The 53258-nt window shown below is 70.8% G+C and carries 48 protein-coding genes and 1 tRNA gene (1 of these 49 running past the window's edge); 41 read left to right on the forward strand and 8 right to left on the reverse strand.

The genetic code is table 11. From position 1 onward, the window contains the following. Nucleotides 1-402 carry the end of a Tat pathway signal sequence domain protein gene (locus ACIRD7_RS32955; RefSeq protein WP_403459299.1) on the forward strand. The gene continues 2328 nt to the left of window position 1, outside the view, so 402 of the gene's 2730 nt are visible here — the last part of the coding sequence; its start codon lies off the left edge, out of view; its stop codon occupies nt 400-402. Nucleotides 403-468: 66 nt separating this feature from the next. Here ACIRD7_RS32955 and ACIRD7_RS32960 read toward each other — a convergent pair whose 3' ends face one another. Continuing rightward, nucleotides 469-2877, reverse strand: coding sequence for an SCO7613 C-terminal domain-containing membrane protein (locus ACIRD7_RS32960; protein ID WP_403459301.1), 2409 nt, complete (start codon nt 2875-2877; stop codon nt 469-471). Nucleotides 2878-2978: 101 nt separating this feature from the next. Between ACIRD7_RS32960 and ACIRD7_RS32965 the strand changes: the two genes are divergently transcribed. Together ACIRD7_RS32965 and ACIRD7_RS32970 are read left to right on the forward strand one after the other, a co-directional pair. Beyond that, nucleotides 2979-3437 carry an SRPBCC family protein gene (locus tag ACIRD7_RS32965; RefSeq protein ID WP_403459303.1) on the forward strand — a complete coding sequence of 153 codons (459 nt, stop codon included), beginning with the start codon at nt 2979-2981 and terminating at the stop codon, nt 3435-3437. Between the two features lie 39 nt (nt 3438-3476). Continuing rightward, a tRNA-Val gene (locus ACIRD7_RS32970) sits at nt 3477-3548 on the forward strand. 52 nt (nt 3549-3600) lie between these two features. Here the strand turns inward: ACIRD7_RS32970 and ACIRD7_RS32975 are convergent. Next, complete coding sequence (locus ACIRD7_RS32975; RefSeq protein WP_403459305.1) at nt 3601-4326, reverse strand: 3'-5' exonuclease; 726 nt, start codon at nt 4324-4326, stop codon at nt 3601-3603. Between the two features lie 168 nt (nt 4327-4494). On the opposite strand from ACIRD7_RS32975, the gene ACIRD7_RS32980 reads away from it, so the two are divergent. The 3 genes from ACIRD7_RS32980 to thrS all read left to right on the forward strand — a co-directional run bounded on the left by ACIRD7_RS32980 (nt 4495) and on the right by thrS (nt 8383). Continuing rightward, nucleotides 4495-5061 carry a DUF4365 domain-containing protein gene (locus ACIRD7_RS32980; protein ID WP_403459307.1) on the forward strand — a complete coding sequence of 189 codons (567 nt, stop codon included), beginning with the start codon at nt 4495-4497 and terminating at the stop codon, nt 5059-5061. After that, the gene (locus ACIRD7_RS32985; RefSeq protein WP_403459309.1) at nt 5058-6287 is read left to right on the forward strand and encodes a hypothetical protein; all 1230 of its coding nucleotides are present in this window, start codon (nt 5058-5060) and stop codon (nt 6285-6287) included. Before ACIRD7_RS32980 ends, ACIRD7_RS32985 begins: the two co-directional genes overlap by 4 nt. Before the next feature lie 119 nt (nt 6288-6406). Continuing rightward, nucleotides 6407-8383, forward strand: coding sequence for a threonine--tRNA ligase (gene thrS / locus ACIRD7_RS32990; protein ID WP_403459310.1), 1977 nt, complete (start codon nt 6407-6409; stop codon nt 8381-8383). Between the two features lie 34 nt (nt 8384-8417). Here the strand turns inward: thrS and ACIRD7_RS32995 are convergent, their stop codons facing one another. Next, nucleotides 8418-9077 (reverse strand): potassium channel family protein, encoded by a 660-nt coding sequence (locus ACIRD7_RS32995; protein WP_403459312.1) that lies wholly within the window; start codon nt 9075-9077, stop codon nt 8418-8420. 78 nt (nt 9078-9155) lie between these two features. Between ACIRD7_RS32995 and ACIRD7_RS33000 the strand changes: the two genes are divergently transcribed. Continuing rightward, nucleotides 9156-9707 (forward strand): HIT family protein, encoded by a 552-nt coding sequence (locus ACIRD7_RS33000; protein WP_403459313.1) that lies wholly within the window; start codon nt 9156-9158, stop codon nt 9705-9707. A gap of 146 nt (nt 9708-9853) precedes the next feature. Here the strand turns inward: ACIRD7_RS33000 and ACIRD7_RS33005 are convergent, their stop codons facing one another. Both ACIRD7_RS33005 and ACIRD7_RS33010 read right to left on the reverse strand, forming a co-directional pair. Then, the gene (locus tag ACIRD7_RS33005; protein WP_403459316.1) at nt 9854-11515 is read right to left on the reverse strand and encodes a hypothetical protein; all 1662 of its coding nucleotides are present in this window, start codon (nt 11513-11515) and stop codon (nt 9854-9856) included. Between the two features lie 201 nt (nt 11516-11716). Then, nucleotides 11717-13915, reverse strand: a complete 2199-nt coding sequence (locus tag ACIRD7_RS33010) for an elongation factor G-like protein EF-G2 (protein ID WP_403459318.1) — start codon at nt 13913-13915, stop codon at nt 11717-11719. A 278-nt stretch (nt 13916-14193) separates the two neighbouring features. Here ACIRD7_RS33010 and pgsA point away from each other — a divergent pair, with 278 nt between their 5' ends. The 15 genes from pgsA to ACIRD7_RS33085 all read left to right on the forward strand — a co-directional run bounded on the left by pgsA (nt 14194) and on the right by ACIRD7_RS33085 (nt 29565). Further along, a complete protein-coding gene (gene pgsA / locus ACIRD7_RS33015) occupies nt 14194-14874 on the forward strand; it encodes a phosphatidylinositol phosphate synthase (RefSeq protein ID WP_403459321.1) in 681 nt (226 codons plus the stop codon). Next, nucleotides 14871-15797 (forward strand): phosphatidylinositol mannoside acyltransferase, encoded by a 927-nt coding sequence (locus tag ACIRD7_RS33020; RefSeq protein ID WP_403459323.1) that lies wholly within the window; start codon nt 14871-14873, stop codon nt 15795-15797. Before pgsA ends, ACIRD7_RS33020 begins: the two co-directional genes overlap by 4 nt. After that, a complete protein-coding gene (locus ACIRD7_RS33025) occupies nt 15794-16972 on the forward strand; it encodes a glycosyltransferase family 4 protein (protein WP_403459326.1) in 1179 nt (392 codons plus the stop codon). Before ACIRD7_RS33020 ends, ACIRD7_RS33025 begins: the two co-directional genes overlap by 4 nt. Nucleotides 16973-17079: 107 nt before the next feature. Next, a complete protein-coding gene (locus ACIRD7_RS33030) occupies nt 17080-17622 on the forward strand; it encodes a hypothetical protein (protein WP_403459329.1) in 543 nt (180 codons plus the stop codon). A 128-nt stretch (nt 17623-17750) separates the two neighbouring features. After that, nucleotides 17751-18656, forward strand: a complete 906-nt coding sequence (gene pdxS, locus ACIRD7_RS33035) for a pyridoxal 5'-phosphate synthase lyase subunit PdxS (protein WP_403459330.1) — start codon at nt 17751-17753, stop codon at nt 18654-18656. Further along, nucleotides 18656-19261 (forward strand): pyridoxal 5'-phosphate synthase glutaminase subunit PdxT, encoded by a 606-nt coding sequence (gene pdxT / locus ACIRD7_RS33040; protein WP_403459331.1) that lies wholly within the window; start codon nt 18656-18658, stop codon nt 19259-19261. The genes pdxS and pdxT overlap by 1 nt, the downstream gene beginning before the upstream one ends. Nucleotides 19262-19309: 48 nt before the next feature. Beyond that, complete coding sequence (locus ACIRD7_RS33045) at nt 19310-20062, forward strand: YebC/PmpR family DNA-binding transcriptional regulator (protein ID WP_403459333.1); 753 nt, start codon at nt 19310-19312, stop codon at nt 20060-20062. Between the two features lie 118 nt (nt 20063-20180). Next, nucleotides 20181-20711, forward strand: coding sequence for a crossover junction endodeoxyribonuclease RuvC (gene ruvC / locus ACIRD7_RS33050; RefSeq protein WP_403459334.1), 531 nt, complete (start codon nt 20181-20183; stop codon nt 20709-20711). Continuing rightward, entirely contained in the window at nt 20708-21313 is a 606-nt protein-coding gene (gene ruvA / locus ACIRD7_RS33055) for a Holliday junction branch migration protein RuvA (protein ID WP_403459336.1), read from the forward strand. Before ruvC ends, ruvA begins: the two co-directional genes overlap by 4 nt. A 27-nt stretch (nt 21314-21340) precedes the next feature. Continuing rightward, nucleotides 21341-22414: a Holliday junction branch migration DNA helicase RuvB gene (gene ruvB, locus ACIRD7_RS33060; RefSeq protein ID WP_403459337.1), complete on the forward strand. Its 1074-nt coding sequence runs from the start codon at nt 21341-21343 to the stop codon at nt 22412-22414. 175 nt (nt 22415-22589) lie between these two features. Further along, nucleotides 22590-23087 carry a preprotein translocase subunit YajC gene (gene yajC, locus ACIRD7_RS33065; RefSeq protein WP_403459339.1) on the forward strand — a complete coding sequence of 166 codons (498 nt, stop codon included), beginning with the start codon at nt 22590-22592 and terminating at the stop codon, nt 23085-23087. Between the two features lie 132 nt (nt 23088-23219). Next, nucleotides 23220-24983 (forward strand): protein translocase subunit SecD, encoded by a 1764-nt coding sequence (gene secD / locus ACIRD7_RS33070; protein ID WP_403459340.1) that lies wholly within the window; start codon nt 23220-23222, stop codon nt 24981-24983. 1 nt (nt 24984) lies between these two features. Then, entirely contained in the window at nt 24985-26112 is a 1128-nt protein-coding gene (gene secF / locus ACIRD7_RS33075) for a protein translocase subunit SecF (RefSeq protein ID WP_403459342.1), read from the forward strand. Continuing rightward, nucleotides 26109-26648, forward strand: a complete 540-nt coding sequence (locus ACIRD7_RS33080; protein ID WP_403459344.1) for an adenine phosphoribosyltransferase — start codon at nt 26109-26111, stop codon at nt 26646-26648. Before secF ends, ACIRD7_RS33080 begins: the two co-directional genes overlap by 4 nt. Nucleotides 26649-27045: 397 nt before the next feature. Continuing rightward, complete coding sequence (locus tag ACIRD7_RS33085) at nt 27046-29565, forward strand: RelA/SpoT family protein (RefSeq protein WP_403459345.1); 2520 nt, start codon at nt 27046-27048, stop codon at nt 29563-29565. Nucleotides 29566-29642: 77 nt separating this feature from the next. Here ACIRD7_RS33085 and ACIRD7_RS33090 read toward each other — a convergent pair whose 3' ends face one another. Beyond that, nucleotides 29643-30872, reverse strand: coding sequence for a DUF349 domain-containing protein (locus tag ACIRD7_RS33090; RefSeq protein ID WP_403459347.1), 1230 nt, complete (start codon nt 30870-30872; stop codon nt 29643-29645). A gap of 136 nt (nt 30873-31008) precedes the next feature. Continuing rightward, a complete protein-coding gene (locus ACIRD7_RS33095) occupies nt 31009-31827 on the reverse strand; it encodes a peptidylprolyl isomerase (protein ID WP_403459349.1) in 819 nt (272 codons plus the stop codon). A 179-nt stretch (nt 31828-32006) separates the two neighbouring features. Between ACIRD7_RS33095 and ACIRD7_RS33100 the strand changes: the two genes are divergently transcribed. The 5 genes from ACIRD7_RS33100 (at nt 32007) to rpsD (ending at nt 37119) form a co-directional block, all read left to right on the forward strand. Next, nucleotides 32007-32714, forward strand: a complete 708-nt coding sequence (locus ACIRD7_RS33100; protein ID WP_126390146.1) for an MBL fold metallo-hydrolase — start codon at nt 32007-32009, stop codon at nt 32712-32714. A gap of 12 nt (nt 32715-32726) precedes the next feature. Next, the gene (hisS, locus tag ACIRD7_RS33105) at nt 32727-33989 is read left to right on the forward strand and encodes a histidine--tRNA ligase (RefSeq protein WP_403459350.1); all 1263 of its coding nucleotides are present in this window, start codon (nt 32727-32729) and stop codon (nt 33987-33989) included. A 152-nt stretch (nt 33990-34141) separates the two neighbouring features. Continuing rightward, nucleotides 34142-34798, forward strand: coding sequence for a vitamin K epoxide reductase family protein (locus tag ACIRD7_RS33110; RefSeq protein ID WP_403459351.1), 657 nt, complete (start codon nt 34142-34144; stop codon nt 34796-34798). A gap of 56 nt (nt 34799-34854) precedes the next feature. Then, nucleotides 34855-36210: a replication-associated recombination protein A gene (locus tag ACIRD7_RS33115; RefSeq protein ID WP_403459353.1), complete on the forward strand. Its 1356-nt coding sequence runs from the start codon at nt 34855-34857 to the stop codon at nt 36208-36210. 294 nt (nt 36211-36504) lie between these two features. Continuing rightward, complete coding sequence (rpsD, locus tag ACIRD7_RS33120) at nt 36505-37119, forward strand: 30S ribosomal protein S4 (RefSeq protein ID WP_030053239.1); 615 nt, start codon at nt 36505-36507, stop codon at nt 37117-37119. Nucleotides 37120-37148: 29 nt separating this feature from the next. Here rpsD and ACIRD7_RS33125 read toward each other — a convergent pair whose 3' ends face one another. Then, complete coding sequence (locus ACIRD7_RS33125) at nt 37149-39293, reverse strand: ATP-binding protein (RefSeq protein ID WP_403459354.1); 2145 nt, start codon at nt 39291-39293, stop codon at nt 37149-37151. Between the two features lie 164 nt (nt 39294-39457). Between ACIRD7_RS33125 and ACIRD7_RS33130 the strand changes: the two genes are divergently transcribed. The 14 genes from ACIRD7_RS33130 to nusB all read left to right on the forward strand — a co-directional run bounded on the left by ACIRD7_RS33130 (nt 39458) and on the right by nusB (nt 53024). Continuing rightward, nucleotides 39458-39895 carry a DUF948 domain-containing protein gene (locus tag ACIRD7_RS33130; protein ID WP_272118256.1) on the forward strand — a complete coding sequence of 146 codons (438 nt, stop codon included), beginning with the start codon at nt 39458-39460 and terminating at the stop codon, nt 39893-39895. Between the two features lie 16 nt (nt 39896-39911). Continuing rightward, the gene (locus ACIRD7_RS33135; RefSeq protein WP_030952626.1) at nt 39912-40259 is read left to right on the forward strand and encodes a hypothetical protein; all 348 of its coding nucleotides are present in this window, start codon (nt 39912-39914) and stop codon (nt 40257-40259) included. Continuing rightward, nucleotides 40259-42931, forward strand: a complete 2673-nt coding sequence (gene alaS, locus ACIRD7_RS33140; protein WP_403459355.1) for an alanine--tRNA ligase — start codon at nt 40259-40261, stop codon at nt 42929-42931. The genes ACIRD7_RS33135 and alaS overlap by 1 nt, the downstream gene beginning before the upstream one ends. Nucleotides 42932-42966: 35 nt before the next feature. Beyond that, nucleotides 42967-43431: a Holliday junction resolvase RuvX gene (gene ruvX, locus ACIRD7_RS33145; RefSeq protein WP_384775075.1), complete on the forward strand. Its 465-nt coding sequence runs from the start codon at nt 42967-42969 to the stop codon at nt 43429-43431. 124 nt (nt 43432-43555) lie between these two features. Then, entirely contained in the window at nt 43556-45301 is a 1746-nt protein-coding gene (mltG, locus tag ACIRD7_RS33150; protein WP_403459356.1) for an endolytic transglycosylase MltG, read from the forward strand. Further along, nucleotides 45282-46121, forward strand: a complete 840-nt coding sequence (locus tag ACIRD7_RS33155) for a shikimate dehydrogenase (RefSeq protein WP_403459357.1) — start codon at nt 45282-45284, stop codon at nt 46119-46121. Before mltG ends, ACIRD7_RS33155 begins: the two co-directional genes overlap by 20 nt. Nucleotides 46122-46172: 51 nt before the next feature. Continuing rightward, on the forward strand, nt 46173-46571 hold the full coding sequence (locus tag ACIRD7_RS33160) for a hypothetical protein (RefSeq protein ID WP_403459359.1): 399 nt from the start codon (nt 46173-46175) through the stop codon (nt 46569-46571). A 184-nt stretch (nt 46572-46755) separates the two neighbouring features. After that, complete coding sequence (gene aroC, locus ACIRD7_RS33165) at nt 46756-47940, forward strand: chorismate synthase (protein ID WP_403459360.1); 1185 nt, start codon at nt 46756-46758, stop codon at nt 47938-47940. Beyond that, nucleotides 47937-48455: a shikimate kinase gene (locus ACIRD7_RS33170; protein ID WP_403459361.1), complete on the forward strand. Its 519-nt coding sequence runs from the start codon at nt 47937-47939 to the stop codon at nt 48453-48455. The genes aroC and ACIRD7_RS33170 overlap by 4 nt, the downstream gene beginning before the upstream one ends. Continuing rightward, complete coding sequence (gene aroB / locus ACIRD7_RS33175; RefSeq protein ID WP_403459362.1) at nt 48452-49543, forward strand: 3-dehydroquinate synthase; 1092 nt, start codon at nt 48452-48454, stop codon at nt 49541-49543. The genes ACIRD7_RS33170 and aroB overlap by 4 nt, the downstream gene beginning before the upstream one ends. Nucleotides 49544-49712: 169 nt before the next feature. Beyond that, complete coding sequence (locus tag ACIRD7_RS33180) at nt 49713-50579, forward strand: Pro-rich N-terminal domain-containing protein (protein ID WP_403459364.1); 867 nt, start codon at nt 49713-49715, stop codon at nt 50577-50579. 283 nt (nt 50580-50862) lie between these two features. After that, nucleotides 50863-51969, forward strand: coding sequence for an aminopeptidase P family protein (locus ACIRD7_RS33185; protein WP_403459366.1), 1107 nt, complete (start codon nt 50863-50865; stop codon nt 51967-51969). Nucleotides 51970-52021: 52 nt separating this feature from the next. After that, a complete protein-coding gene (efp, locus tag ACIRD7_RS33190; protein ID WP_380863213.1) occupies nt 52022-52588 on the forward strand; it encodes an elongation factor P in 567 nt (188 codons plus the stop codon). A gap of 1 nt (nt 52589) precedes the next feature. Further along, a complete protein-coding gene (gene nusB, locus ACIRD7_RS33195; protein WP_403459368.1) occupies nt 52590-53024 on the forward strand; it encodes a transcription antitermination factor NusB in 435 nt (144 codons plus the stop codon). The last annotated feature ends 234 nt before the right edge of the window (nt 53025-53258 follow it).

A 53258-nucleotide genomic window follows, 5' to 3' on the forward strand; every position in this document is an offset into this window, starting at 1 on the left:
GGGCTGAACGAACTGTGCGCGGAGCTCATCGACCTCGTCGACATGCCGAAGTTCAACGAGGCGTACTTCGACTACTGCCGCTACTTCAACGCCACCAAGGCCGAGCAGGCGGCGCGGTACGGGTCCAACTTCGGGTCGCTGCTGCTGTTCCAGGGGCACTCGCGGCTGGACGCGTACGCGGCCGTGCGGACGGGGGACGCGAAGCTCGCCGCCCGTGCGTGGGAGAAGTTCTACGACTCCGACGGGTACAAGGAGTCGGCGCCCTGGAAGACGGAGGCGCTGAGCGGGCCGGTGGCGCTGGTGGAGGGGAGTGAGGCGAGCTGGGTGTCGACCAACGACACCGCGTTGTACGGCCTCGCCGCCATCGAGAACCTGGCGTTGTTGGGGGACAGAATGCCGTGACAGGTCGTGGGGAACCGCGCGACCGTTGTGGCTGGTCGCGCAGTTCCCCGCGCCCCCGGGTGGGCTTCAGTGCATGTTGCCCAGGAAGTCCCGCATCCTTCGGGCGTCCCTGAGGCGTTGCTCGTACGTCGCTCCTGTGGCGAGGAGCAGGACGCCGGCCAAGGCGGGCGGTACCCAGCGGGGGAGTGCGTCGGTCACCTGGGCGATGTACGGGGCGAGTTCGTGCAGGGCGTCCAGGGCCAGCACCGCGCCGCCGAGGAGGAGCGGTGCCTGGAGGTGGTGGCGGGCGCCGAGCAGGGTGACCGCCAGGGCCGCCAGGCCCAGTAGCAGGGGGCGGGTCCACTGCGGGTCGCCCCAGGCCGCGAGGAGGCTCGGCACGAGGGTGGCGGCGAGACCGGGGCCGTACGCGGTCCAGGACGGGACGTCGGGATCGCGGCGCCTGCGCAGGACGCCGACGAGCAGCGCCGGGACGCCGACCGGCAGGGTGTACGCCTCCGGGGTCCCGACGTCCCAGGCGGCGAGGCGAACCCATGTGGCCAGGACGAAGAGTGCGGCCGAGGCGTAGGAGACGTGGCGGCGGTCGGGACGGATCGCCGTCCCGGCGGTGATCACACCGCAGAGCGCCAGGACCAGGGCGAGCATCGGCAGGTCGGCGGAGGCGGCGGCGAGGCCGACGGCGAGAAGCGCGGCGATCGCACCCGTCACCTCGACCGGGATCGTCGCCGGCGCCTTGTCGAGCCGCGCCGCGAGCAGCGCCGCCGCCACCGGGACCGCCAGGACCAGCACAGCCGTGTACTGCGGCTCCCAGCCGGCCGCGGCACCTGCCGCGCAGGCCAGGGCCGTTGCGTAGGTGAGCGCGGCCGGGGCGGTGACCGGGGCGAGGTGTGGCTTCCAGGCGGCCGCCGCGAAGAGGGCCGTCAGAGCCGCGAGCACGGCGAGGGTGGCGGGCTCGGTGGCCAGGGAGGCGAAGGCGAGGGGGAGGGAGGTGAGGAGGGCGAGGACCGTGGCGGTGCCGCGAGGGGTGGGGAAGGCGACTGCCGCGGAGGGCTCCTTCGGTGGCTCCGGCCGCTCGGAGGGCCGCATCCACGCGGCCGCCGCGAGCGCGCCGGCCGTGGTGAGGGCGAGCGCCATCAGGCCCACGGAATAAGGGACTTCGAGCACCGGAGGAAGGACCAGCGCCGTCGCCCATGCCAGCACCAGCACACCGGTCAGGGCCCGGGGACGCCAGAGCGCGTCACGCACCGCGAGAAGCAGTACGACGGCGACGACCGCCAGGACTACGGGCACCGTGTGCGTGTCCGACGGCCAGGGCGCGTCGACCGTCACCGCCGCGCGCGCGTTCCCCGGCGTCCCGGACCACACCCGCTCGGCCCAGGCGAACGGACCGGCCAGGGCGATGGCCAGCGGCGGCAGGGCCCACAGCAGGGCGAGCCCCTGTACGGCGGCGGAGGCCCGGGCGAGTCCGGCCCGCAGCGTCTCCGGCAGCCGCTCCACCCGTACCGCGGCGAGCAGGGCGACCCCGCACACCAGGTACGCCGGAACCGTCCACGCGTCCGGCAGCACCGAGCGGGCAATGCCGCCGAGCGCGGCGACCGCGAGGAGGCCGGCGGCGACCGCGGGGCCCAGCCCCTGCTTCCGGACCGCCGCCAGCGCCAGGCCCGCGGCCAAGAGGAGGAGCGCCGCCGCACGGGCGGCGGCGCTCGGGCCGGTGGCCGTCCAGGACAGCCAGCCGGCGGCCCACACGCCCCAGGCGCCCATGCCGTACGCACCGATCACCGCGGTGATCCGCACGGACCCGGCAGGCACCCGGAGCGCCACACCCGCGTCGAACCCGGCCGTCACCAGCACGGCGGCCGTGATCCCGAACGGGCTCGCGTCGACCGCCACCGCCCCCAGCGTGAGCGGGAGTTGGGCGGCGAGCAGAGCGGCGGGCAGGGGCAGACGCAGCTCGGAGGTGTGCGGCAGCAGGCCGTACGCCGCCCACAGGGCCGCCAGCACCGCCGAAGCGGCCGCGAAGTACCCCGTGGCGTCCACGTCGGCCAGCCCGACCTCGTGCAGCGCGTAGGCGTCCAGCACGGTCAGCGCGAGCCCGAGGCCCGCCACCGCCTCGGCCGTGGAGCGCAGCCCGCGCTTCAGCAGCGGCAGGGGAGCGGCGAGCACCGCCACCGTGACCCCGCCGAGCACCAGGGCCCGGCCCGCGATCCCCATGTGTCCCCAGCTGACCAGCGTGAACGCCATCGCGGCGATGGTGAGCAGGACCCCGCCGAGCACCAGCAGGACGTTCTGGACCCCGGGCGCGGAGGCCTCGGGGCGCGGGGAAGGGGCGGGGGCCGGAGCGGCCGGCCGGGGCGCCGCCTGCAGAGCGGTGACCAGCCAGGCCCGGCGGTGCAGCAACTGGGCCCGGCGGGCGTCCAGTTGGCGCAGCTCCAGGTCGAGGAGCCGCAACTCCTCGGCCGGTGGCGGAAAGTGCGTCATGCCTGGAGTGTGGTCCGCGTCACCTCGTACGGCATGAGTGCGCGTACTCAGAACGTACTCAGTTACGACGGAAACCCGCTGCGCAGGGGCAGACTCGGCCCATGGACTGGAGTCACTACCGCTTCCGCAGCCTGTGGACCCTGCCCGCGCCGCCCGCCGCCGTCTACGACGCGCTGGAGCAGGCCGAGGACTACCCCCGCTGGTGGCCGCAGGTGCGGGAGGTGACCAAGCTCGACGACATCACCGGCGTGATCACCATCCGCTCCGTCCTGCCGTACGACATGGTCTTCACCGCCCGCGAGATCCGGCGGGACCGGGCGGCCGGAGTGCTGGAGATCGCCATGTCCGGGGACATCGACGGCTGGGCGCGGTGGACCCTCGCTCCGCGCGGCGCCGGCACCCTGGCCCGCTACGACCAGGTCGTCGACGTGCACAAGCCGTTGCTCAGGCGGTTCGCCGTGCCCGGGAGGCCGCTCTTCCGGGCCAACCACTGGCTGATGATGCGCGCCGGACGGCGGGGATTGCTGGCCCACCTGGCCGGCGGTCGGCAAGCGGTTTGAAGGAAACGCGCGGGGACCTGTATTGTTCAGTCCGTTCCCGGGCGATTAGCTCAGTGGGAGAGCGCTTCGTTCACACCGAAGAGGTCACTGGTTCGAACCCAGTATCGCCCACCGGGAAAAGGCCGGTCCGCAACAGCGGACCGGCTTTTTTGCGCGTGACGCCCTAGGCCGCCGCCGGCAGGTCCGGGCGCAGTGGCCACGCCGGGTCCACCGCCTCGTCGTTGCCGCTGCGGGCGAACCACGCCTGCAGGCCGCGCGCCTGTGCCGCGTGCCACACCGCCTGCAGAGGGTGCAGTTCGGCGGGGGACAGGCGTTCCAGGCGGGCCGCGAACCGGCGCCCCACCGCCCGTACGACCTCCAGTGAGGCCAGTGCGTCGGCCGCCGCGTCATGCGCGCCGTCCAGCGTGACGCCGTAGTGCGCGCACAGGTCGGTCAGGGTGCGCCGGCCCTTGCGATAGCGGTCCAGATGCTTGTCCAGGACGCGCGGGTCGAGCACCAGCATCGGCGAGGTCTCGAACCACCGGTCCAGGGACGACGCGCGATGGCGCCGCAACTCGCGGTCCAGCAAGGTGAGATCGAACGGCGCGTTCATCACCACTATGGGCCTGCCGACCGCCGCCTGTCCGGACAGTTCCTCGACTATCTCCTGCATCACCGGCGCCGGCCAACGGCCGTTGCGCTGGAGATGATCCTCCGTCAGTCCGTGCACCGCGGTCGCCGCCTCCGGCACCGGCACACCCGGGTTCACCAGCCACTGGGTCACGCGCGGCCGGGTTCCCGGGGCGTCCTGGACGACGACGGCCGCCGAAACGATCCGGTCGGTCTCGACGTCCACGCCTGTCGTCTCTGTGTCGAATGCCGCCAGCGGGCCTTCATACCAGCACGCCATATCTACACAACCCCTCGTTCACCCACGGCAGCTGACGCACCGTCTTCTGCCCGTTTGGTGATACCCGGCCCGTTTGCGGCGTACGCCGGAAGGACACAACAGGAGTGCGGGTCTTTGCAGTTCAGCGGCCCGGTACGGGGATTCACTGGCTTGGAAGGCTGTTTGGTCATGGCGATAGCGCAGCCCGAGCGGGGCGGGCTGCTGCCCGAACGCACGGGCCCCCATCGCGGTTCACTCGCCACCACCGCATGCATGGAGACACTGCAGGTGGGCTATCTGCACGCCGTCGCGGCGGCGGCCGGCTGTTCGCTGTCCCAGCCCTTTCCGGACAACGGCATCGACTGGCACGTCAGCCACAGCGCGCCCGGACACACGGTCGACGACGAGGTCACCATCAAGGTGCAGCTGAAGGCGACGTACCAGATCGCACCGAACCCGCCCGGCCGCTTCTTCTCGTTCACGCTCGACAACGACCACCTGGCGAAGCTCGCCCGCACCCCGGTCTCGGTGCACAAGATCCTGGTCGTGATGATCGTGCCGCGCACCCAGGACGACTGGCTGCGCGCCAGCCACGACCGGCTCGACCTGCGCCACTGCTGCTACTGGGTCAACCTGGCGGGACACCCGGTCACCGGGCGGCGTCGCACCACCGTGCGGATACCGACCTCACGCATCTTCGACGACCGGGCGCTCTGCGAGATCATGACGCGGACCGGGACGGGAGGCAAACCATGACGCACCGCCCCCTGGAGGAGCCGATACGACCGGTGAGGCCGCACCCCGTCGACGCCGCCTGGGACCGTCCCCCCGAGCCCGGCGAGGTCGACCCCGCCGTGCTCAGCGCCCTGCTGCACCGGCACGGCTGGCAGCGGCGTGGGGGAGCGGCCGGGCGCTACGGCCGCTGGACCCCGCCGGGGCCGGGTGGCGGCGGCACCAGCCTGCTCGTCCCCGAGTCCCGCGCCTTCCCCGACAGCGACGACCTGCTCGGCGAGGCGCTCGTCGCCCTGTCCCGCAGCGGCATGCCCTCCGCGCGCGAGGTACTGGTCGGGCTCGCCGTGCCCAGCGACGAGGTCCGCTGGTGGCGGGACACCCCCAGCGGGCCGGCCGGGGCCGCGCCCTGGACCGTCGAGGAGGAGCTGCGCACGGCCGCCCGCCAGATGCTCCTCGCCGCCGCGCTCGCCACACGCGCGCGTGCGGGCTACTACGGCGCCCGGCACCGCCGCTCGGCCGCCGCGATGCTGGAGAACGTCCTCGTCGGTGCCGCGTCCGGCGGGCGCGGGCTCGCCGCCTTCGTGCCCGTCGGCACCGGCCGCCCGCTCGCCGTACGCCTCCACCAGGCCCTCTACGCCGCCCGCGAGGCCATCGACTACCAGCGGGCCACCGGCGGCATGGACGCCTTCGACGGCGCCGTCGAGGCGGGCGTCAGCCGCGAGCTCATCGAGGCCCTGATCGCCCTCGTCCGCGGCACGGAGGGCGCTCGGATCGCCGTCGAGTGGGCGCCCGCGTCCGGGGTGCCCGAGGACTGCGCGGCCGGCGTCGAGCCCGTCGAGTTCTCGCCGGGCGACCTGCCCGTGCTGCGCGAGGCCGGCGCCCGCTATCTGCGCGAGGAGCCGTCCGTGCCGGTCAGGCTCACCGGCGCGGTGGTACGGATGCGCAGGTCCGGGCCGCGCGGGGAGGGCACCGTACGGCTGCGCGTCCTCGCGGGCGCCGAGGTGCCGCACGTCCGGCTGACCCTGGACGAGGAGGCCTACCGCATCGCCGGTCACGCCCACCTCGTCGGGCTGCCCGTGCGGGTGCACGGCCGTCTGGAGAGCCGCGGCGGCTTCCGCAAGCTCACCGGGGCCTCCGGCGTCGTACCGGTACAGGTGGACGAGGCCGAGCGGGACCGGCTGATGAAGTCGCTCCAGGAGGACCTGGACTTTTTCGAAGAGGCTTGTGGCGGGGACGACCGGGAGGACTGAGGCTGAGCCGGTGGGCCGAGGGTGACCGTTTCGCGGTCAGCCGTCCGGGGTCGGTACGATCGCGTAATGCGCGCGCTCCTGGTATGGCGCCGCAACCCACCTTCAGTCAGGAGAGACCGGTGTCAGACGTCCGTGTGATCATCCAACGCGATTCCGAGCGGGAAGAGCGCGTGGTGACAACGGGGACTACGGCCGCCGACCTCTTCGCCGGCGAGCGCTCGATCATCGCCGCGCGCGTGGGCGGCGAGCTCAAGGACCTGTCGTACGTGCTCGCCGACGGCGAGGAGGTCGAGGGCGTCGAGATCTCCTCCGAGGACGGCCTGAACATCCTGCGCCACTCCACCGCGCACGTGATGGCGCAGGCCGTGCAGGAGCTGTTCCCCGAGGCCAAGCTGGGCATCGGCCCGCCCGTCAAGGACGGCTTCTACTACGACTTCGACGTCGAGAAGCCGTTCACGCCCGAGGATCTCAAGGCCATCGAGAAGAAGATGCAGGAGATCCAGAAGCGCGGGCAGAAGTTCGCCCGCCGCGTCGTCACCGACGAGGCCGCCCGCGAGGAGCTCGCCGCCGAGCCCTACAAGCTGGAGCTGATCGGCCTCAAGGGCTCCGCGTCCTCCGACGACGGCGCGGACGTCGAGGTCGGCGCCGGTGAGCTGACGATCTACGACAACCTCGACGCGAAGACCGGCGACCTGTGCTGGAAGGACCTCTGCCGCGGTCCCCACCTGCCGTCGACCCGCGCGATCCCGGCGTTCAAGCTGATGCGCAACGCCGCCGCCTACTGGCGCGGCAGCGAGAAGAACCCGATGCTCCAGCGCATCTACGGCACCGCCTGGCCGTCCAAGGACGAGCTGAAGGCGTACCTCGACTTCCTCGCCGAGGCCGAGAAGCGCGACCACCGCAAGCTGGGCAACGAGCTCGACCTGTTCTCGATCCCCGAGCAGATCGGCTCCGGCCTCGCGGTCTTCCACCCCAAGGGCGGCATCATCCGCCGCGTGATGGAGGACTACTCGCGCCGCCGGCACGAGGAGGAGGGCTACGAGTTCGTCTACACCCCGCACGCGACGAAGGGGAAGCTCTTCGAGACGTCGGGCCACCTCGACTGGTACGCCGAGGGCATGTACCCGCCCATGCAGCTCGACGAGGGCGTGGACTACTACCTCAAGCCCATGAACTGCCCGATGCACAACCTGATCTTCGACGCGCGCGGCCGCTCGTACCGTGAACTGCCGCTGCGCCTCTTCGAGTTCGGGACCGTGTACCGGTACGAGAAGTCGGGCGTCGTGCACGGCCTCACCCGCGCGCGTGGCTTCACGCAGGACGACGCGCACATCTACTGCACCCGTGAGCAGATGTCGGAGGAGCTCGACAAGACGCTCACCTTCGTCCTCGGCCTGCTGCGCGACTACGGCCTGACCGACTTCTACCTGGAGCTGTCCACCAAGGACCCGGAGAAGTTCGTCGGCTCCGACGAGGTCTGGGAGGAGGCCACGGAGACGCTCCGCCAGGTCGCCGAGAAGCAGGGCCTGCCCCTGGTCCCGGACCCGGGCGGCGCCGCCTTCTACGGCCCGAAGATCTCCGTCCAGACCAAGGACGCCATCGGCCGGACCTGGCAGATGTCGACGATCCAGCTCGACTTCAACCTGCCGGAGCGCTTCGACCTGGAGTACACCTCCGCGGACGGCTCCAAGCAGCGCCCGGTCATGATCCACCGCGCGCTGTTCGGCTCGATCGAGCGGTTCTTCGCGGTGCTCCTGGAGCACTACGCGGGCGCCTTCCCGGCGTGGCTCGCCCCGGTCCAGGCCATCGGCATCCCGATCGGCGACGGGCACGTGGACTACCTGGAGAAGTTCGCCGCGGCCGCCAAGAAGAAGGGCCTGCGGGTCGAGGTCGACTCCTCCTCCGACCGCATGCAGAAGAAGATCCGCAACGCCCAGAAGCAGAAGGTGCCCTTCATGGTCATCGCGGGCGACGAGGACATGGCGAACAACGCCGTCTCCTTCCGCTACCGCGACGGCTCGCAGGAGAACGGCATCCCGTTCGACGAGGCCATCGCGAAGATCGCGCAGGTCGTCGAGGAGCGGGCGCAGGTCTGATCCGGCCGGACACGATCACGAGGCCCCCGGGAGCTCAGCTCTCCGGGGGCCTCTTGTCGCTCTCGCGGGAGAAGATCTGCAGCAGCCAGGACGAGAACGACCCCGTCACCGCGCCGAGCAGCGCCAGCCCGCCGGCCATCATCGCGATCGCGATCGACCGGCCACGCGTGGTCACCGGGGTGATGTCCCCGTATCCGACCGTCGTGAGGGTCGCCGCGGCCCACCACACGGCGTCCCCGAACGTCCGCATGCTGGCCCCGGGCGCCCCGCGTTCGGCCTGGAAGACCGCGAGAGCCCCGGCGAAGCCGAGCAGCAGGGTCGCCAGACTCGCGTAAGCGATCACGCGCGCGTGCAGCGAGACCCGGGGCTGCCCCTGCCGGCGCTGGATCACGTCGTAGAGCGGCACGATCCGCAGCGGCCGCAGCAGCGGCAGGACGACCACGACCGTGTGCAGGAAGTGGGTCCTCGCGAAGCGCAGGAGGCGACCACCGACGAGCCGCCAGCGCACGGCGTAGTCCACCGCGAACAGCAGCCAGAGCGCGACCATCGTGTACAGGCACACGTCCTTCCAGAAGGACGGCATGCTCACAGCAAGGACGCGGGCGGCGTAGGCGGCCAGGAACAGCAGCGATGCCAGGAACAGCGGGATCTCGGTGCGCTGCTCCCAGCGGTTGTAAGGGCTGTCGTCGTCCACCGGCCCAGCTTGGCCGGTGCCGGCTCTCCCGTCGCCCCGGCGACACGCCGCGAACGGAGGACGCCATATGCTGCACGCATGACGAGTGAGCCGGAGCAGCAGTGGGGAGTGGGGGTCCAGGACGCGTTCCAGCGCCTGTGGACGCCCCACCGGATGGCCTACATCCAGGGTGAGAACAAGCCGACCGGTCCCGGAGCGGACGACGGCTGCCCCTTCTGCTCGATCCCGGCCAAGTCCGACGAGGACGGGCTGATCGTCAAGCGCGGTGCGCAGGTGTACGCGGTCCTCAACCTGTACCCGTACAACGGCGGCCACCTCATGGTCGTGCCCTACCGCCACGTCGCCGACTACACCGACCTCACCGAGCCGGAGACCATCGAACTCGCCGGGCTGACCAAGCAGGCGATGACGGCCCTGCGGACCGCCTCCGGCGCCCACGGCTTCAACATCGGCATGAACCAGGGCACGGTCGCGGGCGCGGGCATCGCGGCGCACCTGCACCAGCACATCGTGCCGAGGTGGGGCGGCGACACGAACTTCATGCCGGTCGTGGGCCACACCCGGGTGCTGCCGCAGCTGCTGGCGGACACCCGGAAGATGCTGGCGGAGGCCTGGCCGACGGCGGCTTGATCTGTATCTGTATCTGTCAGCCCGTCCCGCGTTTGAGGACGAGGCCGTACAGGCCGAAGGGGGGTCTGGGGCGCAGCCCCCAGGACCGCTCGCCCAGAACCCCCTCAGCCGGCTCACCCGCCTCGCCCGGCAAGACCGCCGGAGGCCTACGCGTCGTAGACGTCCGCCTTCCGCGGCATCGGATCCTGCACAGCCGTGCTCAGGAACGACGAGCGGTTGCCGAACTTCTCGGTGTCCACGCCGTTCTCCGCCAGCACCTTGATCGCCGCCGCGTGCACCACGCGCAGCACCGGTGTGGCCGCCCGCAGCGCGTCGTCGGCCATGAAACGGTGCCGCCACGGCTGGTCCGCCCACGCGTGGCGCAGCCCGAACGGCTCGGGGAGGGCCATCGTCCCGCCGAGCCAGTTCAGCAGCGGCGGATACCAGGAGATCGGGGCCCGCACCGCCAGCCGCACCACCTCGTCGGTGTTGACCAGCGGAAGCTTCACCTTGCGGGTCTCCCACGGCTTGAACGACTTGGTGACCTCCTTGGTCGGCGCCTCGGGCTTCTCCTGGAACAGCCCGTTCACCGGACCGAGGGCGTGGCCGGTCACCTCGATGCGCAGCGTCTCGTGCAACACGGTCACGGTGATCAGCATCGTGATGATCAACTGGCCGTCCCACAGCGTCCACTGGACGCCCAGGTAGTGCCGGTCCCCGCTGCCGAACTGCTGCTTGTTGCAGATGTCCTGTATCGCATGGGACTTGACCTGGTAGGCCTCGACGTCCGTGCCCTCCGGGCGGGACACCGCCTTCGCGCCCTCCGCGATCGGCGTGACGACCCAGTGCCGTATCGAGGGCTTCGGGAAACCACCGGTGTTCAGCGGGCCGCGCTCCAGCATGCGGAGCTGGTCGTGGATCGCCCGGATGACGTCCCAGCTGCGGAAGGGGTGGATCTCACGCGTGGAGTCGGCGGCCACCAGGTCCTCGGCCAGCTGCCAGCTGCCCCAGCGCGTGCCCATGCCCAGTATCCCCTTGGGCCCGGCGTAGAACACGGAGTTGGACTGCTGCTCGGCGCTCAGCTTGGCCAGGGACTGGCGCAGCTGCTCGGCCTGCGTCTCGGTCGGGCTGGTCGGCACCGCCTCCGGTACCTTCGCGCCGACGCTGCTGCCGGCCAGCAGACTGTCCCAGCGCTCCCGCAGGTCCCGCGCGGTGCGCTCACAGACCTGCTTGGCCCAGAACCAGCCGAGGACGGGCATCACGACCGAGGCCCGCGCATACCAGGCCCAGAAGCCGGTGAAAGGCATCTTCAGCAGGAAGAGCACCGCGAGCGCGCCCGCCGCGACGAGCAGCACCGAGCCGAGGGCGCCGCCGCGCCTCTCGTCGCGCTTGACGATGGTCGTGCGCAGCGTGAAGACCAGCAGCCACAGCAAAAGCCCCGGCAGGAACAGCACACCGCAGATCACCATGACGGCGCTGAGCATGCGGTCGCGGGCCTTGCGGATGTTGTTGGCGGCGAGGCAGTGCTCGACGACGACCTGCGGCTCGGTGCCGAACGACTGGATCAGGGGCTTGCGGTCACCGCCGAGCATGCGGTCGACGACAGCCCGCGAATAGGCCTCACCCAGGTTGGGGCGGAAGATCTTCGCCCAGGAGCGGCCCGGCTTGACATCGGTCTGGTGCCACTCGTTGTCGGCCTTCTTGATGTCCTCGTACGGGTTGTCGCGATAGGCCGCCGAGGCCAGCGCGAACGTCGCCGTCTGTCCCTCGCCGGCCGTGCGAGGCACCTGCGGACCGAAGATGTCCGCGTAACCGCTCTCAACGGTCATTCCCGCCCCCGATCGCCGCACTGTCGCTTCTGCGGCCTTCCCGACTTCCGTACTCCGCACACCTGTTGATCAATGATCAGAGTATCCTCCGCCACCGACAATCGTCGGCGGACGGCCGAAGCCGCCCGCCGACGCGGAGGGGAGCGTTCCGAAAAGTCGCTCGACGCGCCGGAAACGCCACTTGGCGGCGCCCGGCGCCAACTACGAGGCGTCGCGCGCCTCTTCACGAATCCTTTCCGCGATCTGCGCCGGCATCGGTTCGTGCCGCGCGTACGAACGGTTGAAGCGCGCGGTGCCGTGCGACAGCGACCGCAGATCGACGGCGTACCGCCCGATCTCGATCTCGGGCACCTCGGCCTTGATGACGGTCCGGCCGCCGTTGGTCTGCTCGGTGCCGAGGACCCGGCCGCGCCGCCCGGACAGGTCGCTCATCACGGCCCCGACGTAGTCGTCCCCGACGAGCACGGACACCTCGGCCACCGGCTCCAGCAGATGGATCTTCGCGTCGGCCGCCGCCTCCCGCAGCGCGAGCGCGCCGGCCGTCTGGAACGCGGCGTCGGAGGAGTCCACCGAGTGCGCCTTGCCGTCGAGCAGGGTGATCCGGATGTCGACGAGCGGATGGCCGGCCGCGACTCCCCGGGCCGCCTGGGCCCGCACGCCCTTCTCGACCGACGGGATGAACTGCCGGGGCACCGCGCCGCCGACCACCTTGTCCACGAACTCGATGCCCGAACCGCCCGGCAGTGGCTCGACCTCGATCTCGCAGATCGCGTACTGCCCGTGGCCACCGGACTGCTTCACATGCCGGCCGCGGCCCGCCGCCTTGTTCGCGAACGTCTCCCGCAGGGACACCTTGTGCGGTACGACGTCGACCTGCACGCCGTAGCGGTTGCGCAGCCGTTCGAGCGCGACGTCCGCGTGCGCCTCGCCCAGCGCCCACAGCACGACCTGGTGGGTGGACTGGTTCTGCTCGAGGCGCATGGTCGGGTCCTCGGCGACCAGCCGGGACAGGCCCTGCGACAGCTTGTCCTCGTCTGCCTTGCTGTGCGCCTGGATGGCGAGCGGCAGCAGCGGATCCGGCATCTGCCAGGGCTCCATCAGCAGCGGGTCGTCCTTGGCCGACAGCGTGTCGCCGGTCTCCGCGCGGCTCAGCTTCGCCACGCACGCCAGGTCACCGGCGATGCAGTGGCTGAGCGTGCGCTGCTGCTTGCCGAAGGGCGCCGACAGGGCGCCGATCCGCTCGTCGACGTCGTGGTCCTCGTGCCCGCGGTCGGCCAGCCCGTGCCCGGAGACGTGCACCGTCTCGTCGGGGCGCAGGGTGCCGGAGAAGACGCGGACCATCGACACCCGGCCGACGTACGGGTCGGACGCCGTCTTCACGACCTCCGCGACCAGCGGCCCGTCCGGATCGCACAGCTTCAGCTCGCGCGGCCTGCCGTCCACCGTGGTGACCCGGGGCGCCGCGCGCTCCAGCGGCGTCGGGAAACCCCGTGTGACCAGCTCCAGCACCTCGACCGTGCCCAGCCCCTGCCGGGCGCCGTCGGTGGCGGGCGCGGCGGCCAGGACGGGGAAGAACGTGCCGCGGGCGACGGCCCGCTCCAGGTCCTCGATCAGCGTCTTGACGTCGACCTGCTCGCCGCCGAGATAGCGGTCCATGAGGGTCTCGTCCTCGCTCTCCGCGATGATCCCCTCGATGAGCCGGTTGCGGGCCTCCTCGATCTGCGGCAGCTGGTCCCCGCTCGGCTCGGTCTCCTTGCGCTCGCCGGAGGCGTACTCGAACAGCTTCTGCGACAGCAGGCCGATCAGACCGGTCACGGGCGCGTGCCCGTCCGGGCCCTGCGGGCCGTGCAGCGGCAGATACAGCGGGAGCACGGCGTCGGGGTCGTCCCCACCGAAGGCCTCCGCGCAGATGCGGGTCATCTCCTCGTAGTCGGCCCGCGCCGCCTCCAGGTGTGTGACGACGATCGCGCGCGGCATGCCGACGGCCGCGCACTCCTCCCACACCATGCGGGTCGAGCCGTCCACGCCGTCCGAGGCGGAGACGACGAAAAGGGCCGCGTCCGCGGCTCGCAGACCGGCCCTGAGTTCCCCGACGAAGTCGGCGTATCCGGGGGTGTCCAGCAGGTTGACCTTGATGCCGTCCCATTCGACCGGCACCAGGGAGAGCTGCACCGAGCGCTGCTGCCGGTGCTCGATCTCGTCGTAGTCGGAGACCGTGCCGCCGTCCTCGACGCGGCCCGCCCGGTTCACCGCCCCCGCGGTGAGCGCGAGGGCTTCCACCAACGTGGTCTTGCCCGATCCGGAGTGGCCGACCAGCACCACATTCCGTACGGACGCGGGGTGGTCGGCCGCTGTAGCCCTGCCGGCGGCCCCAGGGTGTGCGTTCGCCTTGTCGCCCATGATCCTGCCTCCCGTGCACGGTGAGGTCACTGTGGGCGCGGACATCAGGATCCGCGTGCGATGGCGGCTCCGATGACGCCCGCGGTCCTTCGAGCTTTCCACTCCCGTCACGGTGCGTCCATACGGCGGACGCGATCCTGCCATCGGGGACCGGTGGACGACCGTCGCCCGCGGCCCGTACGAGTGCCCGGCGGTCGCACGCACGCGCGCGTGGCTACGATGGGCCAGCCGGTGGCCACCAGGGGCCGCACGGCGCCACACCGACCCTCGGGAAGGCCATGCTGAACAAGTACGCGCGTGCATTCTTCACGCGTGTCCTCACACCGTTCGCCGCGTTTCTGATCCGGCGGGGCGTCAGCCCCGACACCGTGACACTCATCGGCACGGCCGGTGTGGTCGCGGGCGCGCTGGTCTTCTACCCCATGGGCGAGTTCTTCTGGGGCACGGTCGTGATCACGCTCTTCGTGTTCTCCGACCTCGTCGACGGCAACATGGCCCGGCAGCTCGGCCGCTCCAGCCGCTGGGGCGCCTTCCTCGACTCCACGCTCGACCGGGTCGCCGACGGCGCGATCTTCGGCGGCTTCATCCTCTGGTACGCCGGTGACGGCGACGACCTCGTGCTGTGCGCCGTCTCGATCTTCTGCCTCGCCAGCGGCCAGGTGGTGTCGTACACCAAGGCCCGCGGCGAGTCGATCGGCCTGCCGGTCGCCGTCAACGGCCTGGTCGAGCGCGCCGAGCGCCTGGTGATCTCGCTGGTCGCGGCCGGTTTCGCGGGTCTGCACAAGTTCGGGGTGCCCGGCATCCAGTACCTGCTGCCCGTCGCCCTGTGGATCGTCGCCGTCGGCAGCCTCGTCACGCTCATCCAGCGCGTCGTCACCGTCCGCCGCGAGTCGGCGGAGGCGGAGGCCGCGGAGGCCGCGCCGCACAGCGCCTCGCACGGGAGCGAGGCCGCGAAGTGAGTGCCCAGGAGCGGCTCACGGACGCGCTGTACGGGCTCGGCTGGGGCACCGTCAAGAAGCTCCCCGAGCCGGTCGCCGTACGGCTCGGCCGCACCATCGCCGACCTCGCCTGGAAGCAGCGCGGCAAGGGCGTCAAGCGGCTGGAGAGCAACTACGCGCGCGTGGTGCCGGGCGCGAGCCCGGAGCGCCTGGCGGAGCTCTCGCGCGCGGGCATGCGCTCGTACCTGCGCTACTGGATGGAGTCCTTCCGGCTGCCCGCCTGGAGCCCCGAGCGCATAAAGAACGGCTTCGACCCCAAGGACGTCCACTACCTCACCGACGGCCTGGCCTCCGACCAGGGCGTCATCCTGGCCCTGCCGCACCTGGGCAACTGGGACCTGGCGGGCGCCTGGGTCACCACCCAGCTCCAGACGCCGTTCACGACGGTCGCCGAGCGCCTCAAGCCCGAGACGCTCTACGACCGCTTCGTCGCCTACCGCGAGGGCCTCGGCATGGAGGTCCTGCCGCACAGCGGCGGCAGCGCCTTCGGCACGCTGGCCCGCAGGCTGCGCGACGGTGGCCTGGTCTGCCTGGTCGCCGACCGGGACCTGTCCGCCTCGGGCGTCGAGGTGGACTTCTTCGGCGCCAAGGCCCGCATGCCCGCGGGACCGGCGCTCCTCGCCCAGCAGACGGGGGCGCTCCTGCTCCCCGTCACGCTCTGGTACGACGACTCCCCGGTCATGCAGGGGCGCGTCCACCCCCCGGTCGAGGTACCCGAGTCAGGTGCCCGGGCCGAGAAGACGTCTGTCATGACACAGGCGCTGGCCGATGCCTACGCCTCGGGGATCGCCGAACATCCGGAGGACTGGCACATGCTCCAGCGCTTGTGGCTCGACGACCTGGAACCACGGCCTGCCGACAGCCCCGCCGGGGAGCGTCCGTGAAGATCGGGATCGTCTGCCCGTACTCCTGGGACGTGCCGGGCGGCGTCCAGTTCCACATCCGCGACCTCGCCGAGTACTTCATCCGGCTCGGCCACGAGGTGTCCGTCCTCGCCCCCGCCGACGACGACACCCCGCTCCCGCCGTACGTCGTCTCGGCGGGCCGCGCCGTGCCGGTGCCGTACAACGGCTCGGTCGCCCGTCTGAACTTCGGCTTCCTGTCGGCGGCCCGGGTGCGCCGCTGGCTGCACGACGGCCGCTTCGACGTCATCCACATCCACGAGCCGGCGTCGCCGTCCCTCGGCCTGCTGACCTGCTGGGCGGCGCAGGGCCCCATCGTGGCGACCTTCCACACCTCCAACCCGCGCTCGCGGGCGATGATCGCGGCCTACTCCATCCTCCAGGCGGCCCTGGAGAAGATCAGCGCGCGCATCGCGGTGAGCGAGTACGCCCGACGCACGCTGGTGGAGCATCTGGGCGGCGACGCGGTCGTCATCCCCAACGGCGTCGACGTCGACTTCTTCGCCAAGGCCGAGCCCAACCCCGAGTGGCAGGGCGACACGATCGGCTTCATCGGCCGGATCGACGAACCCCGCAAGGGCCTGCCGGTCCTGATGCGGGCCCTGCCGAAGATCCTCGCCGCCCGCCCGCAGACCCGGCTTCTGGTGGCCGGCCGGGGCGACGAGGAGGAGGCGGTGGAGTCCCTGCCCGCCGAGCTCCGCTCGCGCGTCGAGTTCCTCGGCATGATCAGCGACGAGGACAAGGCCCGCTTCCTGCGCAGCGTCGACCTGTACGTCGCCCCCAACACCGGCGGCGAGAGCTTCGGGATCATCCTGGTCGAGGCCATGTCGGCCGGCGCCCCGGTCCTCGCCTCCGACCTCGACGCCTTCGCCCAGGTCCTCGACCAGGGCGCGGCCGGCGAACTCTTCGCCAACGAGAACGCGGACGCCCTCGCCGAGGCCGCGGTACGCCTCCTGGAGGACCCCGTCCGCCGCGCCGAACTGCGGGAGCGGGGAAGCGCGCACGTACGCCGCTTCGACTGGTCGACGGTCGGCGCGGACATCCTGTCGGTCTACGAGACGGTCACGGACGGCGCGGCGGCGGTGGCGGCGGACGAGCGGACCGGGGGTGGCGGGACCGGCGGGTTGCGGGCGCGGTTGAGGTTGGCTCGGGACTGAGGGGTTGTGGGACGGAGGGGCGGCGCAGCACCGTGTGACCGGGTCGGCAACGGCACGCGCGGGCCGAGCGGTTCACCGCGTGAGGCACCCCCGTAGGCTGTCCGCCCGTGACCGCAACTCTCATCTGGATCCTCGTAGCCCTCGTCGCGATCGGCCTCTACCTGAGCTGGACCGCGGGTCGTCTCGACCGGCTGCACGCCCGGATCGACGCGGCCCGTGCCGCGCTGGACGCGCAGTTGCTGCGCCGCGCCTCGGTGGCCCAGGAACTGGCAACCTCCGGCGTCCTGGATCCGGCCGCGTCGATCGTGCTCTACGAGTCCGCCCACGCCGCCAGGCAGGCCGAGGAGGAGCAGCGGGAGGTCGCCGAGAGCGAGCTGAGCCAGGCGCTGCGGGCCGTGTTCGCCGAGCCTCAGCAGGTGGAGGCGGTACGGGAGGCGCCCGGGGGAGAGGCGGCGGCCGGTGAGCTGACCGAGGCCGTGCGCCGGGTGCCGATGGCCCGGCGGTTCCACAACGACGCCGTACGGGCGGCCAGGGCGCTGCGCCGGCACCGCAAGGTCCGCTGGTTCCGGCTGGCGGGCCACGCGCCGTTCCCCATGGCCTTCGAGATGGACGACGAGCCACCGGCGGCACTGGTCGACAGGGCCGCCTGACCAGCACATTCACCCCGTCCGGCCGGAAAAGGATCCACCGGGTGCTCATTGGCCCTTGCAGTGGCCTGGTCCATTCCCGTTTCCTCGGTGCCTGCAGTAAACCCATTCTTCACCGAGCGAGGTCACCCGTGTCCATCTCCGAAAACCAGGCCCCCGAGACCGGTACCGCCCGCGTCAAGCGCGGCATGGCCGAGCAGCTCAAGGGCGGCGTGATCATGGACGTCGTCACGCCGGAGCAGGCGAAGATCGCCGAGGACGCGGGCGCCGTCGCCGTCATGGCCCTGGAGCGGGTCCCCGCCGACATCCGCAAGGACGGCGGCGTGGCCCGGATGTCCGACCCGGACATGATCGAGGGCATCATCGACGCCGTCTCCATCCCGGTCATGGCCAAGTCCCGCATCGGCCACTTCGTGGAGGCCCAGGTCCTGCAGTCCCTCGGCGTCGACTACATCGACGAGTCCGAGGTCCTCACCCCGGCCGACGAGGTCAACCACTCCGACAAGTGGGCGTTCACCACCCCCTTCGTCTGTGGCGCCACCAACCTCGGTGAGGCCCTGCGCCGCATCGCCGAGGGCGCGGCCATGATCCGCTCCAAGGGCGAGGCCGGCACCGGCAACGTCGTCGAGGCCGTCCGCCACCTGCGCCAGATCAAGAACGAGATCGCCAAGCTGCGCGGCTTCGACAACAACGAGCTGTACGCCGCCGCCAAGGAGCTGCGCGCCCCGTACGAGCTGGTCAAGGAAGTCTCCGAGCTCGACAAGCTCCCGGTCGTGCTGTTCTCCGCCGGTGGCGTCGCCACCCCGGCCGACGCCGCCCTGATGCGCCAGCTCGGCGCCGAGGGCGTCTTCGTCGGCTCCGGCATCTTCAAGTCCGGCGACCCGGCCAAGCGCGCCGCCGCCATCGTCAAGGCGACGACGTTCTACGACGACCCGAAGATCATCGCGGACGCGTCCCGCAACCTGGGCGAGGCCATGGTCGGCATCAACTGCGACACCCTCCCCGAGACCGAGCGCTACGCGAACCGAGGCTGGTAATGACCTCTCCCGTTGTCGGAGTGCTCGCACTCCAGGGCGACGTACGGGAGCACCTCATCGCCCTGGCCGCGGCCGACGCCGTGGCCAGGCCGGTGCGGCGCCCCGAGGAACTCGCCGAGGTGGACGGCCTGGTCATCCCCGGCGGTGAGTCGACCACCATCTCCAAGCTGGCCATGCTCTTCGGCGTGATGGAGCCGCTCCGCGCGCGCGTGCGCGACGGCATGCCCGTCTACGGCACCTGCGCCGGCATGATCATGCTCGCCGACAAGATCCTCGACCCGCGCTCGGGCCAGGAGACCGTCGGCGGCATCGACATGATCGTGCGCCGCAACGCCTTCGGACGGCAGAACGAGTCCTTCGAAGCGGCGGTCGACGTCAGGGGTGTCGAGGGCGATCCTGTAGAGGGCGTCTTCATCCGCGCCCCCTGGGTCGAGTCCGTAGGCGCCGCGGTCGAGGTGCTCGCCGAGCACGACGGCCACATCGTCGCGGTCCGCCAGGGCAACGCGCTGGCCACGTCGTTCCACCCGGAACTGACCGGCGACCACCGGGTGCACGCCCTGTTCGTCGACATGGTGCGCGCCAACCGGACAGCGGAGTCCTTGTAGGATCTCTGGCGTTCGTTCATAGATGGGTTACGCGAAGGAGACAGGCAGATGTCCGGCCACTCTAAATGGGCCACGACGAAGCACAAGAAGGCCGTGATCGACGCCAAGCGCGGCAAGCTCTTCGCGAAGCTGATCAAGAACATCGAGGTCGCGGCGCGCATGGGCGGCGTCGACCTCGAAGGCAACCCGACGCTCTATGACGCCGTTCAGAAGGCCAAGAAGCAGTCGGTGCCGAACAAGAACATCGACTCCGCGATCAAGCGCGGTGGCGGTCTCGAGGCCGGTGGCGCCGACTACGAGACGATCATGTACGAGGGCTACGGCCCGAACGGCGTCGCGGTGCTCATCGAGTGCCTGACCGACAACCGCAACCGCGCCGCCTCCGATGTCCGCGTCGCCATGACCCGCAACGGCGGCAACATGGCCGACCCGGGTTCGGTGTCCTACATGTTCAGCCGCAAGGGCGTCGTCATCGTCCCCAAGGGCGAGCTGTCCGAGGACGACGTCCTCGGTGCCGTCCTTGACGCCGGTGCCGAGGAGGTCAACGACCTCGGTGAGTCCTTCGAGGTCATCAGCGAGGCCACCGACCTGGTCGCGGTTCGCACCGCCCTCCAGGAGGCCGGCATCGACTACGACTCCGCCGACTCCAGCTTCGTGCCGTCCGTCCAGGTCGAGCTCGACGAGGAGGGCGCGAAGAAGATCTTCAAGCTGATCGACGCGCTCGAGGACAGCGACGACGTGCAGAACGTCTTCGCCAACTTCGACGTCAGCGACGAGATCATGGAGAAGGTCGACGCGTGACGCTGCCGCGAACCGAGCGGATGACGGCGGGCCGGTGGGACACACCCCACCGGCCCGCCGCCGTTGTCGGTGGCAGCAGATAGCCTGCACAAACAGGCGATCGAACTGAGGGGGCGGGGTGCGGGTACTCGGGGTGGACCCCGGACTGACGCGATGCGGTGTCGGGGTCGTCGAGGGCGTCGCGGGGCGGCCGTTGACGATGCTCGGTGCCGGCGTCGTACGCACGCCCGCGGACGCCGAGTTGGGAGCGCGGCTGGTCGCCGTCGAGCAGGGCATCGAGCAGTGGCTGGACGAGTACCGGCCCGAATTCGTCGCCGTGGAGCGGGTGTTCAGCCAGCACAACGTGCGTACGGTCATGGGCACCGCCCAGGCCAGCGCCGTCGCCACGCTCTGCGCCGCCCGCCGCGGCATCCCCGTCGCCCTGCACACCCCCAGCGAGGTCAAGGCCGCCGTCACCGGCTCGGGCCGAGCCGACAAGGCACAGGTCGGCGCCATGGTCACCCGCCTGCTGCGGCTCAGCGCCCCGCCCAAGCCGGCCGACGCCGCCGACGCCCTCGCGCTCGCCATCTGCCACATCTGGCGCGCCCCCGCGCAGAACCGACTCCAGCAGGCCGTCGCCCTGCACACATCGAAAGGCCGTACGGCATGATCGCCTTCGTCAGCGGCCCGGTCGCCGCCCTCGCCCCCGACTCCGCGGTGGTCGAGGTGGGCGGGATCGGCATCGCGGTCCAGTGCACGCCCAACACACTCTCCGGGCTGCGCATGGGACAGCAGACCAAGCTCGCCACCTCCCTCGTCGTCCGCGAGGACTCGCTGACCCTGTACGGCTTCGCCGACGACGACGAGCGCCAGACCTTCGAGCTGCTCCAGACCGCGAGCGGCGTCGGCCCGCGCCTGGCCCAGGCGATGCTCGCGGTGCACTCGCCCGACGCCCTGCGCAGAGCCGTCGCCACCGCCGACGAGAAGGCGCTCACCGCCGTCCCCGGCATCGGCAAGAAGGGCGCGCAGAAGCTGCTCCTCGAGCTCAAGGACCGCCTCGGCGAGCCCATCGGCGCCCCTGCGCTCGGCGCCCCGGTCACCCAGGGCTGGCGCGACCAGCTGCACGCCGCCCTGATCGGCCTCGGGTACGCCACCCGCGAGGCCGACGAGGCCGTCACCGCGGTCGCCCCACAGGCCGAGGCCGCTGGGGGCCCGCCCCCGGTCGGCCAGCTGCTCAAGGCGGCCCTGCAGACCCTCAACCGCGCCCGCTGACCCCACCACCGCTGAGGCACACCACTTATGAACTGGGACGACACCTCCGACACCGACGCCGCCGAAGAGCGGCTGGTGGGCTCTGTCGCCGACCGTGAGGACCAGGCCGTCGAGGCCGCGCTGCGCCCGAAGGACCTGGGCGAGTTCATCGGCCAGGAGAAGGTCCGCGAACAGCTCGACCTCGTCCTGCGCGCCGCACGCGCGCGTGGCGCCACCGCCGACCACGTGCTGCTCTCCGGCGCCCCCGGCCTCGGCAAGACGACCCTGTCGATGATCATCGCGGCCGAGATGGGCGCCCCCATCCGCATCACCTCCGGCCCCGCCATCCAGCACGCCGGCGATCTCGCCGCGATCCTCTCCTCCCTCCAGGAGGGCGAGGTCCTCTTCCTGGACGAGATCCACCGCATGTCCCGGCCCGCCGAGGAGATGCTGTACATGGCGATGGAGGACTTCCGCGTCGACGTGATCGTCGGCAAGGGCCCGGGCGCCACCGCCATCCCGCTGGAGCTGCCGCCGTTCACCCTGGTCGGCGCCACCACGCGCGCGGGCCTGCTGCCGCCCCCGCTGCGCGACCGCTTCGGCTTCACCGCGCACATGGAGTTCTACGAGCCCGCCGAGCTGGAGCGCGTCATCCACCGCTCGGCGAACCTGCTCGACGTCGAGATCGAGGCCGATGGCGCCGCCGAGATCGCCGGCCGCTCCCGCGGCACCCCCCGCATCGCCAACCGCCTGCTGCGCCGTGTGCGCGACTACGCCCAGGTCAAGGCGGACGGGATCATCACCCGGGACATCGCCGGGGCGGCCCTCGCCGTGTACGAGGTCGACGCCCGGGGCCTGGACCGGCTGGACCGAGGGGTCCTGGAGGCCCTGCTCAAGCTGTTCGGCGGCGGCCCCGTCGGCCTGTCCACGCTCGCGGTGGCCGTGGGGGAGGAGCGTGAGACCGTCGAGGAGGTCGCCGAACCCTTCCTCGTCCGGGAGGGCCTGCTCGCCCGCACTCCCCGTGGCCGGGTCGCCACGCCCGCGGCATGGGCGCATCTCGGCCTCACGCCGCCCCGCCCGACCGCCACGGGAAACGGACAACAGGACCTGTTCGGGGCGTGATGGGACGGTGACGGCGAGCTCAGTGGCCGGACCAGGAACCCCGGTGCCATGCTGAGCGTTGTTCCATGCGCGGAGACTCGCTTAGACTCCGCCGATGCCGCCCTTGTCGGCGGCAGACAATCCCCCAACCATCAGGCCGCTCACCATCGCGGTCGTGTGAAGGAAGTTCCGACCCGTGAGTCTCGTGACCCTCCTCCCGTTCATCGTGCTCATCGGGGCCATGTTCCTGATGACCCGGTCGGCCAAGAAGAAGCAGCAGCAGGCCGCCGACATGCGGAACCAGATGCAGCCCGGATCCGGTGTCCGCACCATCGGGGGTATGTACGCCACCGTCAAGGAGGTCAGCGAGGACACCGTCCTCGTTGACGCCGGCCCGGGTGTGGAGCTTCTCTTCGCCAAGAACGCGATCGGTGCCGTCCTCTCCGACGACGAGTACAACCGCATCGTGCACGGCATCGAGCACGACCTGAAGTCCGACGTCGTCCCGAACGACGCCTCCTCCCTCACCGACGCCGACGAGCCCGCCGCTGCCGCCGCCTCCGACGAGACGCCCGTCGACCTCGGTAAGAAGGACGAGAGCGACCAGGCCGAGGAGCCCTCCGACGCCGTGGCCGCCGAGGCGAAGTCGGACGACGAGCCGAAGAAGACCGACGGCGACTCCGACGCGAAGTAGTCATGTTCCCGGGCGCGCAGGTCACACCTGCGCGCCCCCGGGCATGCCGACTTCGCACGGGATCCCGACACCATGTCATGGCCGCCCGCCCGTCGATCCGGGGTGAGGCGGCCCGAGAGGGAGTACGAGAAGGTGGCAGCACCTAAGAAGGGCCGGAGCGCGAGCGCCCAGAGCAAGCCAGGGCGCTCGCTGGCCCTCATCCTGATCGCCATCGCGGCGCTCACCGGCGGGATGTTCGCCTCGGGGCACACCACTCCGCGACTCGGTATCGACCTGGCGGGCGGCACCAGCATCACGCTGCGCGCGGTCGCCGAGCCCGGCCAGGAATCCGCGATCAACAAGACCAACATGGACACCGCGGTCGAGATCATGGAGCGCCGTGTCAATGGTCTGGGTGTCTCGGAGTCCGAGGTACAGACCCAGGGCGATCGCAACATCATCGTGAACATCCCCAAGGGCACCAACTCCAGGGAGGCCCGGGACCAGGTCGGCACCACCGCCAAGCTCTACTTCCGGCCGGTCCTGCAGCGCGAGGCCGCCACCGGCGCGGCGACGCCCGAACCGACCGCCACGCCCAGTGGGAGCGGTTCGCCGAGCGCGTCCGGCACCGACAAGGCCAAGAACTCCGCGACGTCCGGCTCCGCCACCCCGTCGGCCACCGCCACCACGCAGGGCCGCGCCGTCACCGACGCGCTGAAGGCGGACCCCACGCCCTCCGCGAGCAACAGCCCCGAAGCCTCCGGCAGCCCCACGCCGTCGAGCACCTCGGGCGCCGCGTCGGGCGAGCTGGAGAAGCAGTACGCGGCTCTCAACTGCACCGACCCGAAGCAGCGCGCCACCGCCGGCAAGGGAGCCAAGCAGGGCGAGCCCACCGTCGCCTGTGGCCAGGACGGCAAGGTGTGGAGCAAGTTCCTGCTGGGCCCGGTCGACGTCGACGGCACCGAGATCAAGAAGGCTCAGGCGACCTTCGACACCCAGGGCGCCGCGGGCTGGCAGGTCGACATGACCTTCAACTCCGCCGGTGCCAAGAAGTTCGCCGACACCACCGCCGCGCTGGCGAAGCAGACCAGCCCGCAGAACGAGTTCGCGATCGTTCTGGACGACGAGGTCGTCTCCCACCCGTTCGTCCAGGGCGCCATCGGCGGCGGCAAGGCGCAGATCTCCGGCAGCTTCACGCAGGAGGAAGCCCAGAGCCTCGCCAACATGCTGTCGTACGGCGCCCTGCCGCTGTCCTTCGAGGAGGACAGCGTCAACACGGTGACCGCCGCGCTCGGCGGTGAGCAGCTGCGCGCCGGTCTGATCGCCGGTGCGATCGGTCTCGCCCTGGTCGTCATCTACCTGCTGGTCTACTACCGCGGTCTGTCGATCATCGCGATCCTGTCGCTGCTGGTCTCCGCGGCCCTGACCTACACGATCATGTCCCTCCTCGGCCCGGCGATCGGCTTCGCGCTGAACCTGCCGGCCGTCTGCGGCGCCATCGTCGCCATCGGCATCACCGCGGACTCGTTCATCGTGTACTTCGAACGCGTCCGCGACGAGATCCGCGAGGGCCGCACCCTGCGCCCCGCCGTCGAGCGGGCCTGGCCGCGCGCCCGGCGCACCATCCTGGTCTCCGACTTCGTGTCGTTCCTCGCCGCCGCGGTGCTCTTCATCGTCACCGTCGGCAAGGTCCAGGGCTTCGCGTTCACGCTCGGCCTCACCACCCTGCTCGACGTGGTGGTCGTGTTCCTGTTCACCAAGCCGCTGCTGACGCTCCTGGCCCGTACGAAGTTCTTCGGCAACGGCCACAGCTGGTCCGGGCTCGATCCCAAGCGACTCGGTGCCAAGCCGCCGCTGCGCCGCACCCGCCGTCCCGCCCACCCCGCCGCTGGCCCTGTCGACCCGAAGGAGGCGTGAGATGTCGAAGCTCGGCACCCTCGGCGCCCGACTGCACCGCGGCGAGGTCGGCTACGACTTCGTCGGCAACCGCAAGATCTGGTACGGCATCTCGATCCTGATCACCATCACGGCCATCGTCGGCCTGGCGGTGCGCGGCCTGAACATGGGCATCGAGTTCCAGGGCGGAGCGGTCTTCAACACCCCGAAGACCAGCGTCTCGGTGTCCCAGGCGCAGGAGTACGCGGAAGAGGCCTCCGGCCACGACGCGATCGTCCAGAAGCTCGGCTCCGGCGACGACGCCGAGCTGCGCATCCAGGTCGCGGGCATCGACACCGACCAGGCCAACAAGGTCTCGGCGGAGCTCGCCGAGAAGCTGGGCGTCAACGAGAACGACGTCACCGGCGAGCTGGTGGGCCCCAGCTGGGGTGAGCAGATCGCCAACAAGGCCTGGCAGGGTCTGGGGATCTTCCTGGTCCTGGTGGTGATCTATCTGGCGATCGCCTTCGAGTGGCGCATGGCGCTCGCGGCGTTCGTCGCCCTGATCCACGACATCACCATCACCGTCGGCATCTACGCCCTCGTCGGCTTCGAGGTCACGCCCGGCACGGTGATCGGTCTGCTGACGATTCTCGGTTACTCGCTCTACGACACGGTCGTCGTCTTCGACAGCCTCAAGGAGCAGACGAAGGACATCACCAAGCAGAACCGCTGGACCTACAGCGACATCGCCAACCGCTCGATCAACAGCACCCTGGTCCGCTCCATCAACACCACGGTGGTCGCGCTGCTGCCGGTGGCGGGCCTGCTGTTCATCGGTGGCGGCTTCCTCGGCGCCGGCATGCTCAACGACATCTCGCTGTCGCTGTTCGTGGGCCTCGCGGCCGGTGCGTACTCCTCGATCTTCATCGCCACGCCGCTCGTCGCCGACCTCAAGGAGCGCGAGCCGCAGATGAAGGCGCTGAAGAAGCGCGTGCTCGCCAAGCGGGCCCAGGCCGCCGCCAAGGGCGAGTCGCCGGACGCCCAGGCCACCGACGAGTCGCTCACCGACGAGCCGGAGGGCGCCACCCCCGCGGTGGTCGGCCCGCGCAACCAGCCCGCGTCCCGCAACCGCGGCCGCGGCCGACCCTCGGGGAAGCGCGGCCGATGACCGACATCAAGGAGCTCCTGCTCAGCCGTATCCGCGATGTGGCGGACTACCCCGAGCCGGGCGTGATGTTCAAGGACATCACCCCGCTGCTCGCGGACCCCGCCGCGTTCACGGTCCTCACCGACGCGCTGGCGGAGATCGTCGGGCGCGCCGGCGCCACGAAGATCGTCGGCTTGGAGGCCCGGGGCTTCATCCTCGGCGCCCCGGTCGCCGTCCGCGCGGGCGTCGGCTTCATCCCCGTGCGCAAGGCGGGCAAGCTCCCCGGAGCCACCCTCAGCCAGGCCTACGACCTGGAGTACGGCTCCGCGGAGATCGAGGTCCACGCCGAGGACCTGAGCGCGGCCGACCGCGTCCTGGTCATCGACGACGTCCTGGCGACCGGCGGCACCGCGGAGGCGTCGGTCCAGCTGATCCGCCGGGCCGGCGCCGAGGTCGCGGGCCTCGCCGTCCTGATGGAGCTGGGCTTCCTCGGCGGCCGGGCCCGCCTGGAGCCGGCCCTGTCCGGGGCCCCGCTGGAGGCGCTGCTCACCGTCTGAGCGACCAGCCGTTTCACCGCGCGTATGCCGCGCGCCCGCAGTCGGGGCGCGCGGCATACGCGCTTTTCGGACCGAAGTACGGCACACGCCCCCGCACGCCACGGCGCATGCGCCCACCCGCGGGCTCGCCCCGCACACCATGGCCGAAAACCGGTGCCGTGAGGGCCGAGCACATCCGGCGGAACGAGATGCGCAAGCCCCACGACAGCCACGGGAAACACTCACGCCACCCCCAGGACATGGCCCGGAAGGCCCGAAGGAATCCGGCGGAGGCCCCTCGTGTTTCTCCGGTAGACGGCCCTCACATCGGGCTGAAGGCGATCCTGGGGCGCAGGATCGCTACCATGGGGTCTCCGGAGCCTGACCGGGGGACCCGGATCGCGCACGAGGAGTCCTCTTGCCAGACGAGGCCCAGCACCTGACCGCCGCCAAGCCCGAGTCCGCCTCGGCCGCCGCGGCGAAGCCCGCGCCGAACGCGTCGCACGCGAAGAACGACCCGCGCGGGGCGGTCGAGCATGCCCAGTCCGCGCCCGTCGACAAGCCGGCCGAGCCACCCCGCCCCAAGCCCGCCTCGTCGACGCCGGCGGTGCGTCCGAACACCGGTCAGCCCGCCCGCTCCGGCTCCTCCAACCGCGTCCGCGCCCGCCTCGCCCGCCTCGGCGTCCAGCGCTCCAACCCGTACAACCCGGTCCTGGAACCGTTGCTGCGCATAGTCCGCAGCAACGACCCGAAGATCGAGACCGCCACGCTGCGCCAGATCGAGAACGCCTACCAGGTCGCGGAGCGCTGGCACCGCGGCCAGAAGCGCAAGAGCGGCGACCCGTACATCACGCACCCCCTCGCCGTCACCACGATCCTCGCCGAGCTGGGCATGGATCCGGCCACCCTGATGGCCGGCCTGCTGCACGACACCGTCGAGGACACCGAGTACGGCCTCGACCAGCTCCGCCGCGACTTCGGCGACTCCGTCGCCCTGCTCGTCGACGGCGTGACCAAGCTGGACAAGGTCAAGTTCGGCGAGGCCGCGCAGGCCGAGACCGTGCGCAAGATGGTCGTCGCCATGGCCAAGGACCCGCGCGTCCTGGTCATCAAGCTCGCCGACCGCCTGCACAACATGCGCACCATGCGCTACCTCAAGCGCGAGAAGCAGGAGAAGAAGGCGCGCGAGACCCTCGAGATCTACGCGCCGCTCGCCCACCGCCTCGGCATGAACACCATCAAGTGGGAGCTGGAGGACCTCGCCTTCGCGATCCTCTACCCCAAGATGTACGACGAGATCGTACGGCTGGTGGCCGAGCGGGCACCGAAGCGTGACGAGTATCTGGCCATAGTGACCGACGAGGTCCAGCAGGACCTGCGCGCCGCCCGCATCAAGGCGACCGTCACCGGCCGCCCGAAGCACTACTACAGCGTCTACCAGAAGATGATCGTCCGCGGCCGTGACTTCGCGGAGATCTACGACCTGGTGGGGATTCGTGTACTTGTCGACACGGTCCGCGACTGCTACGCCGCCCTCGGCACCGTGCACGCGCGATGGAACCCGGTTCCCGGCCGGTTCAAGGACTACATCGCGATGCCCAAGTTCAACATGTACCAGTCGCTGCACACGACGGTCATCGGGCCCAACGGCAAGCCGGTCGAACTCCAGATCCGCACGTTCGACATGCACCGCCGCGCCGAGTACGGCATCGCCGCGCACTGGAAGTACAAGCAGGAGGCCGTCGCCGGCGCCTCCAAGGTGCGCACCGACGTGCCGAAGGCCGGCAAGAAGGACGACCACCTCAACGACATGGCGTGGCTGCGCCAGTTGCTGGACTGGCAGAAGGAGACCGAGGACCCGGGCGAGTTCCTGGAGTCCCTGCGCTTCGACCTGTCCCGCAACGAGGTCTTCGTCTTCACCCCCAAGGGCGACGTCATAGCGCTCCCGGCCGGCGCCACCCCCGTCGACTTCGCGTACGCCGTCCACACCGAGGTCGGCCACCGCACCATAGGAGCGCGGGTCAACGGCCGTCTGGTACCGCTCGAATCCACCCTGGACAACGGCGATCTCGTCGAGGTCTTCACCTCGAAGGCGCCCGGCGCGGGACCCTCCCGCGACTGGCTCGGCTTCGTGAAGTCCCCGCGCGCCCGTAACAAGATCCGCGCGTGGTTCTCCAAGGAGCGCCGCGACGAGGCGATCGAGCAGGGCAAGGACGCCATCGTCCGCGCGATGCGCAAGCAGAACCTGCCGATCCAGCGGATCCTGACCGGCGACTCGCTCGTCACGCTCGCCCACGAGATGCGCTACGCCGACATCTCGGCGCTGTACGCGGCGATCGGCGAGGGGCATGTCTCCGCGCAGAACATCGTGCAGAAGCTCGTCCAGGCCCTCGGTGGCGAGGAAGCCGCCACGGAGGAGATCGACGAGACGGTCCCGCCGGCCCACGGCCGTCGGCGCAAGCGCCGCTCCAGCGCCGACCCGGGCGTCATCGTCAAGGGCGTCGAGGACGTGTGGGTCAAGCTGGCCCGCTGCTGTACGCCGGTACCCGGCGACCCGATCATCGGATTCGTCACGCGCGGTAGTGGTGTATCGGTTCACCGCAGCGACTGTGTGAACGTGGAGTCACTGTCCCGCGAGCCCGAGCGCATCCTCGAGGTCGAGTGGGCGCCGACCCAGTCCTCGGTCTTCCTGGTCGCCATCCAGGTCGAGGCCCTGGACCGCTCCCGCCTCCTGTCGGACGTCACCCGCGTGCTGTCCGACCAGCACGTCAACATCCTCTCCGCGGCCGTCCAGACCTCCCGCGACCGCGTGGCCACCTCCCGCTTCACCTTCGAGATGGGCGACCCGAAGCACCTCGGGCACGTCCTGAAGGCGGTCAGGGGAGTGGAGGGCGTCTACGACGTGTACCGCGTGACGTCGGCGCGCAGCCGGTCGTAGGACCGACGACCGGACACGAGAAGGGCCCCGTACGTCACGTACGGGGCCCTTCTCGTCGTAACCGGTGTCGGCCGGCGTCAGCCGCCGAACTCCTGAAGGCCCTTCAGAGCCTGGTCCAGCAGCGCCTGGCGGCCCTCCAGCTCACGCTCCAGCTTGTCGGCCTTCGCGTTGTTGCCCTGGGCGCGCGCCTGCTCGATCTGGCCCTTCAGCTTGTCCACGGCGGCCTGGAGCTGACCGGTCAGCCCAGCGGCACGCGCGCGTGCCTCCGGGTTGGTCCGGCGCCACTCGGTCTCCTCGGCCTCCTGCAGGGCCCGCTCGACGGCGTGCATCCGGCCCTCGACCTTGGGGCGGGCGTCGCGCGGCACATGGCCGATGGCCTCCCACCGCTCGTTGATCGAGCGGAAGGCGGCACGCGTGCCCTTCAGGTCGCCGATCGGCAGAAGCTTCTCGGCCTCCTCGGCCAGCTCCTCCTTCAGCTTCAGGTTCTCGGCCTGCTCGGCGTCCCGCTCGGCGAAGACCGAGCTGCGGGCGGCGAAGAAGATGTCCTGGGCGCCGCGGAAGCGGTTCCACAGGTCGTCCTCGTGCTCCCGCTGGGCGCGGCCGGCGGCCTTCCACTCCGACATCAGCTCGCGGTAGCGCGCCGCCGTCGGACCCCAGTCCGTCGAGCCGGACAGCGCCTCGGCCTCGGAGACCAGCCGCTCCTTGGTCTTGCGAGCCTCCTCGCGCTGTGCGTCCAGCTGCGCGAAGTGCGCCTTGCGGCGCTTGGAGAACGCCGAGCGGGCGTGCGAGAAGCGGTGCCACAGCTCGTCGTCCGACTTGCGGTCGAGGCGGGGCAGGCCCTTCCAGGTGTCCACCAGCGCCCGCAGCCGTTCACCGGCGGCCCGCCACTGGTCGGACTGCGCCAGCTCCTCGGCCTCGACGACCAGCGCCTCCTTGGAGTGGCGCGCCTCGTCGGACTGCTTCGCCCGCTGCTGCTTGCGCTCCTCGCGGCGCTTGTCGACCGTCTCGACCAGCTTGTCCAGCCGGGTCTTCAGGGCGTCCAGATCGCCGACCGCGTGATGGGCGTCGACCTGCTCACGGATGTGGTCGATCGCGGTCTGCGCGTCCTTCGCCGACAGGTCGGTGGTCTTCACCCGCTTTTCGAGGAGGCCGATCTCGACAACCAGGCCCTCGTACTTGCGCTCGAAATAGGCCAGCGCCTCTTCAGGAGTGCCTGCCTGCCAAGAGCCGACCACCTGCTCGCCGTCGGCCGTACGCACGTACACGGTCCCCGTCTCGTCGACGCGGCCCCACGGGTCGCTGCTCACAGCGCCTCCTCCACATGATGCCTCGCGAGGGGCTTGTGTTCCCCCGGGCATCGTCCACAGTTTCGTCACGGCCAACATAGGCGACCGGCGGGTTGCCTGTCCGCATCCCGCGCGACCGAAATTTCGCAGTTGGCGGTCAGGATTTGGTGACCGTCGCCTTGTTGATCACGACCGTCGCGTTGGGCGCCCCGTCGCCCTGGCCGGTGCTCTCGCCGGCGCCGGCAATCTTCTTGAGTACCTTCATGCCGGATTCGGAAACGGTACCGAACGGTGTGTAGCTGGGCGGAAGCTGACTGTCCTGGTACACCAGGAAGAACTGGCTGCCGCCGGAGTGCTTCTGCCCGGTGTTCGCCATCGCCACGGTGCCGGCCGGGTAGATGTTGTCCTTGAGGCTTTTGTCCTTCAGGTTCTCGTCCGGAATCGTGTACCCGGGACCGCCCGTGCCGGTGCCCGTCGGGTCGCCGCACTGGAGCACGTAGATGCCGTTGGTGGTGAGCCGGTGGCACTTGGAGTGGTCGAAGTAGCCCTTGCCGGCGAGGAACTCGAAGGAGTTCACCGTGTGCGGCGCGGCCGAGGCCTTCAGGTCGATGTCTATGTCACCGCACGTCGTCGCGAGCTTCATCGAGTACTTCGCCGACTTGTCGACGGTCAGCTCCGGCTCCTTCTTCCAGGTCGCCGTCTTGACCTTGCCCGCGGCGGGCTTCTCGCACGGGTCCGGGGCCTTGCTGGGGGTCGCGCTCGGCGTGACCTCCGCGCCCGCGTTCTCCTTGCTGTCGTCGCCCTTGAGTACCCCGGTCGTGTACAGCGCGAGGCTGCCGATGACGACGACGCCGAGCACCGACGCGATCACCGAGTTGCGCATGCGCGCCTTGCGCCGGGCGGACGTGCGCCGCTGCTGCTGCCGCAAGAACTTCTCCCGGGCGAGCTGACGCCGCCGCTGTTCCTGGCTGACCACCGGGTTCTCTCCTCATGCGTCGTATGTGGCGACCGGTACGCGTGTGTTCAGTGCGTCGACCGTTTGTGTGTGCCCCGTACCGTATATGGGTTCGCTGAGGAATCGGCAGCGCCGGTAGGCTCTGACGGCAGGCGGAGTCCGCCGCAAACCACTCGTGTCGACACAAACGAAGGACGATCGTGCTCATTGCCGGGTTCCCCGCCGGGGCCTGGGGGACGAACTGTTATCTCGTCGCCCCCGCCGCCGGTGAGGAGTGCGTGATCATCGACCCGGGCCACGAGGCGGCCCCAGGAGTCGAGGAAGCACTGAAGAAGCATCGGCTCAAGCCCGTCGCCGTCGTCCTCACCCACGGCCACCTCGACCATGTGGCCTCGGTCGTTCCGGTGTGCGGCGCGCACGACGTACCGGCCTGGATCCACCCCGAGGACCGGTACATGATGAGCGACCCCGAGAAGGCGCTCGGCCGCTCCATCGGCATGCAGCTGATGGGCGAGCTGACCATCGGGGAGCCGGACGACGTCAAGGAGCTGACCGACGGCGCGAAGCTGGAGCTGGCCGGTCTGGAGCTGACCGTCGCGCACGCGCCGGGCCATACCAAGGGGTCGGTGACCTTCGGCCTGCCCGAGGCGGCGGACATCCCGCCGGTCTTCTTCTCGGGCGACCTGCTGTTCGCCGGCTCCATCGGACGCACCGACCTGCCCGGCGGCGACATGGCCGAGATGCTCGACTCGCTGGCCCGTGTGTGCCTGCCGCTCGACGACTCGACCGTGGTGCTGTCCGGCCACGGCCCCCAGACGACCATCGGCCAGGAGCGCGCCACCAACCCCTATCTGCGGCAGGTGGCGGCCGGCCTGGGAGCCCAGGAGGCTCCCCGACGAGGAATGTGACGAGACCTTTCCGTGAGCACCTTCAAGGCCCCCAAGGGCACGTACGACCTGATCCCGCCGGAGAGCGCCAAGTACCTGGCCGTCCGTGAGGCGATCGCGGCGCCCCTGCGCAACTCCGGCTACGGCTACATCGAGACGCCCGGCTTCGAGAGCGTCGAGCTGTTCGCGCGCGGTGTCGGTGAGTCCACCGACATCGTGACCAAGGAGATGTACGCCTTCGAGACCAAGGGCGGCGACAAGCTGGCGCTGCGCCCCGAGGGCACCGCCTCGGTCCTGCGCGCGGCGCTGGAGGCCAACCTGCACAAGGCAGGCAACCTTCCGGTCAAACTCTGGTACTCCGGCTCGTACTACCGCTACGAGCGCCCCCAGAAGGGCCGTTACAGGCACTTCTCGCAGGTCGGCGCCGAGGCCATCGGAGCCGAGGACCCCGCGCTGGACGCCGAGTTGATCATCCTGGCCGACCAGGCGTACCGCTCGCTCGGCCTCAGCCAGTTCCGGATCCTGCTGAACAGCCTGGGCGACAAGGAGTGCCGCCCGGTCTACCGGGCCGCGCTCCAGGACTTCCTGCGCGGCCTCGACCTGGACGAGGACACCCGGCGCCGCATCGACATCAACCCGCTGCGCGTCCTCGACGACAAGCGCGAGTCGGTCCAGCAGCAGCTGACCGGCGCCCCGCTCCTGCGCGACTACCTCTGCGACGCCTGCAAGGCGTACCACGAGGAGGTCCGCGAGCTGATCACGGCCGCCGGTGTCTCCTACGAGGACGACCCGAAGCTGGTGCGCGGCCTGGACTACTACACGCGTACGACCTTCGAGTTCGTCCACGACGGTCTGGGCTCCCAGTCCGCGGTGGGCGGCGGCGGCCGCTACGACGGGCTGTCCGAGATGATCGGCGGCCCCGCGCTGCCGTCCGTCGGCTGGGCCCTCGGCGTCGACCGCACGGTCCTCGCGCTGGAGGCGGAGGGCGTGGAGCTCGAACTCCCGTCGGCCACCAGCGTGTTCGCGGTGCCGCTCGGCGAGGAGGCCCGCCGCGTGCTGTTCGCCAAGGTCACCGAGCTGCGCAAGGTCGGCATCGCGGCGGACTTCTCCTACGGCTCCAAGGGCCTCAAGGGCGCCATGAAGAACGCCAACCGCAGCGGCGCCCGCTACACGATCGTCGCCGGCGAACGCGACCTCGCCGAGGGCGTCGTCCAGCTCAAGGACATGGAGTCCGGCGAGCAGTCGGCGATCGGCGTCAACGAGATCGTGGCGGAACTGGAAGCCCGATTGGGCTGATTTCCGAAGCGTGAATGTGCGGGGCGGGGACTGGCCGGTCCCCGCCCTGCGCGCTTTTCCTTATGTCCCGCGAACGGCGTGCACGCGTGCGTGTACGGCACAATGTGGCCTGTCCGGAGAAACTCCAAGTCTCAAGTGACGGAATCGGCGTGATGAGCAAGACGACAGTCAAAGACGTCTCCACCGAGCCCGAGTCGGAGCCTGCTCAGGCGGCGCCCCGGTCCGTGGGCGGCAGCCGTGCGTTCGCCCTGATGCTGGTGATCACCGGCGCGGCGGGACTGCTTGCCGCGTGGGTCATCACGATCGACAAGTTCAAGCTGCTCGAGGCCAAGGTCGAGGGCAAGACCTTCACCCCCGGGTGCAGCCTGAACCCCGTCGTCTCCTGCGGCAGCGTCATGGAGAGCAAGCAGGCCGCCGCGTTCGGATTCCCCAACCCGATGCTCGGCCTCGTCGCCTACGGCATCGTCATCTGCGTCGGCATGAGCCTGCTCGGTCGCGCCCGCTTCCCGCGCTGGTACTGGCTCACCTTCAACGCCGGCACCCTCTTCGGCGTGGTCTTCTGCGCCTGGCTGATGTACCAGTCGCTGTACCACATCAACGCGCTGTGCCTGTGGTGCTCGCTGGCCTGGGTCGCGACGATCGTCATGTTCTGGTACGTGACGTCGTTCAACATCCGCAATGGCTTCCTGCCCGCGCCGAACTGGCTCAAGGGCTTCTTCGGCGAGTTCACCTGGGTCATGCCCGTGCTGCACATCGGGATCATCGGCATGCTGATCCTGACCCGCTGGTGGGACTTCTGGACCAGCTGAGCCGGGCCCACCGGGCCCCGGCCGGATTGTCAGTGCGGTGATTTAGGGTTTTGAGCGTGGAGCCCGACCTGTTCACCGCCGCAGCAGAAGAACGCCAGGAGAAGGACCCAGCCGGAAGTCCCCTGGCGGTGCGCATGCGCCCGCGTACCCTCGACGAGGTCGTGGGCCAGCAGCACCTGCTCAAGCCCGGCTCACCCCTGCGCCGGCTGGTCGGCGAGGGCGCCAAGGGCCCCGCCGGCCCGTCGTCGGTGATCCTCTGGGGCCCGCCCGGCACCGGCAAGACCACCCTGGCCTACGTCGTCTCCAAGGCCACCAACAAGCGCTTCGTCGAGCTCTCCGCGATCACCGCGGGCGTCAAGGAAGTCCGCGCGGTGATCGAGGGCGCCCGCCGCGCCACCGGTGGCTACGGCAAGGAGACCGTCCTCTTCCTCGACGAGATCCACCGCTTCAGCAAGGCCCAGCAGGACTCCCTCCTCCCGGCCGTCGAGAACCGCTGGGTGACCCTGATCGCGGCGACCACCGAGAACCCGTACTTCTCGATCATCTCCCCGCTGCTGTCCCGCTCCCTCCTGCTCACCCTCGAACCCCTCACCGACGACGACGTCAGAGGCCTGCTCAAGCGCGCGCTGAGCGACGAGCGCGGCCTGAAGGACGCCGTCGGCCTCCCCGAGGACACCGAGGCGCACCTGCTGCGGATCGCCGGCGGCGACGCCCGCCGCGCCCTGACGGCCCTGGAGGCCGCCGCGGGCGCCGCCCTGGACCAGGGCGAGAGCGAGATCAGCCTCCAGACCCTGGAGCAGACCGTCGACCGGGCGGCGGTGAAGTACGACCGCGACGGCGACCAGCACTACGACGTGGCCAGTGCCCTGATCAAGTCGATCCGCGGCTCCGACGTCGACGCCGCCCTGCACTACCTGGCCCGGATGATCGAGGCCGGCGAGGACCCCCGCTTCATCGCCCGCCGCCTGATGATCTCCGCCAGCGAGGACATCGGCCTCGCCGACCCGAACGCCCTGCCGATCGCGGTCGCCGCCGCCCAGGCCGTCGCCATGATCGGCTTCCCGGAGGCCGCCCTCACACTCAGCCACGCCACCATCGCGCTCGCCCTCGCCCCCAAGTCCAACTCCGCGACGACCGCGATCGGCGCCGCCCTGGACGACGTACGCAAGGGCCTGGCCGGACCCGTTCCCCCGCACCTGCGCGACGGGCACTACAAGGGCGCCGCCAAGCTCGGGCACGCCCAGGGGTACGTCTACCCGCACGACCTGGCCGAGGGGATCGCCGAGCAGCAGTACGCCCCGGACGCCATCAAGGACCGCGAGTACTACGAACCCACCCGGCACGGCGCCGAGGCCCGGTTCGCGGACGCGGTGGAGTGGACCCGCAAGCACCTCGGTCGTCGGCGATCCTGAGCACCCTGTAGAATTCTTCGAAGTGCCGAGTCCCGCGCAGTCAGAGCGGGACAGCCGGCCGGAACCCCCAGTGGGTTCCAGGAGCGTCGCGCACCGTTCGAATGGTGTCGCGGGCAGCCCACCACCATCCGTCGCAGGACGGGACCGGTCGGTGGGCCACTCGCGTGCTGCACGTATGTGCCCAGACCAGGGAGCGGCTGCCCGGAAGGCCCCGTGCGGGTCCGAAGGGTTTCCCCGGCTGCGGATGCGACCTCCCTCAACCCTGACGAGCCGAACACCGAGAAATGAGAGATTGTGGCGAACCAGTCCCGCCCCAAGGTCAAGAAGTCGCGTGCCCTCGGCATCGCGCTGACCCCGAAGGCCGTCAAGTACTTCGAGGCCCGTCCCTACCCGCCGGGTGAGCACGGCCGTGGCCGCAAGCAGAACTCGGACTACAAGGTCCGTCTGCTGGAGAAGCAGCGTCTGCGTGCGCAGTACGACGTGTCCGAGCGCCAGCTCGTCCGCGCCTACGAGCGTGCCTCCAAGGTTCAGGGCAAGACCGGTGAGGCCCTGATCATCGAGCTCGAGCGTCGTCTCGACGCCCTGGTCCTGCGTTCGGGCATCGCCCGCACCATCTACCAGGCCCGTCAGATGGTCGTGCACGGCCACATCGAGGTCAACGGCGGCAAGGTCGACAAGCCGTCGTTCCGCGTCCGTCCCGACGACGTCGTGATGGTCCGCGAGCGCAGCCGCGAGAAGACCCTCTTCTCCATCGCCCGCGAGGGCGGCTTCGCCCCCGAGGGTGAGACCCCGCGCTACCTCCAGGTGAACCTCAAGGCCCTGGCGTTCCGCCTGGACCGTGAGCCGAACCGCAAGGAGATCCCGGTGATCTGCGACGAGCAGCTCGTCGTCGAGTACTACGCCCGTTGATCCTTCAGCGGTCGTAGGACTTCTGCGCCTCAGCCCGTCGTCTCCCCGCCCTTCCGGGTGGGGGAGGCGGCGGGCTTTCGCATGGCCGCCTCGGCGTGCCGCACCGGCCCGCGCGGCGCCGGAGGAGCGGCCGACGGCTCCAGCGCCCGCCGTACCGCCGCCTCCCGGCCGAGCGCCGCGCCCTGGCGTACGCACGCCTCGTACCGCTCGTCGCCGAGCAGCTCCCGGGCCGCCGTCTCGCACAGCTGGTGCGGTGCGTTGAAGCTGGCCGAGCCGAACAGCGGCAGCCCCACCGACGGCCACATCCCGGCCGCCGCGCCCTGCAGCACCGCGGCCTCCGCGGCATCGCCCTCCGCCCCGGTGACCAGGGCCAGCAGCTCCACGGCCAGCACCGAGCCGAGCAGGTCGTGGAAGGAGTGGGCGCTGTCGAGGCAGTTCACGAGCAGCCCGCGGGCGCCGGGCAGGTCGCCGTCGGCCCAGGCGGCGTACGCCAGGACGTACAGCGCATAGGAGCGCGCCCAGCGCTCGCCGTGGTCCTCGCACACCTGGCGCACGTCCTCGCACAACCGCACGGCGTCCGGCAGATCGCCCTGGAAGGCCCGTGTCATCGCCAGCTCGACCTGGCCCATCAGCACATTGCTGTTGAGCTCGCCGATCTCCTCGTAGCGGGCGAGCGCCGAGCGCAGCAGCGCCTCCGCGCGCTCCATGTCGTCCGAGATCAGGGCCAGACAGCCGGTGCGGTGCTCGGCGTACGCCACCGCCGAGGGGTCGGCGGCACGCTCCGCCGCCTCCCGGCACTCCAGCAGCATCCCCAGCGCGGGCACCGCGTCCCCTTGCAGGATCGCCACATAGCCCAGCACCCACAGCGCCTTCAGCCGCGACCGCTCATGCCCCGAGTCCAGCGCCAGGGCCTGCTCCAGCCAGCGCCGGCCCTCCGAGAGCCGGCCGCAGCCGACCCAGTGGAACCACAGGGCGCCCGCGAGGTACTGCCCCAGATGCGCCTCGTCCGGTTCGCCCAGGCAGTACTCCAGGGCGTCGCGCAGATTCGGCAGCTCCGCCTCGACGCGGGCGGCCACCTCGTGCTGCCGCGGCGAGAACCACTCCAGCTCGCACCAGGTCGTCAGGCCCAGGTACCAGTCGCGGTGCCGGCGCCGCAGCCGGGCCGCGTCCCCGGTCGCCGCCAGCCAGTCGGCGCCGTAGGCCCGGATCGTGTCCAGCATCCGGTAGCGCACACCGACCGGGGTCTCCTCGCGCGCGACGACGGACTGATCGAGCAGCTCGGAGAGCACGTCGAGGACGTCGTCGGCGTGCAGGCCCAGGCCGCCGCACACGTACTCGGCCGCCTCCAGGTCGAACCGGCCGGCGAACACCGACAGCCGCGCCCACAGCAACCGCTCCTCGGGAGTGCACAGTTCATGGCTCCAGCCGACGGCCGTACGCAGCGCCCGATGGCGGGGCAGGGCGTCCGGCCCGCCGCCGGTCAGCAGCCGGAACCGGTCGTCGAGCCGCTCCAGCAACTGCCCCGGCCCCAGTGTCCGCAGCCGCCCCGCGGCCAGTTCGATCGCGAGCGGGATCCCGTCCAGGCGCCGGCACAGCTCCCGTATGTCCGGGTCGTCGGGCACGGCCACCCCGCGCTGCGCCGCCCGCTCGACGAACAGCTCCACCGCGTCGTCCTCGCCCAGCGGCTCCAGCGGGAACAGCCGCTCGCCCGCCACGCCCAGCGGGCGGCGCCCCACGGCGAGCACGCTCAGGCCCGGGAGCCGGCGCAGCAGATCCGTCGCCAGCGCCGCGCACGCGTCCACCAGGTGTTCGAAACCGTCCAGGATCAGCAGGAGTTCACGCCCGGCCAGATGCTCCAGCAGCGTCTCGTGGGGCAACCGGGTGGTGTGGTCCGTCAGCCCCAGCGCCTCCACGATCGCGTAGTCGACGAACTCCGGGTCGCGGACCGGAGCCAGCTCCACATGCCACACGCCGTCGGGCGGCGCGTACTCCGCGGCCGTGCGTGCCGCCAGCCGTGACTTGCCGACGCCGCCGGCACCGGTGACCGTCACGAGCCGCGCGCCGCCGAGCGCCGCGGCCAGCTCGGCGAGTTCCGCCGAGCGGCCCACGAACGTGCTGAGTTCCAGGGGCAGATCACCGGGGTGGGGGGAGTGGGGGCGCCGTTGATCCCGCATGGGATACGGAGCGTACTGAACCGTAATCACTCCGTACAATCGCTTCCGGTGACCCGGGCCGCGCACGGGCGTTAATGCGGTGCGGAGCGGCGTCCCCGGCGCGATAGGCTCGGTGCACGACTTTTTCGATGCAGACCGATGCAGAGGCACGTTTCAGGGAGCGGGTGCACACAGTGTCCGGAGGAGAGGTTGCCGGGATCCTGGTGGCCGTCTTCTGGGCGATTCTGGTCTCCTTCCTCGCCGTCGCGCTGGCGAGGCTGGCCCAGACGCTCAGGGCGACCACCAAGCTCGTCGCGGATGTGACCGACCAGGCCGTCCCGCTCCTGGCAGAGGCCTCCACGGCGGTGCGCTCCGCGCAGACCCAGATCGACCGGGTCGACGCGATCGCCTCCGACGTCCAGGAGGTCACGTCGAACGCCTCCGCCCTGTCGACCACCGTCGCCTCCACCTTCGGCGGCCCCCTGGTCAAGGTCGCGGCCTTCGGCTACGGCGTGCGCCGGGCCCTCGGCGGCCGCAAGCAGGAGGACGTGCCCGCGAAGTCGCCCCGGCGTAACGTGATCGTGGGCCGGACGGTCCCCGCCGCACGCCGCAAGCGGAAGTAAGGACTGAGACCGAGCGATGTTCCGCCGTACGTTCTGGTTCAGCACGGGTGTCGCCGCCGGTGTCTGGGCCACCACCAAGGTCAACCGCAAGCTCAAGCAGCTGACGCCGGAGAGCCTCGCCGCCACCGCGGCGAACAAGGCCCTGGAGACCGGCCAGCGCCTGAAGGACCGCGCGGTGGGATTCGCGCTCGACGTCCGCGACAACATGGCCCAGCGGGAGGCCGAGCTGGAGGACGCGCTCGGGATCCAGGACAACCCCGAACTCCCCGCGCCCCGGCGGTACACCGCCATCGAGAACAACCGCAGCAACCCGAAGTACGTCGACAACCAGACGTACTCGTACAACCGGAATGAGGACCACTGATGGAGTCGGCCGAGATTCGCCGCCGCTGGCTGAGCTTCTTCGAGGAGCGCGGGCACACCGTCGTCCCTTCGGCGTCGCTCATCGCGGACGACCCGACTCTGCTCCTCGTCCCCGCCGGCATGGTGCCCTTCAAGCCCTACTTCCTGGGTGAGGTCAAGCCGCCGTTCGCCCGCGCCACCAGCGTGCAGAAGTGCGTGCGCACGCCGGACATCGAAGAGGTCGGCAAGACCACCCGGCACGGCACGTTCTTCCAGATGTGCGGCAACTTCTCCTTCGGCGACTACTTCAAGGAAGGCGCCATCAAGTACGCCTGGGAGCTGCTCACCAGCCCCCAGGACAAGGGTGGTTACGGCCTGGAGCCGGAGAAGCTCTGGATCACCGTCTACAAGGACGACGACGAGGCCGAGCGCATCTGGCACGAGGTCGTCGGTGTGCCGAAGGAGCGCATCCAGCGCCTCGGCATGAAGGACAACTACTGGTCCATGGGCGTCCCCGGCCCCTGTGGCCCCTGTTCCGAGATCAACTACGACCGCGGCCCCGAGTTCGGCGTCGAGGGCGGCCCCGCCGTCAACGACGAGCGGTACGTGGAGATCTGGAACCTCGTCTTCATGCAGTACGAGCGCGGCGAGGGCATCGGCAAGGACAACTTCGAGATCCTCGGCGAGCTCCCCAGCAAGAACATCGACACGGGCCTCGGCCTGGAGCGACTCGCCATGATTCTGCAGGGCGTGCAGAACATGTACGAGATCGACACCTCGATGGCCGTCATCAAGAAGGCCACCGAGCTGACGGGCGTCCACTACGGCGCCGCCCACAACTCCGACGTCTCCCTGCGCGTCGTCACGGACCACATGCGCACGTCCGTGATGCTCATCGGCGACGGCGTCACCCCCGGCAACGAGGGCCGCGGCTACGTCCTGCGCCGCATCATGCGCCGGGCCATCCGCAACATGCGCCTGCTCGGCGCCACCGGTCCGGTCGTCAAGGACCTCATCGACGTCGTCATCGGCATGATGGGCCAGCAGTACCCCGAGCTCATCACCGACCGCGAGCGCATCGAGAAGGTCGCCCTCGCCGAGGAGAACGCCTTCCTCAAGACGCTGAAGGCCGGCACCAACATCCTCGACACGGCCGTCTCCGACACCAAGGCCGCGGGCTCCACCGTGCTGGCCGGCGACAAGGCCTTCCTGCTCCACGACACCTGGGGCTTCCCGATCGACCTCACCCTGGAGATGGCCGCCGAGCAGGGCCTGTCCGTGGACGAGGACGGCTTCCGGCGCCTGATGAAGGAGCAGCGGGAGCGCGCCAAGGCCGACGCCCAGGCCAAGAAGACCGGACATGCCGGCGCCGGCGCCTACCGGGAGATCGCCGACAAGGTCGGCGAGACCGACTTCATCGGCTACAGCGACACCGAGGGCGAGTCCACGATCGTCGGCATCCTCGTCGACGGCGCCTCCTCCCCGGCCGCCACCGAGGGCGACGAGGTCGAGATCGTCCTCGACCGCACCCCGTTCTACGCCGAGGGCGGCGGCCAGATCGGCGACACCGGCCGCATCAAGGTCGACACCGGTGCCGTGATCGAGATCCGCGACTGCCAGAAGCCGGTGCCGGGCGTCTACGTCCACAAGGGCGTCGTCCAGGTCGGCGAGGTCACCGTCGGCGCCAAGGCCCACGCCTCCATCGACTCGCGTCGTCGTACGGCCATCGCCCGCGCCCACTCGGCCACCCACCTCACCCACCAGGCCCTGCGCGACGCCCTCGGCCCGACGGCCGCCCAGGCCGGATCCGAGAACCAGCCCGGCCGTTTCCGCTTCGACTTCGGTTCGCCGTCCGCCGTCCCGACGGCCGTGATGACCGACGTCGAGCAGAAGATCAACGAGGTACTGGCCCGCGACCTCGACGTCCGTGCCGACATCATGGGCATCGACGAGGCCAAGAAGCAGGGCGCCATCGCCGAGTTCGGCGAGAAGTACGGCGAGCGGGTGCGTGTCGTCACCATCGGCGACTTCTCCAAGGAGCTGTGCGGCGGCACGCACGTGCACAACACCGCCCAGCTCGGCCTGGTCAAGCTGCTCGGTGAGTCGTCGATCGGCTCGGGTGTGCGCCGTATCGAGGCCCTCGTCGGTGTGGACGCCTACAACTTCCTCGCCCGTGAGCACACGGTCGTCGCCCAGCTCCAGGAGCTGATCAAGGGCCGTCCGGAGGAGCTCCCGGAGAAGGTCTCCGCCATGCTCGGCAAGCTGAAGGACGCCGAGAAGGAGATCGAGAAGTTCCGCGCCGAGAAGGTGCTCCAGGCCGCCGCCGGTCTCGCCGAGTCCGCCAAGGACGTGCGCGGCATCGCCGTCGTCACCGGTCAGGTCCCGGACGGCACCACGCCGGACGACCTGCGCAAGCTGGTCCTCGACGTGCGCGGCCGTATCCAGGGCGGACGGGCCGTCGTGGTCGCCCTGTTCACGGTCAACAACGGCAAGCCGCTGACGGTCATCGCCACCAACGACGCCGCCCGTGACCGCGGCCTCAAGGCCGGTGACCTGGTCCGCACCGCCGCCAAGACCCTCGGCGGCGGCGGTGGCGGCAAGCCGGACGTCGCCCAGGGCGGCGGCCAGAACCCGGCCGCCGTCGGCGAGGCCGTCGACGCCGTCGAGCGGCTCGTGGCGGAAACGGCCAAGTGAGCGAAGACACACACGCAGGTGGCGACGGCCGGGGCATGCGCCGCGGCCGCCGCCTCGCGATCGACGTCGGCGACGCCCGTATCGGCGTCGCCTCGTGCGACCCCGACGGGATCCTCGCCACCCCGGTGGAGACGGTCCCCGGCCGGGACATCCCCGCAGCTCACCGTCGTCTCGGACAGCTCGTCGAGGAGTACGAGCCCATCGAGGTCGTGGTCGGCCTGCCCCGCTCCCTCAAGGGCGGCGAAGGCCCGGCCGCGGTCAAGGTCAGGGGCTTCGCCCAGGAACTGGCGCGCATGATCGCGCCCGTACCGGTCAGGCTCGTCGACGAGCGGATGACGACCGTGACGGCCAGTCAGGGACTGCGCGCCTCGGGCGTGAAGTCGAAGAAGGGCCGGTCGGTCATCGATCAGGCAGCCGCTGTGATCATCTTGCAGCAGGCACTCGAATCCGAACGGGTGTCAGGTAAAGCTCCCGGCGAGAGCGTCGAAGTGGTTATCTGATCGCGATACGGTAACGTTCCGCGCGATGTGCCGGTGTTCGAACAGCTGGCGCACAAAGAGAGGCGGGACGGGAGCCGGATCTTCAGCAGCCGCGTGACCGCCGCCTCGCGGCTCTAGGGGATCGATGACTGAGTATGGCCGGGGCCAAGGCTCCGAACCGTGGCATCCGGAGGACCCGTTGTACGGGGACGGCGGATGGGAAGGGCAGCAGGCCCACACGGGCCAGCAGGCTGCCTACGGCGGCCAGCAGCAGCACTATCCGCAGCAGCCGCAGCAGCCCCAGCAATACGGCGACTGGGGTCACGGCCAGCAGGACGCGTACGGTCAGGCGCAGCAGTATCCCCAGCAGGGCCAGCAGTACCCCCAGCAGGGCCAGCAGTACCCCCAGCAGGGACAGGAGCATCCCCAGCAGGGCCAGCAGTACCCGCAGCACTACGACCAGCAGCACTACGCGGGCAGCCACGGGCAGCAGCCGTACGACAACAACGGCTGGGCCACCGGCAGTCACCAGCACGCCCAGTACCCCGACCCGGGCGACCCCTACGGCCAGCGGGCCGCGGCGTACGGCGGTGAGCAGGCCGACTACTACGGCACCCCCGACGCGTACCCGCCGCCGGAGCCGCCGAGGCGGCGGCAGGCCGAGCCGGAGCCGCCCGAGACCGACTGGGACCCCGGCCCTGACCAGGGCGAACACGCCTTCTTCGCCGGGGGCGGCGACGATGACGACGTCGACGACGACTCGGGAGACGGGCGCGGACGCGGCGGGCGGGGCCGGGGCGGGAAACCCAAGAAGCGGCGCAGCGGGCTCGCCTGTCTGGTGGTCGTGGTCATCTTCGGCGGAGGCGTCGCCGGCGTCGGATACTTCGGGTACCAGTTTTACCAGGATCGTTTCGGCGCGGCCCCCGACTACGCCGGGGAAGGCACGAGCGAGACCGTCACCGTCGAGATCCCGAAGGGCGCGCTCGGCAACGAGATCGGCCAGGCGCTCAAGCAAGCCGGCGTCGTCAAGAGCGTCGACGCCTTCGTCGCCGCCCAGTCGCAGAACCCCGACGGGAAGTCGATCCAGGCCGGCGCCTACCTCCTGCACAAGCGGATGTCCGCCGAGAGCGCCGTCGCGATGATGCTCGACCCGAAGAGCCAGAACAACGTGCTGGTCCGGCCGGGCGAGCGGAACATCGCCGTCTACAAGGCGATCGACGAACAGCTCGAATTGTCGTCCGGCACCACCGAAAAGCTCGCCGAGCAGAAATACAAGAGCCTCGGACTGCCGAGCTGGGCCAACGACAACAGCGAGATCAAGGACCCCCTGGAGGGATTCCTCTACCCCGGCACCTATCCCGCCGCCAAGGGCATGAAGCCCGAGGCGGTCCTCAAGGCGATGGTCACCCAGGCCGCCGCCAAGTACGACGCGCTCGACCTGGAGGCCAAGGCCAAGGCGCTCAAGCTGGACAGTCCGCTGCAGGTCATCACGGTCGCCAGCCTCGTCCAGGCCGAGGGCAAGACCAACGACGACTACCGCAAGATGGCGGAAGTGGTCTACAACCGCCTCGACCGCGCGAACCCCGAGACCTACGGTCTGCTGCAGTTCGACTCGACCTTCAATTACCTGAAGGGCGAGAGCAACATCAATATCAGCGAATCCGAGATCAACAGCAACAAGGACCCGTACAACACGTACACGCAGAAGGGTCTGCCGCCCGGACCGATCGGCAACCCGGGTGAAGGCGCGCTCAAGGGGACGCTGAATCCGACCGATCAAGGCTGGTACTACTTTGTCGCGGTCGACGGCGTGAGCAAGACCGAATTCGCCAAGACGCACGCGGATTTCCAGAAGCTCAAGGACAAGTTCAATGAGAGCTCGGGCAGCTGACGCCCGCCGGGCCGCCGTTCTCGGCAAGCCCATCGCCCACTCCCTCTCGCCGGTGCTGCACCGGGCGGCCTACGAGGAGCTGGGTCTCACCGGCTGGTCGTACGACCGGTTCGAGATCGACGAGGCCGGTCTGCCCGGGTTCTTCGCGGGCCTCGGGCCGGAGTGGGCGGGGTTGTCGTTGACCATGCCGCTCAAGCGCGCGGTCATCCCGCTGCTGGACGAGACCAGCGAGACCGCGGCCTCCGTCGACGCCGTCAACACGGTCGTGTGCACCGAGGACGGCCGTCGCGTCGGCGACAACACCGACATCCCCGGGATGGTCGCCGCGCTGCGCGAACACGGCATCGAGCAGGTCGACTCGGCCGCGATCCTCGGCGCCGGCGCCACCGCGTCCTCCGCGCTGGCCGCGCTCGCCCGGGTCTGCACCGGCGAGGTCGTGGCCTACGTCCGCAGCGAGGCACGCGCCGCCGAGATGCGGCATTGGGGCGAGCGGCTCGACGTCGAGGTCCGTACGGCCGACTGGGCGGACGCGGAACGGGCCCTGCACGCGCCGCTGGTGATCGCGACCACCCCGGCCGGTACGACCGACGTGCTCGCCTCCGCCGTACCGGAGCGCCCCGCGACCTTGTTCGACGTGCTGTACGACCCGTGGCCCACCGCCCTCGCCGCGCGCTGGTCCATGTTCGGCGGAGCCGTCGTCAGCGGGCTCGACCTGCTCGTTCATCAGGCGGTGCTGCAGGTGGAGCAGATGACCGGCCGGGCTCCCGCGCCGCTGGAGGCCATGCGAAAAGCGGGAGAGCGGGCCCTCGCGAACCGCTAGGATCCGCTGGGTTCCGCAGGGGGCGGACAGGATCGAGGGGGAGTACTAGCAGTGTCCACTGGTGTGCCGCTGGCGTCCGGCAAGAGCGAGATATTCGAGGCGGTCCTGCAGTTCATGCCGGACTGGGTGCAGATCCCGGTGCTCGTGCTGATCGTGCTGCTCGTCGTCGGGTCGTGGATCTACAAGCTGAAGCGCAAGATCGACCGACGGCGTGAGCTGCGGCGCTGGCAGGCCATCCACGCGGCGGAGCAGCAGGGGCAGGGGAGCGGCGCCGACCACCTCGGCCCGTACGCCCCGCAGCGGCAGGCGCAGCAGCCGAGCGGCGCCGACTTCCTCGGCGCCTACGCGCCGCAGCAGCCGCAGGCCGCACAGCCCGGCGGGCAGGGCAGCGGCGCCGACTACCTGGGCGCGTACGCGCCGCAGCAGCCGCAGGGCAACAGCCCCGCGTGATCCGCGCTCACGTCAGGCGCCGTCAGCCTCGCGTCCGTCTGGTGGACCGGCGGCCGGGGCCGGGCGCCGGACGTGGGAGGATCGAAGGTGGCGGGCCGGGGCCGCGCACCTGGTCGCGCCGTCGACGTACGCGAGGACGCGCGTACGCAGGGCAGTACCAGGGCGCGAGCACTGAGGAGCACCGTTGAGCAGGTTGCGCTGGCTGACCGCGGGGGAGTCCCACGGTCCCGCACTCGTGGCGACGCTGGAGGGTCTTCCCGCCGGCGTGCCGATCACCACGGAGATGGTGGCGGACCACCTGGCCCGGCGCCGGCTCGGTTATGGACGCGGTGCGCGCATGAAGTTCGAGCGCGACGAGGTCACCTTCATCGGCGGCGTCCGGCACGGCCTCACCCTCGGCTCCCCGGTGGCGATCATGGTGGGCAACACCGAGTGGCCCAAGTGGGAGCAGGTCATGGCGGCCGACCCCATCGACCCGGAGATCCTCGCCGGCCTCGCCCGCAACGCTCCGCTGACCCGCCCGCGCCCCGGCCACGCCGACCTCGCGGGCATGCAGAAGTACGGCTTCGACGAGGCCCGGCCGATCCTGGAGCGCGCCTCGGCCCGTGAGACCGCCGCCCGGGTGGCGCTGGGCGCGGTGGCCCGGTCGTACCTGAAGGAGACCGCCGGCATCGAGATCGTCAGCCACGTCGTCGAGCTGTGCTCCGTGAAGGCCCCGCAGGGTGTGTACCCGACGCCGGCCGACGTCGAGAAGCTGGACGCCGACCCGCTGCGCTGCCTCGACGCGGACGCCTCGAAGGCGATGGTCGCGGAGGTCGACCAGGCCCACAAGGACGGCGACACCCTCGGCGGTGTGGTCGAGGTGCTCGCCTACGGCGTCCCCGTGGGCCTCGGCTCGCACGTGCACTGGGACCGCAAGCTGGACGCCCGCCTCGCCGGTGCCCTCATGGGCATCCAGGCGATCAAGGGCGTCGAACTCGGCGACGGCTTCGAGCTGGCCCGGGTGCCGGGTTCCAAGGCGCACGACGAGATCGTGAACACGCCGGAGGGCATCCGGCGCGTGTCCGGCCGCGCCGGTGGCACCGAGGGCGGCCTCAGCACCGGTGAGCTGCTGCGGGTGCGCGCCGCGATGAAGCCGATCGCGACCGTGCCCCGGGCCCTGCAGACGGTCGACGTCACGACCGGCGAGGCCACGCAGGCCCACCACCAGCGCTCCGACGTCTCCGCGGTCCCGGCCGCCGGCATCGTCGCCGAGGCCATGGTGGCGCTCGTCCTCGCGGACGCGGTCGCGGAGAAGTTCGGCGGCGACTCGGTGCCCGAAACCCGCCGCAACGTCCGGTCGTACCTCGACAACCTCGCGATCCGATGAGCGCGGCGCCTGTGGTGGTGCTGGTCGGGCCGATGGGCGTGGGCAAGTCCACGGTCGGGCAGCAGCTCGCCGAGCGCCTCGGCGTCGGCTACCGGGACACCGACGACGACATCGTGTCCGAGCAGGGCCGGACCATCGCCGAGATCTTCGTCGACGAGGGCGAGCCGGCGTTCCGGGCGATCGAGAAGCTGGCCGTGCGCCGCGCGCTCGCCGAGCACGACGGTGTCCTCGCGCTGGGCGGCGGCTCGATCCTGGACGAGGACACGCGGGCGCTGCTGGACGGGCAGCGGGTCGTGTACCTGTCCATGGACGTCGAGGAGGCGGTCAAGCGCACCGGCCTGAACGCCGCCCGCCCGCTGCTCGCGGTCAACCCGCGCAAGCAGTGGCGGGAGCTGATGGAGGCCCGACGTCATCTGTACGAGGGGGTGGCCACGGCCGTCGTGGCCACCGATGGCCGTACGCCCGAAGAGGTGACTCAAGCCGCCCTGGACGCACTGGAGTTGAAGGACGCATGACTGAGGCAGTGACGCGGATCCAGGTCGGCGGTACCGCGGGCAGCGAGCCGTACGAGGTCCTGGTGGGCCGTCAGCTCCTGGGTGAGCTGGGCGGGTTGATCGGTCCCAAGGCCAAGCGGGTCGCCGTGATCCACCCCGAGGCGCTGGCCGAGACCGGCGAGGCGCTGCGGGCCGATCTGGCCGAGCAGGGCTTCGAGACGGTCGCCATCCAGGTGCCGAACGCCGAGGAGGCCAAGACCGCCGAGGTGGCGGCCTACTGCTGGAAGGCGCTGGGGCAGTCCGGCTTCACCCGCTCCGACGTGATCGTCGGTGTCGGCGGTGGCGCGACCACCGACCTGGCCGGGTTCGTGGCCGCGACCTGGCTGCGCGGGGTGCGTTGGATCGCGGTCCCGACCACCGTGCTGGCCATGGTCGACGCGGCCGTCGGCGGCAAGACGGGCATCAACACCGCCGAGGGCAAGAACCTCGTGGGCGCCTTCCACCCGCCGGCCGGCGTGCTGTGCGACCTGGCCGCCCTGGGCTCGCTGCCGGTGAACGACTACGTCTCCGGTCTCGCGGAGATCATCAAGGCCGGTTTCATCGCCGACCCGGTGATCCTGGAGCTGATCGAGGCCGACCCGCAGGCCGCGCGTACGCCCGAGGGCCCGCACACCGCCGAGCTGATCGAGCGCTCGATCCGGGTCAAGGCCGAGGTCGTCTCCTCGGACCTGAAGGAGTCGGGGCTGCGCGAGATCCTCAACTACGGCCACACGCTGGGCCACGCGATCGAGAAGAACGAGCGCTACAAGTGGCGGCACGGCGCCGCGGTGGCCGTAGGCATGCACTTCGCCGCCGAACTCGGCCGTCTCGCCGGGCGGTTGGACGACGCGACGGCGGACCGGCACCGCACGATCCTGGAGTCGGTGGGCCTGCCGCTGCACTACCGCTACGACCAGTGGCCCAAGCTGCTGCAGACGATGAAGGTCGACAAGAAGTCCCGCGGTGACCTGCTGCGCTTCATCGTCCTGGACGGCCTGGCCAAGCCCACCGTCCTGGAGGGCCCCGACCCGGCCGTGCTCCTCGCCGCGTACGGCGAAGTCGGCCAGTAAGTCCGTCCAACCGCCCTTCCGCCCGATTCGCATGTGGTGACGGGCACTTCGGACCGCCACCGGCCGTTCACCAAACGACGGCCGGGGGCGGTACCGTTCGGTAGGGAGCGGGGCCGGAGCCCCGCTGCCAGCGCCAATGGCCATGGACGACGAGACGGAGTGGCACCGGATGCAGCACGCAGTGGGTTCTCCGCTGCCGCCGCCCCACCAGTCGGGGCACGGTTGGTCGCCGGCCGGACAGCCCCCGGGTGCGCACCACCCCGGGCACCAGGGACCCGCCCCGCATCAGGGCTCCGCCCCGGTGCCTCCGCCGCCTCCGGCACCGGGCTTCACCGCTCCTCCCGGACCGGCCCCGCATGTGCCGCAGCCCGCTCCGGTCGCCCCGGTTCCCGACACGACCGGCCATGTGCAGCTGCCGCCCGGCGGCCCGGTCGGCATACCGAGCGCCCCGCCCGCCACGGCGGCACCCGACCCGGCGACCACGACCATCGCGGTGCTACTCATCGGACCGGCCGGGGCCGGCAAGACGAGCGTCGCCAAGTACTGGGCCGACCACCGCCGGGTCCCCACGGCCCACATCAGCCTCGACGACGTCCGCGAATGGGTCCGTTCCGGCTTCGCCGACCCCCAGTCCGGGTGGAACGACAACTCCGAGGCCCAGTACCGCCTCGCCCGCCGCACCTGCGGCTTCGCCGCGCGGAACTTCCTGGCCAACGGCATCTCCTGCATCCTCGACGACGCCGTCTTCCCCGACCGCCCGGTGGTCGGCCTCGGCGGCTGGAAGCGCCACGTCGGCCCAGGCCTGCTGCCGGTGGTCCTGCTCCCTGGCCTGGAGATCGTCCTGGAGCGCAACGCCGAGCGCTCGGGCAACCGCCGCCTCACCGACGAGGAGGTGGCCCGCATCCACGGCCGGATGGCGGGCTGGTACGGCTCTGGCCTGCCGATCATCGACAACTCCCAGCTCGACGTCCCGCAGACGGCCCGGGTCCTGGACGACGTACTGGCACGATCGATCGCAAGCCCCCCGCAGTGGTAGCCGACGGGACCGCACCCACCGACGGGACCGCACCCACCGACGCGACCGCGTCCACCGACGGGACCGCATCCACCGACGCGACCGCGTCCACCGACGGGACCGCACCCACCTAAGGGGCGCGGGGAACTGCGCGAGCAACCCCACCGGCCCGGCCAGCGCGCGCACAACCTCAGCAACCACCCCAGTCCCGGATCGACCTCCACCCCAACCGGAATATTCCGGCCACCGCCCACTCAGACGCCCTCAACCGGCGCCAAACCGGCGGAGCTCCTACGCTCGTGTCATGTCAGAGGTGTACGCCGCCCGGCGAACCCGGGTACGGGAGCGCTGCCAAGCCGGCGGCAGCGCCACCGCGCTGATCTCCCGCCCCGCCAACGTCCGCTACCTCGCGGGCACGGCCCCCCAGGGCGCCGTCCTGCTGCTCGGCAAGACCGAGGACCTGCTGGTGTGCGCGGGCCCGCCCGAGAACCGGCCGGCCGAGGGACGCCTCGACGAGGCGCTGCGTCTGCAGACACTGCCCGGCAACGGCGGCGACCCGGCTGTCGCCGCGGCCGACCTCGCCTCCGCGCAGGGCGCCGACGTGCTCGCCGTGGAGGAACATCACCTGACCGTGGCCCGCCACAGAGCCATCCGCTCCGTCGTGCCCCGGCTGCGCCTCACCGACCTCGGCGGCGCGGTCGAGCAGCTCCGGGTCGTCAAGGACGAGGAGGAGATCTCCTGCCTGCGCATCGGCGCCGAGATCGCCGACCAGGCCCTCGGCGAGCTGCTCGAGTCCATCCTCGTCGGCCGCACCGAGCGGCATCTCGCCCTGGAACTCGAACGACGGCTCGTCGACCACGGCGCCGACGGCCCCGCCTTCCCGACGGCCGTCGCCACCGGCCCGAACTCCGGCCGACGCGCTCACAGGCCCACCGACCGCCGGGTCGAGGAGGGCGATTTCCTCTCCGTCTGCCTCGGGGCCACGTACCGCGGCTACCGCTGCGAGATCGGCCGTACCTTCGTGATCGGTACGTCGCCCGCCGACTGGCAGATCGAGCTGTACGACCTGGTCTTCGCAGCCCAGCGCGCCGGACGCGAGAGCCTGGCGCCCGGTGCCGCCTACCGGGACGTGGACCGTGCCGCACGCCAGGTGCTGGACTCCGCGGGGTACGCGGAGGGGCTTTCGCCGCTGACGGGGCATGGTGTAGGACTCGAAATCGACGAGGACCCGCAGTTGGCCCCCGCGGCCATGGGTAAACTGGACGCTTGCGTGCCGGTCACCGTCGAACCGGGGGTCCACCTCCCGGGCCGGGGCGGCGTCCGGATCGATGACACGCTCGTCGTCCGCCCCGAGGCGGACGGCGGACCCGAGCTACTCACCATCACGACCAAGGAGCTGCTCGCCCTTTAGAACAGGAGCGTGCGCCGGGGTCGTCCACGTCAGTCCAGGAGATTCCGCAACCGTGGCTTCCACGAACGACCTCAAGAACGGCATGGTGCTCAAGCTCGAAGGCGGCCAGCTGTGGTCCGTCGTCGAGTTCCAGCACGTCAAGCCCGGCAAGGGCCCGGCCTTCGTGCGCACCAAGCTCAAGAACGTGCTCTCCGGGAAGGTCGTAGACAAGACCTTCAACGCCGGCGTGAAGGTCGAGACGGCCACCGTCGACAAGCGCGACATGCAGTTCTCCTACATGGACGGCGAGTACTTCGTCTTCATGGACATGGAGACCTACGACCAGCTGATGGTCGACCGCAAGGCCGTCGGCGACGCCGCGAACTTCCTGATCGAGGGCTTCATGGCCACCGTCGCCCAGCACGAGGGCGAGGTGCTCTTCGTCGAGCTGCCGGCCGCCGTCGAGCTGGTCATCCAGGAGACCGAGCCGGGTGTCCAGGGCGACCGCTCCACCGGTGGCACCAAGCCCGCCACCCTGGAGACCGGCCACCAGATCCAGGTCCCGCTCTTCATCACCACCGGTGAGAAGATCAAGGTCGACACCCGCACGAGCGACTACCTCGGCCGGGTGAACAGCTAAATTGGCTGCCCGCAACACGGCCCGCAAGCGCGCCTTCCAGATCCTCTTCGAGGGTGACCAGCGCGGAGCCGACGTCCTGACGGTCCTCGCGGACTGGATCCGGCTCTCCCGGGACGACACCCGGCAGCCGCCGGTGAGCGAGTACACGATGCAGCTCGTCGAGGGCTACGCGCAGCACGCGAAGCGCATCGACGAGCTGATCGCGCAGTACTCCGTCGGCTGGACGCTCGACCGGATGCCGGTCGTGGACCGCAACATCCTGCGGCTCGGCGCGTACGAGCTGATCTGGGTCGACGAGACCCCGGACGCCGTCGTGCTGGACGAGATGGTGCAGGTGGCGAAGGAGTTCTCCACGGACGAGTCGCCCGCGTTCGTCAACGGGCTGCTCGGCCGGCTCAAGGACCTGAAGCCCTCGCTGCGCCGCGAGGAAGCGTAAGGCCCCTGTTCGAAGCCGAAGACGCCGGAGGGCCCGCAGCAACCGCTGCGGGCCCTCCGGCGTCTTCCTGTACCTCCGGGGTCTCCCGAGGCGGCAGAACGGCGCCGGGGGGGGGGGGGGCCCCGGGGGCCCCCCCCCCCCCCGGGGGGGGGGGGGGCCGCCGCAGGGGCGCGCCGCGCACGTCGGCGGGGGGGAGCCCCCCCCCCGCCGGCGCGGCCCCCCCCCCCCCCCAGC

Origin of the sequence: Streptomyces sp. NPDC093568, from assembly GCF_044764945.1 — a bacterium.
GTDB lineage: Bacteria > Actinomycetota > Actinomycetes > Streptomycetales > Streptomycetaceae > Streptomyces.

Bases quoted from the DNA above. Each gene is read 5' to 3' on its own strand.
- ACIRD7_RS32960 (WP_403459301.1), bottom strand. From the start codon at position 2,877: ATGACGCACTTTCCGCCACCGGCCGAGGAGTTGCGGCTCCTCGACCTG.
- ACIRD7_RS32965 (WP_403459303.1), top strand. From the start codon at position 2,979: ATGGACTGGAGTCACTACCGCTTCCGCAGCCTGTGGACCCTGCCCGCG.
- ACIRD7_RS32975 (WP_403459305.1), bottom strand. From the start codon at position 4,326: ATGGCGTGCTGGTATGAAGGCCCGCTGGCGGCATTCGACACAGAGACG.
- ACIRD7_RS32980 (WP_403459307.1), top strand. From the start codon at position 4,495: ATGGCGATAGCGCAGCCCGAGCGGGGCGGGCTGCTGCCCGAACGCACG.
- ACIRD7_RS32985 (WP_403459309.1), top strand. From the start codon at position 5,058: ATGACGCACCGCCCCCTGGAGGAGCCGATACGACCGGTGAGGCCGCAC.
- ACIRD7_RS33000 (WP_403459313.1), top strand. From the start codon at position 9,156: ATGACGAGTGAGCCGGAGCAGCAGTGGGGAGTGGGGGTCCAGGACGCG.
- ACIRD7_RS33005 (WP_403459316.1), bottom strand. From the start codon at position 11,515: ATGACCGTTGAGAGCGGTTACGCGGACATCTTCGGTCCGCAGGTGCCT.
- ACIRD7_RS33010 (WP_403459318.1), bottom strand. From the start codon at position 13,915: ATGGGCGACAAGGCGAACGCACACCCTGGGGCCGCCGGCAGGGCTACA.
- pgsA (WP_403459321.1), top strand. From the start codon at position 14,194: ATGCTGAACAAGTACGCGCGTGCATTCTTCACGCGTGTCCTCACACCG.
- pdxT (WP_403459331.1), top strand. From the start codon at position 18,656: ATGACCTCTCCCGTTGTCGGAGTGCTCGCACTCCAGGGCGACGTACGG.
- ACIRD7_RS33045 (WP_403459333.1), top strand. From the start codon at position 19,310: ATGTCCGGCCACTCTAAATGGGCCACGACGAAGCACAAGAAGGCCGTG.
- ruvA (WP_403459336.1), top strand. From the start codon at position 20,708: ATGATCGCCTTCGTCAGCGGCCCGGTCGCCGCCCTCGCCCCCGACTCC.
- ruvB (WP_403459337.1), top strand. From the start codon at position 21,341: ATGAACTGGGACGACACCTCCGACACCGACGCCGCCGAAGAGCGGCTG.
- secF (WP_403459342.1), top strand. From the start codon at position 24,985: ATGTCGAAGCTCGGCACCCTCGGCGCCCGACTGCACCGCGGCGAGGTC.
- ACIRD7_RS33080 (WP_403459344.1), top strand. From the start codon at position 26,109: ATGACCGACATCAAGGAGCTCCTGCTCAGCCGTATCCGCGATGTGGCG.
- ACIRD7_RS33110 (WP_403459351.1), top strand. From the start codon at position 34,142: ATGAGCAAGACGACAGTCAAAGACGTCTCCACCGAGCCCGAGTCGGAG.
- ACIRD7_RS33125 (WP_403459354.1), bottom strand. From the start codon at position 39,293: ATGCGGGATCAACGGCGCCCCCACTCCCCCCACCCCGGTGATCTGCCC.
- ACIRD7_RS33135 (WP_030952626.1), top strand. From the start codon at position 39,912: ATGTTCCGCCGTACGTTCTGGTTCAGCACGGGTGTCGCCGCCGGTGTC.
- alaS (WP_403459355.1), top strand. From the start codon at position 40,259: ATGGAGTCGGCCGAGATTCGCCGCCGCTGGCTGAGCTTCTTCGAGGAG.
- ruvX (WP_384775075.1), top strand. From the start codon at position 42,967: ATGCGCCGCGGCCGCCGCCTCGCGATCGACGTCGGCGACGCCCGTATC.
- mltG (WP_403459356.1), top strand. From the start codon at position 43,556: ATGACTGAGTATGGCCGGGGCCAAGGCTCCGAACCGTGGCATCCGGAG.
- ACIRD7_RS33155 (WP_403459357.1), top strand. From the start codon at position 45,282: ATGAGAGCTCGGGCAGCTGACGCCCGCCGGGCCGCCGTTCTCGGCAAG.
- ACIRD7_RS33170 (WP_403459361.1), top strand. From the start codon at position 47,937: ATGAGCGCGGCGCCTGTGGTGGTGCTGGTCGGGCCGATGGGCGTGGGC.
- aroB (WP_403459362.1), top strand. From the start codon at position 48,452: ATGACTGAGGCAGTGACGCGGATCCAGGTCGGCGGTACCGCGGGCAGC.
- ACIRD7_RS33180 (WP_403459364.1), top strand. From the start codon at position 49,713: ATGCAGCACGCAGTGGGTTCTCCGCTGCCGCCGCCCCACCAGTCGGGG.
- ACIRD7_RS33185 (WP_403459366.1), top strand. From the start codon at position 50,863: ATGTCAGAGGTGTACGCCGCCCGGCGAACCCGGGTACGGGAGCGCTGC.